This is a genomic window from Empedobacter tilapiae (assembly GCF_004785645.1).
Classification (GTDB): Bacteria; Bacteroidota; Bacteroidia; order Flavobacteriales; family Weeksellaceae; genus Empedobacter; species Empedobacter tilapiae.
Genome location: NZ_SRPE01000003.1, coordinates 1 through 57671, shown reverse-complemented (window position 1 = coordinate 57671; position 57671 = coordinate 1). Strand labels below are relative to the sequence as shown.

Annotated in this window: 48 protein-coding genes, 1 rRNA gene, 1 other RNA gene and 1 riboswitch (1 of these 51 running past the window's edge); of the genes, 19 read left to right on the top strand and 31 right to left on the bottom strand. The window is 31.3% G+C overall.

Translation table 11 applies throughout. From position 1 onward, the window contains the following. From E4J94_RS04350 to E4J94_RS04335, 4 genes are all read left to right on the top strand, one after another. A protein-coding gene (locus E4J94_RS04350) for an OmpA family protein (RefSeq protein ID WP_135834648.1) crosses the window boundary here: on the top strand, positions 1 to 465 show its final stretch. It extends 804 nt beyond the left edge of the window; 465 of the gene's 1269 nt are visible here — the last part of the coding sequence; its start codon lies off the left edge, out of view; its stop codon occupies positions 463 to 465. A 103-nt stretch (positions 466 to 568) separates the two neighbouring features. Continuing rightward, a complete protein-coding gene (locus E4J94_RS04345; RefSeq protein ID WP_246034254.1) occupies positions 569 to 2506 on the top strand; it encodes a polysaccharide biosynthesis protein in 1938 nt (645 codons plus the stop codon). Continuing rightward, positions 2496 to 3260, top strand: coding sequence for a polysaccharide biosynthesis/export family protein (locus tag E4J94_RS04340; protein ID WP_135834646.1), 765 nt, complete (start codon positions 2496 to 2498; stop codon positions 3258 to 3260). Before E4J94_RS04345 ends, E4J94_RS04340 begins: the two co-directional genes overlap by 11 nt. 1 nt (position 3261) lies before the next feature. Then, on the top strand, positions 3262 to 5649 hold the full coding sequence (locus E4J94_RS04335; RefSeq protein ID WP_135834645.1) for a GumC family protein: 2388 nt from the start codon (positions 3262 to 3264) through the stop codon (positions 5647 to 5649). 55 nt (positions 5650 to 5704) lie between these two features. Here the strand turns inward: E4J94_RS04335 and E4J94_RS04330 are convergent, their stop codons facing one another. Both E4J94_RS04330 and E4J94_RS04325 read right to left on the bottom strand, forming a co-directional pair. Then, positions 5705 to 6478: a TrmH family RNA methyltransferase gene (locus E4J94_RS04330; RefSeq protein WP_135834644.1), complete on the bottom strand. Its 774-nt coding sequence runs from the start codon at positions 6476 to 6478 to the stop codon at positions 5705 to 5707. Positions 6479 to 6518: 40 nt separating this feature from the next. Beyond that, on the bottom strand, positions 6519 to 6860 hold the full coding sequence (locus E4J94_RS04325; RefSeq protein WP_135834643.1) for a DUF4377 domain-containing protein: 342 nt from the start codon (positions 6858 to 6860) through the stop codon (positions 6519 to 6521). Positions 6861 to 7010: 150 nt separating this feature from the next. On the opposite strand from E4J94_RS04325, the gene E4J94_RS04320 reads away from it, so the two are divergent. Then, on the top strand, positions 7011 to 8303 hold the full coding sequence (locus E4J94_RS04320; RefSeq protein ID WP_135834642.1) for a peptidase U32 family protein: 1293 nt from the start codon (positions 7011 to 7013) through the stop codon (positions 8301 to 8303). A 13-nt stretch (positions 8304 to 8316) separates the two neighbouring features. Next, positions 8317 to 8547 carry a ferredoxin gene (locus tag E4J94_RS04315; RefSeq protein ID WP_135834641.1) on the top strand — a complete coding sequence of 77 codons (231 nt, stop codon included), beginning with the start codon at positions 8317 to 8319 and terminating at the stop codon, positions 8545 to 8547. Positions 8548 to 8619: 72 nt separating this feature from the next. On the opposite strand, the gene E4J94_RS04310 is transcribed toward E4J94_RS04315, so the two are convergent. The 11 genes from E4J94_RS04310 to ssrA all read right to left on the bottom strand — a co-directional run bounded on the left by E4J94_RS04310 (position 8620) and on the right by ssrA (position 22198). After that, positions 8620 to 9321 carry a hypothetical protein gene (locus E4J94_RS04310; RefSeq protein ID WP_135834640.1) on the bottom strand — a complete coding sequence of 234 codons (702 nt, stop codon included), beginning with the start codon at positions 9319 to 9321 and terminating at the stop codon, positions 8620 to 8622. 220 nt (positions 9322 to 9541) lie between these two features. After that, the gene (locus E4J94_RS04305; protein WP_135834639.1) at positions 9542 to 10330 is read right to left on the bottom strand and encodes a hypothetical protein; all 789 of its coding nucleotides are present in this window, start codon (positions 10328 to 10330) and stop codon (positions 9542 to 9544) included. Beyond that, positions 10327 to 11583: a GIY-YIG nuclease family protein gene (locus E4J94_RS04300; RefSeq protein ID WP_135834638.1), complete on the bottom strand. Its 1257-nt coding sequence runs from the start codon at positions 11581 to 11583 to the stop codon at positions 10327 to 10329. Before E4J94_RS04300 ends, E4J94_RS04305 begins: the two co-directional genes overlap by 4 nt. Beyond that, positions 11576 to 13507, bottom strand: coding sequence for a DEAD/DEAH box helicase (locus E4J94_RS04295; RefSeq protein ID WP_135834637.1), 1932 nt, complete (start codon positions 13505 to 13507; stop codon positions 11576 to 11578). Before E4J94_RS04295 ends, E4J94_RS04300 begins: the two co-directional genes overlap by 8 nt. 12 nt (positions 13508 to 13519) lie before the next feature. Further along, positions 13520 to 15016 (bottom strand): P-loop NTPase fold protein, encoded by a 1497-nt coding sequence (locus E4J94_RS04290; RefSeq protein WP_135834636.1) that lies wholly within the window; start codon positions 15014 to 15016, stop codon positions 13520 to 13522. 5 nt (positions 15017 to 15021) lie between these two features. Then, on the bottom strand, positions 15022 to 16182 hold the full coding sequence (locus E4J94_RS04285; RefSeq protein WP_135834635.1) for a hypothetical protein: 1161 nt from the start codon (positions 16180 to 16182) through the stop codon (positions 15022 to 15024). Further along, positions 16179 to 18869 (bottom strand): class I SAM-dependent DNA methyltransferase, encoded by a 2691-nt coding sequence (locus E4J94_RS04280; RefSeq protein WP_135834634.1) that lies wholly within the window; start codon positions 18867 to 18869, stop codon positions 16179 to 16181. The genes E4J94_RS04285 and E4J94_RS04280 overlap by 4 nt, the downstream gene beginning before the upstream one ends. A gap of 83 nt (positions 18870 to 18952) precedes the next feature. Then, on the bottom strand, positions 18953 to 19603 hold the full coding sequence (locus E4J94_RS04275) for a hypothetical protein (RefSeq protein WP_135834633.1): 651 nt from the start codon (positions 19601 to 19603) through the stop codon (positions 18953 to 18955). A 453-nt stretch (positions 19604 to 20056) separates the two neighbouring features. Further along, positions 20057 to 20329: a helix-turn-helix domain-containing protein gene (locus E4J94_RS04270; protein ID WP_135834632.1), complete on the bottom strand. Its 273-nt coding sequence runs from the start codon at positions 20327 to 20329 to the stop codon at positions 20057 to 20059. 98 nt (positions 20330 to 20427) lie between these two features. Next, on the bottom strand, positions 20428 to 21654 hold the full coding sequence (locus E4J94_RS04265; protein WP_135834631.1) for a site-specific integrase: 1227 nt from the start codon (positions 21652 to 21654) through the stop codon (positions 20428 to 20430). Between the two features lie 146 nt (positions 21655 to 21800). Next, positions 21801 to 22198, bottom strand: a transfer-messenger RNA (tmRNA) gene (gene ssrA / locus E4J94_RS04260). A gap of 140 nt (positions 22199 to 22338) precedes the next feature. On the opposite strand from ssrA, the gene E4J94_RS04255 reads away from it, so the two are divergent. From E4J94_RS04255 to E4J94_RS04245, 3 genes are all read left to right on the top strand, one after another. Further along, entirely contained in the window at positions 22339 to 23844 is a 1506-nt protein-coding gene (locus E4J94_RS04255; RefSeq protein WP_135834630.1) for an aldehyde dehydrogenase family protein, read from the top strand. 108 nt (positions 23845 to 23952) lie between these two features. Beyond that, positions 23953 to 24987 (top strand): alcohol dehydrogenase AdhP, encoded by a 1035-nt coding sequence (gene adhP, locus E4J94_RS04250; protein WP_135834629.1) that lies wholly within the window; start codon positions 23953 to 23955, stop codon positions 24985 to 24987. 16 nt (positions 24988 to 25003) lie between these two features. Next, positions 25004 to 25384, top strand: coding sequence for a DUF779 domain-containing protein (locus E4J94_RS04245; RefSeq protein WP_135834628.1), 381 nt, complete (start codon positions 25004 to 25006; stop codon positions 25382 to 25384). 53 nt (positions 25385 to 25437) lie between these two features. Here the strand turns inward: E4J94_RS04245 and gltX are convergent, their stop codons facing one another. Beyond that, the gene (gene gltX, locus E4J94_RS04240; RefSeq protein ID WP_135834627.1) at positions 25438 to 26946 is read right to left on the bottom strand and encodes a glutamate--tRNA ligase; all 1509 of its coding nucleotides are present in this window, start codon (positions 26944 to 26946) and stop codon (positions 25438 to 25440) included. A 118-nt stretch (positions 26947 to 27064) separates the two neighbouring features. Between gltX and E4J94_RS04235 the strand changes: the two genes are divergently transcribed. From E4J94_RS04235 to E4J94_RS04220, 4 genes are all read left to right on the top strand, one after another. Next, positions 27065 to 27934, top strand: a complete 870-nt coding sequence (locus tag E4J94_RS04235) for an MBL fold metallo-hydrolase (protein WP_135834626.1) — start codon at positions 27065 to 27067, stop codon at positions 27932 to 27934. An 86-nt stretch (positions 27935 to 28020) separates the two neighbouring features. Next, positions 28021 to 29685, top strand: coding sequence for a PSP1 domain-containing protein (locus E4J94_RS04230; protein WP_135834625.1), 1665 nt, complete (start codon positions 28021 to 28023; stop codon positions 29683 to 29685). After that, the gene (locus E4J94_RS04225; protein ID WP_084106949.1) at positions 29669 to 30130 is read left to right on the top strand and encodes a gliding motility lipoprotein GldH; all 462 of its coding nucleotides are present in this window, start codon (positions 29669 to 29671) and stop codon (positions 30128 to 30130) included. Before E4J94_RS04230 ends, E4J94_RS04225 begins: the two co-directional genes overlap by 17 nt. 6 nt (positions 30131 to 30136) lie before the next feature. Continuing rightward, a complete protein-coding gene (locus E4J94_RS04220) occupies positions 30137 to 32473 on the top strand; it encodes a penicillin-binding protein 1A (protein ID WP_135834624.1) in 2337 nt (778 codons plus the stop codon). A 55-nt stretch (positions 32474 to 32528) separates the two neighbouring features. Here E4J94_RS04220 and E4J94_RS04215 read toward each other — a convergent pair whose 3' ends face one another. Together E4J94_RS04215 and E4J94_RS04210 are read right to left on the bottom strand one after the other, a co-directional pair. Next, positions 32529 to 32750 carry a hypothetical protein gene (locus E4J94_RS04215; RefSeq protein ID WP_135834623.1) on the bottom strand — a complete coding sequence of 74 codons (222 nt, stop codon included), beginning with the start codon at positions 32748 to 32750 and terminating at the stop codon, positions 32529 to 32531. Between the two features lie 14 nt (positions 32751 to 32764). Further along, positions 32765 to 33289, bottom strand: coding sequence for a GNAT family N-acetyltransferase (locus tag E4J94_RS04210; RefSeq protein ID WP_135834622.1), 525 nt, complete (start codon positions 33287 to 33289; stop codon positions 32765 to 32767). Between the two features lie 94 nt (positions 33290 to 33383). Between E4J94_RS04210 and metG the strand changes: the two genes are divergently transcribed. Further along, complete coding sequence (gene metG / locus E4J94_RS04205) at positions 33384 to 35420, top strand: methionine--tRNA ligase (RefSeq protein WP_135834621.1); 2037 nt, start codon at positions 33384 to 33386, stop codon at positions 35418 to 35420. 111 nt (positions 35421 to 35531) lie between these two features. On the opposite strand, the gene E4J94_RS04200 is transcribed toward metG, so the two are convergent. From E4J94_RS04200 to E4J94_RS04175, 7 genes are all read right to left on the bottom strand, one after another. Beyond that, the gene (locus tag E4J94_RS04200) at positions 35532 to 36014 is read right to left on the bottom strand and encodes a hypothetical protein (protein WP_135834620.1); all 483 of its coding nucleotides are present in this window, start codon (positions 36012 to 36014) and stop codon (positions 35532 to 35534) included. A 14-nt stretch (positions 36015 to 36028) separates the two neighbouring features. Then, positions 36029 to 36226 (bottom strand): hypothetical protein, encoded by a 198-nt coding sequence (locus E4J94_RS17815; RefSeq protein WP_246034253.1) that lies wholly within the window; start codon positions 36224 to 36226, stop codon positions 36029 to 36031. Between the two features lie 4 nt (positions 36227 to 36230). Further along, on the bottom strand, positions 36231 to 36503 hold the full coding sequence (locus tag E4J94_RS17810; RefSeq protein ID WP_246034252.1) for a hypothetical protein: 273 nt from the start codon (positions 36501 to 36503) through the stop codon (positions 36231 to 36233). A 136-nt stretch (positions 36504 to 36639) separates the two neighbouring features. After that, positions 36640 to 37614 carry an SPFH domain-containing protein gene (locus E4J94_RS04190; protein WP_135834619.1) on the bottom strand — a complete coding sequence of 325 codons (975 nt, stop codon included), beginning with the start codon at positions 37612 to 37614 and terminating at the stop codon, positions 36640 to 36642. Between the two features lie 59 nt (positions 37615 to 37673). Beyond that, positions 37674 to 38000 carry an iron-sulfur cluster assembly protein gene (locus E4J94_RS04185; protein WP_135834618.1) on the bottom strand — a complete coding sequence of 109 codons (327 nt, stop codon included), beginning with the start codon at positions 37998 to 38000 and terminating at the stop codon, positions 37674 to 37676. Positions 38001 to 38193: 193 nt separating this feature from the next. Next, positions 38194 to 39354, bottom strand: a complete 1161-nt coding sequence (locus E4J94_RS04180; protein WP_135834617.1) for a hypothetical protein — start codon at positions 39352 to 39354, stop codon at positions 38194 to 38196. A 36-nt stretch (positions 39355 to 39390) separates the two neighbouring features. Then, positions 39391 to 42135: a TonB-dependent receptor domain-containing protein gene (locus E4J94_RS04175; RefSeq protein ID WP_168801823.1), complete on the bottom strand. Its 2745-nt coding sequence runs from the start codon at positions 42133 to 42135 to the stop codon at positions 39391 to 39393. Positions 42136 to 42343: 208 nt separating this feature from the next. Here E4J94_RS04175 and E4J94_RS04170 point away from each other — a divergent pair, with 208 nt between their 5' ends. Continuing rightward, positions 42344 to 43024 carry a response regulator transcription factor gene (locus E4J94_RS04170; protein ID WP_135834615.1) on the top strand — a complete coding sequence of 227 codons (681 nt, stop codon included), beginning with the start codon at positions 42344 to 42346 and terminating at the stop codon, positions 43022 to 43024. A 9-nt stretch (positions 43025 to 43033) separates the two neighbouring features. Beyond that, positions 43034 to 44062 (top strand): sensor histidine kinase, encoded by a 1029-nt coding sequence (locus E4J94_RS04165; protein WP_135834614.1) that lies wholly within the window; start codon positions 43034 to 43036, stop codon positions 44060 to 44062. On the opposite strand, the gene E4J94_RS04160 is transcribed toward E4J94_RS04165, so the two are convergent. After that, positions 44059 to 44463, bottom strand: a complete 405-nt coding sequence (locus E4J94_RS04160; protein ID WP_135834613.1) for a hypothetical protein — start codon at positions 44461 to 44463, stop codon at positions 44059 to 44061. The genes E4J94_RS04165 and E4J94_RS04160 overlap by 4 nt on opposite strands. 110 nt (positions 44464 to 44573) lie before the next feature. On the opposite strand from E4J94_RS04160, the gene leuS reads away from it, so the two are divergent. After that, the gene (leuS, locus tag E4J94_RS04155) at positions 44574 to 47429 is read left to right on the top strand and encodes a leucine--tRNA ligase (protein ID WP_135834612.1); all 2856 of its coding nucleotides are present in this window, start codon (positions 44574 to 44576) and stop codon (positions 47427 to 47429) included. Positions 47430 to 47480: 51 nt separating this feature from the next. Here the strand turns inward: leuS and E4J94_RS04150 are convergent, their stop codons facing one another. Continuing rightward, entirely contained in the window at positions 47481 to 47840 is a 360-nt protein-coding gene (locus E4J94_RS04150) for a hypothetical protein (protein WP_135834611.1), read from the bottom strand. A gap of 96 nt (positions 47841 to 47936) precedes the next feature. Here E4J94_RS04150 and E4J94_RS04145 point away from each other — a divergent pair, with 96 nt between their 5' ends. Together E4J94_RS04145 and E4J94_RS04140 are read left to right on the top strand one after the other, a co-directional pair. After that, complete coding sequence (locus E4J94_RS04145) at positions 47937 to 48473, top strand: GNAT family N-acetyltransferase (protein ID WP_135834610.1); 537 nt, start codon at positions 47937 to 47939, stop codon at positions 48471 to 48473. A 28-nt stretch (positions 48474 to 48501) separates the two neighbouring features. After that, on the top strand, positions 48502 to 49431 hold the full coding sequence (locus E4J94_RS04140) for a hypothetical protein (protein ID WP_135834609.1): 930 nt from the start codon (positions 48502 to 48504) through the stop codon (positions 49429 to 49431). A gap of 52 nt (positions 49432 to 49483) precedes the next feature. Here the strand turns inward: E4J94_RS04140 and E4J94_RS04135 are convergent, their stop codons facing one another. The 6 genes from E4J94_RS04135 to rrf form a co-directional block, all read right to left on the bottom strand. Continuing rightward, positions 49484 to 51748: a DUF5074 domain-containing protein gene (locus tag E4J94_RS04135; protein ID WP_135834608.1), complete on the bottom strand. Its 2265-nt coding sequence runs from the start codon at positions 51746 to 51748 to the stop codon at positions 49484 to 49486. 34 nt (positions 51749 to 51782) lie between these two features. Further along, the gene (locus E4J94_RS04130) at positions 51783 to 52982 is read right to left on the bottom strand and encodes a PKD-like domain-containing protein (RefSeq protein ID WP_135834607.1); all 1200 of its coding nucleotides are present in this window, start codon (positions 52980 to 52982) and stop codon (positions 51783 to 51785) included. Between the two features lie 14 nt (positions 52983 to 52996). Next, complete coding sequence (locus tag E4J94_RS04125; RefSeq protein WP_135834606.1) at positions 52997 to 54133, bottom strand: YncE family protein; 1137 nt, start codon at positions 54131 to 54133, stop codon at positions 52997 to 52999. Then, positions 54130 to 56124: a TonB-dependent receptor gene (locus E4J94_RS04120; RefSeq protein ID WP_246034251.1), complete on the bottom strand. Its 1995-nt coding sequence runs from the start codon at positions 56122 to 56124 to the stop codon at positions 54130 to 54132. The genes E4J94_RS04125 and E4J94_RS04120 overlap by 4 nt, the downstream gene beginning before the upstream one ends. Positions 56125 to 56224: 100 nt before the next feature. After that, a riboswitch (cobalamin riboswitch) is annotated at positions 56225 to 56410 on the bottom strand. Between the two features lie 74 nt (positions 56411 to 56484). Then, positions 56485 to 56922, bottom strand: a complete 438-nt coding sequence (locus E4J94_RS04115) for a cytochrome c oxidase assembly factor Coa1 family protein (RefSeq protein ID WP_135834605.1) — start codon at positions 56920 to 56922, stop codon at positions 56485 to 56487. Between the two features lie 663 nt (positions 56923 to 57585). Beyond that, a 5S ribosomal RNA gene (gene rrf / locus E4J94_RS04110) occupies positions 57586 to 57671 on the bottom strand; the annotation flags it as partial.

Below are 57671 nucleotides of genomic sequence, written 5' to 3'. Positions count from 1 at the left end.
GTAGTTGATACTAAAGGTGTTACTATTGATCATAATGGTAATGGTATTCCAGATAACATTGAAGAATACATCAAACAAAATGCTGGAGGAAATACAACAATCGTTAACGACGCTGATTTCTTAGAGCAAATGATTAACTCTGGAATTATTAATGTATACTTCGATTACAATTCTGATAAACCATATCAACAATCAGTTGGAGGTATCAAATTTGTATCTGAATACTTAAAAGCAAAACCAAATGCTCAGATTGAAATTTTAGGTTATGCTGATCCAGTAGGAGGAGATGCGTTCAATAAAAACTTATCTCGTAGAAGAGCAGAAAATGTTAAAGCAATTTTAGTTAACCAAGGAGCTAATGCTTCTCAATTAACTACTATTGGTGAAGGTGAAGATAAAGAGTTCAAAAACTCTCAAGTTTCTTCTCACCAATTAGCAAGAAGAGTTGTTTTCAGAGTAAAATAATTATTCTAAAATAGAATTACTAATCAGGGATAGATTTTTCCAATTTTTGGGTGTCTATTCCTGATTTTTTTTTAACTTTACAATTACTTAAATTACTATAATATTGAACCCTTTTAGTCAACACTTTAATACTCCAAGATGGGTGGTATTAGTGATAGATATACTTATTGTTTTCATAAGTTATATCCTAAGTAATTTTATTTTGAATAGTTTTCTAAACACATTTAGTGTAGAAAAACTTGTCTATAAATTACCTTTTATAACACTTATTTATACTTTATGTTTTTTATATTTTAAAACATATAAAGGAATCGTAAGGAAAACTGGGTTAAAAGATGCAGAAAATGTATTTGTTTCAAATACGACTGCTTTTCTAATACTTTTTTTTATTTCTTTTATTTACCGCCAATTTTTAGAAAATAAATTAAACTTACCTAATTTATCTTTGACATTTAGAATGTCATATTCTGTCATATTTGTACATTTATTTATTACCACAGTTGCAATGGTTATTGCAAGGTTATATTATAAATGGATATATGATTATTTTTTCTCTAAAAATAAAGTTGTTCAAAGGGTCTTTATCTATGGTGCAGGTGACTCTGGATTAATCACAAGAGATATACTACAAAACGACACTCAATATAACAATAAAGTTATAGGTTTCATTGATGATAATCAATCTAAAATAGGAACTTTTATAGATGGACTTAAAATTTATTCTATCAATGATATTGATGAGAAATTTATTGATAGAAATGATATTTCAGAAATTATTATTTCTATCCAAAATATCAAAACAAATCAATTATTAAATCTTTCTAAATCTTTAGAGGATTTAAATGTTAATATAAAAATAATTCCTCCTATATCAAATTGGATTGACGGAACATATAAACCTAATCAAATCAAACAATTAAAAATTGAAGATTTATTAGGAAGAGAATCTATAAAACTGAAAAATCCAATAATAAATGAGAATATTAAAGGAAAAAGAGTTTTAGTAACAGGAGCTGCAGGATCCATAGGAAGTGAAATTTCTAGACAAATTGCAATGATGGATTTTGATCAATTAATTTTGATTGATCAAGCTGAATCAGCTCTTTATGATATTCAACAGTCACTTAAAAATGAAATATCAGAAGAAAAGCAAAAAAGAATAGATTATATCGTTTCGAGCGTGAGAGATAATAAAAGAATGCGAAGTCTTTTTGATAAGTACCATCCACAAGTTATTTTTCATGCTGCAGCTTATAAGCATGTTCCATTAATGGAAAAATTTCCATACGAAGCTATCAATACAAATATTTATGGGACTAAAATAATTGCTGATTTAGCAAGCGAATTTAACTCAGAAAAGTTTGTAATGGTTTCAACAGATAAAGCTGTTAATCCAACAAATGTAATGGGAGCTACAAAACGTGTTGCTGAAATTTATGTTAATTGTATCAATGAATCATCAAAAACAAACTATATCGTTACACGTTTTGGAAATGTATTAGGTTCAAATGGATCTGTAATTCCTCTTTTCAAAAGACAATTAGAAAATGGTGGTCCTCTTACCGTAACACACCCAGATATCACTCGTTTCTTTATGACCATTCCTGAAGCTTGTCAACTTGTATTAGAAGCAGCTATAATGGGAAAAGGTGGAGAGATTTTTGTATTTGATATGGGAGAATCAATGAAAATTATTGATCTTGCAAAAAGAATGATTAGATTAAGTGGTTATAAATATCCTGAAGAAATTGATATTAAAATAGTAGGATTACGTCCTGGAGAAAAAATTTACGAAGAGCTTTTGGCTAATGATGAAAATACTGTAAAAACTCATCATGAAAAAATTATGATTGCTAAAGTAAATACGCAGAAATGTCATGATAATAAAAAGTTAATTGAAGAATTATGTTTAATGTCTTCTACTATCGAAAAACATGAACAGGTAATGGGTTTAGTAGCTAAAATAAAAGAGATTGTACCTGAATTTATTTCTCAAAATTCAGAATATGAAAAACTTGATAATATAACTTATGAAAAATAGAATTTTCCAATTTTTATGTATTATTTCTTTAATTACAATCACAGCATGTGGTTCTAGAAAAGAAATTGTTTATTTTCAAAACCAAGAACAATTAACTACAAGTTTTGAACAATATATACCAAAAATACAACCAACCGATCAATTAGCAATTGTTATTTCTGCTGCTGATGTTGCTGCTGCTGCACCATTCAACCAATTAAGTACAATTCAAACTACAGCTAACAATAATGCTCTTTCTCCATATAGTCCAACTTATACAGTTGATGAGAATGGTAATATTAGTTTACCAATGGTTGGTAGTGTAAAATTAGCTGGACTAACTAGAAGTCAAGCTATAGAAACAATAAAAGAAAAAGTAAGTAAATATGTTGTAAATCCTGGAGTTAATGTAAATTTTGTAAACTTCAGAATTAGTGTATTAGGAGAAGTTTCTCGGCCAGGTAGCTTTATTGTTCCTACCGAAAGAATAACTCTTTTAGATGCTTTAGGAATGGCAGGTGACTTAACTATAAAGGGAAAAAGAGAAAACATTACAGTTATTAGAGAAAGTAATGGTGTTAAAGAACGCTATAATGTTGATTTAACTTCAGAATCAGCTTTAAACTCTCCTGTATATTACTTAGCTCAAAACGATGTTGTTTATGTAGAACCTAATTCTGCACAAATTTCTGCATCTAAGTTTACACCCAACTACACATTATGGATTTCTATGGCTGGTGTGGTAATTTCTGTAATTTCTGTTTTAACAAGGTAAAATGAATCAAATAAATAATTCTAAGAACAACACTTCATTTGAAGATGAAGAAGAAAATATTAATCTAAGACAAGTTTTAGAACAATATCTATATTATTGGAAATGGTTTGTATTAGGTTTACTAGTTGCAATAATTGGTGCATTATTTTATTTAAAATACACTCAGAAACAATATCAAGTTTCTGCTAAAATTCTTTTAAATGAAAAAGAATCTGCAGCAGGAGAATTAGCTGGTTTAGCTGATGCAGCTACAATGTTTGGAACAAGTTCTAATGCTGAAGTTGGAGATCAAATTGAAATTTTAAAATCAAGAAGACTTATTTCTAAAGTTGTAGAACAAAATAATCTTAACATTCGTTACTTTAGTGTTGGACGAATCGCTGAAATAGAAACAACAGCTAGTAACTCTCCTATTAAGATTTTATTTCTTAATGAAGCTGATAAACTTAATGATGAACTATATGAAGAGCTAAATGTTAAAATAGAATCTACGACAAAGTTTAGCTTAACTAATAATAATACAAAAGAAACAAAATCTTATTCTTTTGGTCAAAAAATTAAATCTCCTTTTGGAGATATCGTTATTAGTCCAAATAAAAATATTTCAAAAAGTATTGATTCTGAATATTTAATTAAACTAAGTTCATTAAATAATACTGTTAATTATTATCAAGCTAAAATTCAAATTGAACCAAACAGTGATAAAAATTCTAAAATTGTTAACTTCAATTTAGTTGGTAGCGTTCCTGAGATTTCGAAACAGTTTATTGATGATTTAATTAAACAATATAATTTAGACCTTGTTACCGATAACAATAAATTGACAGAAGCAACTTCTAAATTTATTGATTCTAGGTTAGCTATTGTTACTGGAGATCTTCAAGGAGTAGATAAAGATTTAGAAAGATATAAACAAAGCAACGATATTACAGATGTTACTTCAGAAGCAAATATTTTCTTACAAAATGCATCTGATAATGAGAAGAAATTATTAGAATCTTCTACTCAACTTCAATTAGTCGATTATATGAACTCCGCTTTAAGTTCTAATAAATCAGATCTCTTACCAACAAATATTGGTTTACAAGATCAAACTATTGCTTCACAGATTGCTTCTTATAACGAATTAGTTTTAACGAAAGATGACATGTTAAAGTCTGTGACTAATGAACATCCAAATGTCGTAAAACTTCAGGAACAGATTAGTGATATTAAACGAAACTTAAAAAATAGTTTACGTTTATACAGAAATAATACTCAAACAACTTTAAGTTCTATTCAAACGAAACAAAATCAAATAAGAAGTCGTATTCAGAAAGTTCCAAGTCAAGAGCGTGGATTTAGAGATATCTCAAGACAACAACAAATTGTTGAAGCTTTATACTTATTCTTATTACAAAAACGAGAAGAAAATGAAATAAAAGCTGCTGCAACACCTGAAAATATAAAGGTTATTGATTTTGCTTACGATTCTAAAATTCCTGTTTCACCTAAAAAGAATATTGTTTTATTAGGTGCTATGATTTTAGGAATAATTGTTCCATTTGCTTTTATTTACATTTACAAATTATTAAATAACAATGTAAATTCTAAAGAAGATGTAGAAGATGCTGTAGGAGCTCCAATTGCTGGGCAAGTTCCTAAAAGTGATATTTCTATTATAGAACATAATGATAGCTCGAGCGTCGCAGAAGCATTCAGAATTTTGAGAACAAATATGAATTTCCTTCTTAGAAATTCTACTGATCCACAATCAATCTATATAACATCTACAACAAGTGGAGAAGGAAAAACTTTTATTTCTACAAATCTTGCCCAAATCTTAACAATGTCTGGTAAGTCGGTATTATTAATTGGTGCAGATATAAGAAGCCCTAAAGTATTAGATTATTTAGGTATAACAGATCAATATAGAAATAAATATGGCGTAACTGAATACTTGATTTCAAAAGACGTAAATATTAGCGATATTGTAATTAAAAATCCTGCGAATTATAAATTTGATGTTATTTATTCTGGTCAGGTCGCTCCAAATCCTTCAGAATTATTAATGAATGGTCGATTCGAAGATATAATTAAATACGGTAAAGAAAATTATGATTATGTATTAGTTGATACAGCTCCTGTTAGCTTAGTTACAGATACATTATTAATTTCTAATAGTGCAGATATTACAATGTATGTTGTTCGTGCCAATTATTTAGATAAACGTATGTTAGCAATTCCTAGAGACTTATATCATGATGATCGTCTTCAGAATATGGCAATGGTTGTAAACGATGTTGACTTTACAAAAGGATATGGTTATGGATACGGTTATGGCTATGGCTATGGAGAAAATCATAACAAAGGAAAATCTTTCTTAAGTAAACTATTCGGAAAAAAATAGATTAAGTAAAAAACCATTTCTTAAAAGAAATGGTTTTTTTATTATTTAAGTATTTCTATTGTCTTTGTCTTACAGCCTCATATACACAAATAGCAGCGGCATTACTAACATTCAAAGAATCTACAAAACCTAACATAGGAATTTTGATTAACGAATCAGAGTGATCTGCCCAAAAATCAGAAAGTCCTGTTGCTTCTGTTCCTAAAATAATTGCAGATGATTTAGTAAAATCAGTTTCATATAAATTCTTTGTTTCTTCTCTTAAAAATGTTGAAACAACTTGAATATTTTTCGACTTTAAGAAATCCAAAACAGTCTCTTTACTCGCAGACGCAATTTGATTTGTAAACAAAGTTCCAACAGAAGAACGAATCACATTTGGATTGAAAAAATCTACTGTTTCATCACAAACAATTACAGCATCCACTTTTGCTCCATCTCCAGTTCGTAAAACCGCTCCAAGATTCCCAGGTTTTTCTACAGCTTCCAAAACAACAACCAACGCATTTTCTGGTAATTGTAAATCCGTTAATGATGAAGATTTCGTTTTATAGACACCAATAATTCCGCCTGTCGATTTTCTATACGCAAGCTTCTCAAAAACTTGTTTGGTAATTGTAAAGACTTTTGCTTGTTCAAAATCAATTGATTTGTTATAAATATCTTCGCAAATATAAATTTCAACAGCTTCGTAACCACCTTTTATAGCCAATTCATTTTCTTGTGTTCCTTCCACAATAAACAAACCTTGATTTTTACGTTCTCTTGATTTTTCTTGCAATTTCAGCAAGTTTTTAATCCTTGGATTTTGAAGACTTTCTATTAACATTCTGCAAAATTACTCGAAATTCTTTGAAATAGAGCTCGAATTATTCCATTGTTGCTAATTTTTTACTTACAACCTTTATCAACTTATATTTTAATGAAGAAGCATCAGCTGGCGGATTTTCTATTTTAGATTTTGAAACTACTATTTCATACTCATATCCTGGTTCATGAGTAAATCCATCAATCTGATTATAAAAGTATTGCCACTCTGATGTATTATCTTTCTTTACCAGCATACATTGCATTTTAGCAACACCTGCAGAACATTCTCTTGTTTCTGGTGCAATTGTTAAAGTTTCTTCATCTTTATTTACTATTTTACTTGAAGTACAAGATGTTAAAAATCCTAATCCTAAGATAGTTGATAAAATTATTTTTTTCATATTATTTCCTTTTTCTACATCAAGTCAAATATTGTGCTAAAATGAAACTTTTTTTTAAAATTATTTTTTTAATAAAATTTAACTTGATTATAAATAACATAGCCAGTTATATTTTTTTGTAACTTTGCACCTTAAAATCAGAATTTTCGTATGACCAAAGATGGAAAAATGGAGTTGATGGCTCCTGCTGGGAATTTCGAATCGTTACAAGCAGCTTTAGATAATGGAGCTGATTCTGTATATTTCGGAGTTGAGCAGTTGAATATGCGTGCGAGAGCATCAATAAACTTTACAATGGATGATTTACCAGAAATCGTAAAACGTTGTGAAGAAAAAGGTGTGCGTTCTTACCTTACTTTAAATACAATTATATATGATCACGATTTATCTTTAATCAAAAACTTATTGGACAGAGCAAAAGAAGCTAAAATTACGGCTGTTATTGCGATGGATCAATCAGTTATTGCATATGCAAGACAAATTGGGATTGAAATTCATATTTCGACACAAATTAACGTTACGAATATCGAAACAGTAAAATTCTATGCAATGTTTGCTGATACAATGGTATTGTCGCGTGAATTAAGTTTGAAACAAGTAAAAAAGATTTGTGAACAAATTATCAAAGATGATGTTCGTGGACCAAGTGGACATTTAGTTGAAATAGAAATTTTCGGCCACGGAGCTTTATGTATGGCTGTTTCAGGTAAATGTTATTTGAGCTTACATTCTCATAATTCTTCTGCAAATCGTGGAGCTTGTAAACAAAACTGTCGTAAAAAATATACTGTAATAGACCAAGAATCTGGTTTCGAAATCGAATTAGATAACGAATACATGATGTCACCAAAAGACCTTTGTACAATGGAATTTTTGGACGAAGTGGTTGATGCTGGTGTAAAAGTATTGAAAATCGAAGGTCGCGGACGTGCTCCAGAGTACGTTGCAACTGTGATTCGTGCTTATAGAGAAGCAATTGATTCTATTGCAGATAAAACATATTCGAAAGAAAAAGTTGATTATTGGATGGGATTATTACAAACTGTTTATAATCGTGGTTTTTGGTCTGGATATTATTTAGGTCAAAAATTAGGAGAATGGTCTGCTGTTCCAGGTTCTATGGCAACTCAGAAAAAAGTTTATATTGGAAAAGGAGTTCATTTCTTCCCAAAACCAAGTATTGGTCAATTTGTAATTGATGCATATGATTTGAAAGTTGGAGATTTGATTTTAGTAACAGGACCAACAACTGGAGCCAAAGAAATGGTGGTTACAGAAATGATGGTGGAAGATGTAAAATCTGATACAGCTAAAAAAGGTGATTCGATTACAATTCCGATGGAATTTAGAATTCGTCCTTCTGATAAATTATACAAATTAGTAAAAGTAGAAGAGCCAGGAACGCAACAAAACAGTGTTGAAGAAGGCGCTTATTCTCATTAAAAAATAGTTGTCAATGGTCATTATTACGTTACAACGCGATAAATGCATCGGATGCAACTATTGTTATGAGTTAGCACCAGAACGATTCAGAATGTCAAAAAAAGATGGAAAATCTGTTTTATTAAAATCTCTTGATAAAAAAGGGTTCCATACACTGAAAGACCCTGATCATTCTATTGCAGATAATTGCGAACGTGCAGCCAAAGCTTGCCCTGTAAATATTATTACAGTAAAAGAAATATAGATTAAAACATTAGCTATATAAAAAGTCCATCAAAATTTTGATGGACTTTTGCTTTATATAAAAAAATAAATCTTAATTCATTTTTCCTTCTTTTTCTAGTCTTTCTAATGCTTTTTCGTGAGCTGATTTCACATCATTCTTAATCTTTTTATCCTGAGTAGATTTTCTAATTTTTTCTGCGTGATAAGCCAAATCATCCAAGGTCATTTTATAACTCACATAAAAACCTCTATTGTATCTTGAATAAGAAGCTAATCCCCAATCAGAAATTAATTTGTTTTTAATCTTCTTCGTTTGATATTCATTAAGGTATCGTTGTAGTTTTGGAGATAATTCTTCTTTTGAAATTGATTTAGCAGATCCATCCATTCTACTAAACCAGTATTTATTATCCAGTTTTATGTAAGATTTTGCTCCTAAAATACTCTTAAATGCTAAATCACCTAATAATAAAACTTTTTCAAACTCAGTTTTTTCATTTGTCATGTAATCCCAATACATTTCAGAACCCATTCCTACCATTGGACTTTTATCTATTGTTGCTTCATACAAATCTTTTCCATTCTGATAAGCAGTTGCTACATTCTTAAATTCAATCCCAAAATCATCACAAGCTTTTTGATACCCTGTAAATGATCCAGAATATTTTTCAAAATTGTCAATAAAAACTCTATAAATACAATAATGTGAAATATTAATCATCACTTTTTTAGAATCATCTAAAAAACCGTTAACCAACTGGATGGGAAAATTATAATAATCGTATAAACTCATGATGTACTAGTCTTATTCTAAGTAGGTGTTAATTATTCGACTAAGATAAGATAGTTTTTAAAAAAGATAAAATGATAAGTATCAAAGATGACAAACTTTCAATTAAAAATAAAAACTCCTTTAAATTTCACTTTAAAGGAGTTTAGTGGAGCTGGCGGGACTTACAATAACTCTTTATTTTAAAGGAATTTCATACAATTACATATAAAAACGGATGAAATTACGGATGAAACACTAATTTATATCTCTCTAGAATGTATTTTAATGCAAATCCCAGCACCTCTCGTTTCGCTTCCTCTAAATCCATCCCTCCACCTAAATTGTTATCATTATTTCTGCCATGCCTGATATCTAAAGTAAGTAGATCAAACACATGATGGTTGGTAAAATTAGCAGTATTTTTAAATTTACCAACTTTACTTTTCGAAATTTGTAATGATGGAATTCCTTTATCCAAATTAAGATTTAGTTCCTTTTTGAAGTAAAATTTAGTAGTTTCGTATAATTTGTAAAGGTTTACAAAATTATATTGTAATGATGCAAAAAGTAAAATTTCAAACACATCATTAAAATTTGATGATAATCGCATAATATCATTCAAGAAATGTTTCCTAGGTTTAAACTCTTGGGAGAAATCATATTCTACACCATCATTTTCAAATGGGTTAATCCGAAGTATCTTATCAATATCTGCTGGTTTATAAATTGCATTCCCATATACATCTACTATTTCTAAAGGTCTTAATTCAGTAAAATAATCTAAACGATTATAAGACAAATAATATAGCTTCAATGCTCCGTTTAACAATTCGACTAAAGTTTTTCCTTTATACCAAACCTCAACTAGGTCTTCATTCTCACTAAAATGGTGAGAATACAATCTAACAGATTCATCATATTCATTCCAAAATGGATAATCTTGTAATGAAAATTCAATTCCACCAAGATTTCTTATATAAGGAGGAATTAACTGTTCTTGGTTTAATAACAATAGTTTACTCGTACTCATCTTTTAACTAAATACATCTTTTTAGGATCATAAGAGAATCCCAAGATACTTTCATCAAGTATACGATCAATAACCTCATCTATCACTGAGTACGGTACAGAAAACCATTCCTTGGGTTTATGTTTTATTCCATACTTATCTGCAACTTCTAAATCAACACATACCTCACCAAAAACACGATGAATAATTGACTCAAACTTTTGTGGGTTCAAATTATACGTTTTGATCTCGGACAATAGATGTACCTCATCCATTAGATATGTCGGTTCATTCTTAGCATTGTTAATCCTAGTTCTGACTGGTGTTGTAGAAAAACCAATCTTATGTAAATTCGGAATTGCTTGAATAAATTGATTCGGTGATTTTGATTGTAGGATATAAATGTAACCTGTTGCTACGTCATCTTCCTGTACCAAATTAGCTTGATTAAACAAATAATCCTCCGTACCTGATATTGGATGTGTAATTGCTTTTCCTGCGTCATTATACATCATTTTCTCTACCGAACGATACAACATATTCGATTCCGTACCGTTCTCAAAAATACATCTTGTTCTTCCGTCTTTTCTTACACGAGTTCCATCTTCTTTAAAGCTATTTTCTCTGGACCAATCAATTGATTCGATAAAGAAGATCATTCCTTTATGAAGGTAAAATGTATTCTCCTTTAATGTTCCAATGGTAAAATCAATGTACTTACGCTCACCAGATTTTAACTCCTCATGAACTTTTTTAAACAATGGCTCATATTGATCGAAATCTTTACAGCGTTTTCTTTTCGCTACCTCATCAGTCTTCTCACGATCCTTATGTGCTGTAACATGATTTAATTCGAAAATACCCAATTGCTCAGCTGATCCTCCACCTAATAATCCAAATGGATCTAAATCCAGTATATCTTGGACTGATGTAATTTCAACTGTAGGTTTTTCCTCAATTGTATTCTCTACTGTAGTTTCATCCTCTAAATCAAGCGATGGCAAAAAACTATAAATATCAAACGAAGATAATTTCTTTATATGAGATTCATTCGTTCTTAACCCTTCTAATCTGGAATGTAACATACGTTCTTTAAAACCATTTTTCTTATGTGGCTCACGATTATTCACTTCGTAGAACTCAATAATTTCTTGAAACGAATTAATTAACCTTTCATCCTCAGAAATAACTTGTGCAGCTGGCTTTACGTTTAACAACCCAAGACTATCATCTGAGAAGATTTCTTCTAATGATGTGTATCTCTTCTTATCCATTTGCTGCCTTTCGTTTCTTATCTCTTAAATAAACTAACACTTCTGCCAACCTAAGTTCTAACAAATCCGAAGAATTTAAACTTGGTTCACGTTTATTCTCTTCAACAAATGCAACTATCTTTGGCCATGTGATCAATGCTTCCTCTTCACTAATCTTAATTTTAGATGCTAGTAATACTTCTTGTATCGCTTTCAATACTGGAACCGTAACTGATTTAGACAAAATCTCGAAAGCCTTTTGAAAAGGATTAATCGTATCAATTAAATCAATATCAATTTCATCTATATTAATAAATTTATCCGCAAGTGTAATAAATTTTTTACCACCTACTTCTTTAACTTCACCAGTTTTGAAAGCTGAATCTGTTACAACATGTCTGCGTACATCTTCTAACTCTTTATCATCTAATTCTGGGTATTTGGTTTTAATAACCTTTGGTATTAGAACTTTATTAATTACTTCTGGATCTATCGTTCCTACAATAGCTTTAGACACATCTTTATCTTGTAGTATAGATGCTTTTAAATCCACTAAATCATCTTCGATAATTTTTGCTACTCTCTTCGTGATTCTCTTCCCGTCAGCTGGAGGAATAATAATTTCTCCTGGTTTAGCTAAATCATCATCTTCCTTTTTTAATTTGAAATTAAAGTTCGGTGCCATTACCTGTTCCATTAGCAATGAAGCTGTAATTGCTTTTAACATATTATTCACCGCATTTACCACATCATCACTCTGTGCATCTGGTTGAGATAATAAGTTAGTAAACTGCGCATGACTTTTATTCGATGAATCTCTCGTACAACGTCCAATAATTTGAACGATTTCCGTTAATGACCCACGGTAACCAACTGTTAATGCATGTTCACAATATGGCCAGTCAAAACCTTCTTTCGCCATACCCAATGCAATAATTAAATCTACATCTTCCTCTTTTTCAATGGTTCTGATAAAGTTTTGTATACGTTGTCTTATTGCTGGATCATCATTAACCAAATCAGCAATTTTTATAATTTCACCATCTTTAAAACGTTTCACATGTATTAGACCTGTATCACTATCTATGTGATCTACTTCTCCAATCATATCAATAATACGATCAACCTCTTCATATTTATCTTTAGTAGATTCTCCCGAATTAACATTAGGAATGTGTAGAATAGTCTTCTTATCTGTATCAAGAACTTCATTAATCGCAGTATAATATTTTCCTTGATAAAAATGATACCCTATACCAAGTGATTTAAGATGTTTGTATCCATTTAATTGTTGGTAATAATTATAGGTTACTTTAGTAAATTTAGCTTCATCCTCAGGCATTAATACAGGTATAGAATCACCTCGGAAATAAGAACCAGTCATCGCTACAATATGTACTGATGAGTTATTAATCAGACTACGCAAAAGTGTCCCAAGAATATTATCTCCAGAAGCAGATACGTGATGAAATTCATCAATTGCAATTAAACAATCGTTGAAATCTTCATCATGTAAAGATTCGTAAGCAAATCGTAATGTTGCATGGGTACAGATTAAAATTCTCTCATTACCTTTCATAAAATTTACGAAAGCATCCACTTTGCTTTTTGAACCATCAGCACCAGCTGTACACAAATTGTATTGATCATTTGGTTCCCAATTTGCAAAAAAACCAGAAGATGTAAGATCCGTTTTACTGAAAGAACTACCAATTGATCTTTCTGGAACAGCTACAATCACTTTTTTAATCCCTTGATTAATTAGCTTATCTAATGCAATAAACATCAACGCACGCGATTTCCCTGACGCTGGTGGTGCTTTTATTAATAACAATTGACTAAGACGTGCTTGAAATGCTTTTGCTTGCATTTCTCTCATCCCCATGTTATTTTCTATTGTTGATTGGCCCGTTTGACCGTAGGATACCTGTATAATATTTTCCATAGTAGTTTAGTTCTAGTAAAAGTCAAATTTTTTTAAATTCTCAAGTGCTTTAAATATAAAATCATAAATATTTGGATTCTCATCTCTATTTAAATCCGCTTTAAATATTCTATATACATAAGAACTTAGACTATAATTAGACCTAATTAAAGAATACCTAAAAGTCAAATTATATTCTTTTATGTAAAGATTTTTATATTCGCTATCAAAATCACTTCTACTTATTTCTTTTTCTGGATTCAATATAATAAACACGAAAAGTGATCCTATCAAATAGTTAAGATCTAAATCCGTTAAAAGTAACCGATTTTCTCCGAGGTGATTTTTAGTATATAGTATATGATCATTATTCTCCTTGATTTCTTTAAAAATTTCAAAGAGATTATTCCATCCATTTACATAGTCCTTAACTACAGAAAGTAATACGAAAGCTTCAAATTGATTTGATATAAAATTATTCGGGTGAGGAAAAAAAGTATGTTTTTCAATAAAAAACCTATTCTTACAAGCAATCTCTCTTAGACTAATTTTTTTGTGTAGTAGCAATATTTTTAAAAGACTCTTGATTGAAATTCGGAACCAATCAGACTTAATATATTCTGGATCACAACCTGAAACTTCTATTTGTTCAATATAATTATAAATCTTATCTGAAATAGAATTAAAATTATTAAATGTAAACGGTGTTGATGAATAAAACTTATCAATATACCCTTCAAAATCAACTCCAGACCCATATTTGTGTTTATAGATTTTTCTAATATTCTCGATATCGCAAATAAAAACTACCTTATCAAAACCAAACTTATTTTCTCCTGTTATAGAATTAGTATGCGCACTAAAAATGTTAAATAATCTGAATATATGATCTGGATCCAAACGATCTAAATCATCTATAATAAGCACTACTTTTTTAGATCTAGCTTTTAATCTGTTATTGATAATATCGTAAATAAATTTTGATGTGCTATCCATCTCAAATGGACTTCCTTTTTGATCAATGATTTGATCCATAAAATCGGATATATCCTGTAACTCATCAATTTTAACTTCTTCTGAATAGGACTTAAAATCCGATACAGTTTCTTTCATTATTTTAAGAAACTCAGCTGCTGGTTTACCAATCTTATCGTGTAGTGACAATAAAGAATGAAATATAGGGAATAGATCCATTCTATTTGTAATATACATCCAAGAACGTAACCAAAATGTAAAATCTTCTTTTTCTAGCTTTATTTCAGCAGTGTATTTAGATAATAATTCGAACAATATATCAAACTTGATTAATTCAAAAATATCTTCATTACTGGATACACTATAGTTTACTGGATAAAGCTTAATAAAATAATATTCCTCATTATTGAACTCCTCAAACTCATTGATAAACGTACTCTTTCCTGATCCGAATGGACCGCTTAATAATATGCGTTCGTTTGTATGTTCCTCTAGATGATCTTTAAATTGTTTAAGGATATTATCGTTTGAAATTTTTAAATCTAATGAATCCATAGTTCTTAAATTCTACTGTTTGCAATTAACTCTAATGCTTCTTCCTCTAAACCATTTTTGAATATGGTTTTTGCTGAGCTTAAACGTGACTTTTTAGAACCTTCTGCATATGATGCATAACGTGGATATGCTGTTATTATATCTTGAACTGTAGTATCTAAATTTGATTTTAAAACAGGGTATAATCCATCCCTAAACGTTTTCATTCCAATACTACGAAGTGTTTTTAATAATTTAAATGAAGAATCATTCTCATAAACCTCATCTATTCCTTGATCTTGTAGTAACTGATCTATTTCAATTTCCTGTTCTTTTAAAACTCTCTCTAGTCCAAACCATTTAATATTCCCAAATGGAGCTGGCTCTGGAAAATCGTAATGCATTATTACACTTTCTAACTCGTCCATTTCAGCAGGGAATTGTTCTTTTAGATATTGGTGTACAAATTTGATTAAATCAGCTTCTTCTCCTAATCTTTTCCCCTCATATTGCACCAAATTATTTTTTGGTAATAAAAAAGAATTTAACGGATGAACCAATCGTAAGAAATGTGCTCTAGCAATAGATAATTCATTTTCAGATAATTTATCCTCTACAGTTCTAACTTTTGTTAACGGGTTCCATTCTTCACGATTTGGATTAGGAAAAGTTGTTTGAAGATAATCTCCATTAAAACCATACCCAACTGGTTTTATATGGGCCAAAGTCCATCCAGCTGGATTTATATTCTGACGCTTTGCACCTCTCGGATCATAATAACTTAACTCTCTTTCTTCTGTTGTAATACCAAACGAAAACACTAATTGTTTTTGATTCAAAAACTCATTAATGTCTTGTCGTGTATAAGGCAACCCAGCGGCTTTTGCAGCAGTAAAATTTAAAGCAAATGTGTTATCACAAAATACAATCCTGTTTCCATCCAGATATTCCGTTAGAAAACCCCTTCTTAGGTTATTATACTTATCTTTTGTAAAAGACCCATACAATCGAATAAAATAAGTAGCAACAGGTTGCTTCACATACTCCATTAACGATTTATGCTGTGCTATAATTTGTTCTTTATTCGAAAACTGTTCTTTAATTAAAGTATCGAATAACTCTGCTGTATTCTGTGCAGAACCTTCTGTTACTTGTGGTAATTTATAGTAGTGGTTGATTAACATCATTTTTCAGTTTTAGTCATTTTTTCGTAAAGTTTAAAAAGGTACTCTAAGCGTTCTTCATCAGATGTGAATGGTTTCTCTCGATAACACGATTCCACAACCAAATCATTTTTTCTATGGGCTTCTTTTAGGTCTTCTGGCATTTTTTCTGGATCATACAATTGCGCCAACGTTTTCTCTGGATAACGCTCACGAACCTCCAATATTTGGTAAGCACAATCTTCCAATTCCTGCTCTTTTGCTTTTGTTATTTTTGGAAATGGATATGAATTAAAACACAATTGATTAGAATAAACAATATCAGTTTTCATCCCTCCTGCTACTGCCTTAACCCATAACATATGAATACAACTACTTAAGATTGAGTATAATGATTCATTCAAATTATAAATAACTTGTAAAGTTTGTAAAGCTATACTATCCTTTTCTACTATTGAAATTGGTAAATATTTTCTATTTACCGATGTAACTTTAGGTAGTATAATAAAATCCGTTGTTGATTCGTGAACATATCTAAATCTAAATGGAATATTAATTAGTGATTTAGCTACTTGCCCTCCATTTTTTCTAAACTCAAGTACCTTCTGAACCCTATCATATATAAATGGTATTTTCAAAGCTTCTTCTGAATTTTCTTCATCAATCCATAAACAATACCTTTCTATTTTATTTATATAATCATTACCTCCATATAACCTTCTAATAAATTTAATTGCATTAGGACATTCTAATAATAACTGTCTTTTTCCTTCTACATCCAACTCTAAAAACCCATTATCGATAGCTTGATTACCATAAACTAACCTATCATCAATCAAAAATGGCTTACTCCTTTTTTCAATTATTAAATTTGAATTTTCAGTTAAATAAGGCCCTATATTATTTACAATTTTTATATTATTCTTTGAAAAAATTTTCTTCTTAGTCTCCAAAAGAACATTCTTAATTGAAACAATAATAACAGCAACAACTGCATTCTTTTTTGCATTATTACCCCAAGGAAATGCTGAATAAGCAAAGTTAATTTCAAGACGATTTTTGAAAATAAAAGGCCAAAAAAGACCAACTTGTTCACCTTGACAAATTGAGTTAGTTGACACAAATGAATAAACAGAATTATTCATACCTTTTATATAAATGGACGCTTTATAGAACCAAATTAAGATATAATCTAATGAGTTGAAATTTAATTCTGAATTTCTAAAAACATACTCCATATCTTGTTTTTGTTCTTCAGATTGTTTTCTTGCTCCCAAAAATGGAGGATTCCCAAATATATAAATCTCATCATTTGGTGATTTCGGACACACTTGCTCCCAATCTAAACGACACGCATTTCCTCCAACAATACTACCTGAATCTTGTAACGGTAAAGCTGGTTTAGTATATCCAAACTCTTTGTGGAACAATTGGTTCATTTGGTGCTCTGCTAACCATAATGATAACCTTGCGATCTCGTGTGCGAAATCATCAATCTCAATTCCAAAAAATTGATTCAAAGAAATGATTGATGAAAATTCGGAACCAAGATCTAAAGTTCCAGAACCTTTACTTCCTTTTAATACTGCAATTTGGTTAAGAATTTCATTCTCTAGTAAGCGTAATTCTTTGTAAGCGATAATTAAAAAATTACCCGAACCACATGCAGGATCAAATATTTTTATTTTAGATAACCGATCTAATAATTGTCGTAGCTGTTTCTCATTTCCAGTAGCATTTTTTAATTCCTCATGTAAATCATCTAAGAATAGTGGATTGATAACCTTCATGATATTTGGAACACTTGTATAATGCATCCCTAATCCACCTCGCTTATCTGTAGTAACCACAGCCTGAATCATCGAACCAAATATATCTGGATTTATCTCGGACCAGTCTAAGTTTCCACATTCAATAATCAGATTTCTAGATTTTACTGAAAGTTGAGGTATAATAAATTGCTCACGGAATAATCCTCCGTTTACATAAGGAAATTTATGTAGGTAAACTCTATCAGTAGGACGAACCTCATCTGGTAGATTAAGAATTTGGAATAGATCTCTTACAAATTCTTCAACGTCTGAAGCATCTGTTTTGGTATTGCTAATAATTGAATTTGTAAAAATTTTATCATCAAAGATTCCAGTATCTTCTGCGAAGAAACAGAACAATAGTCGTGATAAGAACACGTTCAATTGATGAATATCTTCTTCCGTTTCGAACTCATTATCCGTGTTAATTTGATCATAAAGCTTGGCCATCTTTTCAGCAGCTTTAACGTCAGCAGGATTCTCTGCTAAATATTGGGCTTTCTCAATCCCAGCAAAAGGTAAATAAAAGTCGAAATGTTTCTTCAGATCTTCAAAATCACAATCTAGTGTATCACCAGTAAGAGTATCTACAGATAACCAGTGTTTGAAATCAGTAACGATTAAAAACCGTGGACTATCTTTAGATCTTCCAGAAGTTTCTTTCATCTCGGAAATAGTACCATGCAGATCCACCTTTTGTTCAATTTTAAAGAACATCTTTTTCTTCCACAATATTTCACCATCAACTTTTGATAAGTTTGTTCTACCAGCCTTTAAACTAGCTATAGTAGCTTTTGGAGTTCCATAAGATAATAGAAAATCGTATATGAATGATTCTTGATTAAAATTACTAAATGCTTCCTGAATGTTTGATTCAATCTCTGCTATTGAAAGTGCCATCTACCTAATATTGCGTTTGATGTAAAGATAATAAAAAACCCACATCAATTAAGAAGTGGGTAATTGCTTTGAATAGTTTATATCTATTTTCCTCCTTCAAACAACTCTAAGTTTTGCTTCTTCAATAAGAATTTAATTTCCCCATCCTTCTTAATATAATCGAGGAAAGCATTGTTATTTCTGATTACAGCTACATTTGTTTGTTTTGAGAATAATTTTTCTTCTTCTCCATCATAATCGTGTAGAAGTAAGTTGTCGTAAGTGTGTTGGAGAATTAACTTCAGCTCATCCGCATCTCCTTTTAATCCGATATGTAAATGGTTATAACCAAACGAGTCTACTTCTATCACATAAAACATATCAAATGCTGTTCTAAGAAATAAATCTTTGACAATATATTCGTAATAATCACGGTCATAATCATCTTTAAAATTAATGCTCAATTCAATGTTATATTTACTGATGTTATCAGGCACAATTAAAGTAGACTTAACCTTTCTAACCTTCTTTTCCATTTTTTTATTAAAATCATCAATTCCTAATTTTAATTTTCTTTTTCTTTGAAAATATTCTTGAATGTAATCGTAATTAATTAATAATGTTCTTGAACCATTAATTACTTTACTTCTTAACACATTATTCATTCCACGTACCAAATCTATTCTTCTCATTAAAGAACGATAAGAAAGATTTATGATATTTGTTCTCTGATAGAACTCTATTGTTTTCCACATAACCTTACAATTAAGCATACTGAGCCCCAATGCTCATTTATTATAAATAGTCGCTTATGACAGTTTATTCAATAAAATTTTATTTTTTTTAAAACACTATAAATCAACAACTCTAACTTATTTGGATTAATTAAATCATCCATATGAACAAATATTTTTATGTCACATCAATTTCTATAAAATAATTATTAGCTGTTTCTTTGATTATTTACCAGCTTTAGGATATAATTCTTTACTGAAATCCAGCCATCAAAAATGACATAGGAATATCTGACTACGTTATATATAGGCAATACTAAATACCGCCTATATATATACATAAGCCCTGTTTATCAAAGTTTTAAAAATTTTTAGAATTTTTTTAGAACAACCTTCTCTCCAATAAGTATCATATGGAGCTACCTCTTTATAAGCGGATACGGAGGCACCCCTCCTCTAAGGAGGGTATATCATCTACTTTTTACCTTTCTTTATAAAGATTGGAGCATTTTTAAGATCAAACAACGTAAAACGAACAGCACGACCAATTTTAGTATAAGGTATCAGATTATTTCGTTTATAATTATCAATCGTAGAGGTTGAAACCCCAAACATTGCTGCTGCTTGCTCTTTTGTTAAATAGATATCCTTCTCCTTTAAATCATTTCTTTCTTTTGCAATTTCTATTAATACCTGCTCTTTAACGATTTGCTGAATGAAAGCCTCGTTCCATAATAATTTTGTCATTTTTTATCTTTTGGAACTAAATAACCTGACATATTTTATAAACAAAAATAATTTCAGATTTTTTTTTAGAATTTATAAAAAACTTATAGCTTTTTGTCTTAATCAATTTTAATTTCTACATCTTTAAGAACCATCTCCAGTAATTTTGCTTCTTGCGTTTTACTCATCTTTATGTAACCTTTAACTGTCTTTTCTTGTTTGTGACCAGTTGCTAACATTATAATATCTAACGGAACACCCTTTGAGTAATAAATTGTAACGAAAGTTCTACGTGCAGTATGTGATGAAATTCGATCCATCCTTTTAATCTCTTCATTATTAATCAGAGAACGTTCCAATAATTTACACTTCTTAGCTATAACTTGAAGTTTCTTATTAAACTTCTGGTTAGAATATCGAATTGGCCAACCTGATGGATATTTATCTAAAATTAATTTCAGATTTTTCATCAACGGAAACTGAACTGATATTTTGGTTTTCTCCTGAATAAATTTTAGTGCCCCATCATCTTCAACATAGTTCGAAGTTATCTTATCAAGATCCGAAAACCTTTGACCAGTTATTACAAGTGCTAAAAATTGATCTCGAACTAATTCAAGTGAATTATCATAATTCAAATCTAAGTTAATAAGTTCATTCAACTCTTCCTCCGTTAATGCAATTTGATAAGATTCCTCGTCTTTAGTTAAGAATGACTTAGCTTTATAGTACGGATGGACCGTATATTCCAAATCTTCCGCAAATCTTAATATTGTTCTTACATATTTTAATCGGCGATATATGGTTGTTCCAGCATATTCTAATTCAAATAAATAATCAACAAGTTCATTCCTCATATTAATATCAAAATTATCTAATGTTGCTATTTCTTTATTGCGCAATTGATAATCAATAATATTTTTCTTTGCTAGGTTAATTGTTTTAATTGAGGATTCTGTTAAATACTTCTGAGTTCTGATATACAAATCAAATGCTTCTACTACCGTTTTAATTTTTGCTTTAGAATCAATTTTACCACCATTAAAGAAATGATTTTTGAATTCCAACTTAAACTCTTGTTTCAATGGCGTTCTTCCTAATTCATTGTTCAAAAACAAATACACATCTGTTGCGGCAGATTTCATCTTCTCTAAATGTGAATTGATTTCCAAACCATTTTTATTATAATTTGAATCTTTTACCCTCATCTTTAAAGGATTCCAATTTTTAGGTAAAACCTTATTCTTAGTACTTATTCTTAATTGTTGAGAATCCCATCTCACAACCATCTCAATAGTAGTCTCTATAGACACCGATGGTTTTGCTAATACAAAAGTGACATTCATAAATTATAATTTTTATAAAATTACAAAAACGGATGAAAAAACGGATGAAAAATTTAATAGTAGTTAATAGAAGTAAAGTCTTAAAAAGAAAAAACCTCCTGAAACAGAAGATTTTTAATAAAAGTTTTATTATCAACTATTAAAAGTTGTGGAGCTGGCGGGATTCGAACCCGCGTCCAAACAAGCAACAAATAAGCTTTCTACATGCTTAGTTTATTATTAATTTTCGACGATATCCTGAGAATAAACACTCTGTCAACCGCTTATCATCTAAAATCTCGAAACCTATCCGATGCACTAAGGTTTCTATTCTTACTTTCCCGTGTCCCTGTATCAAACGCCGTAAGTCAAGGCTTTTGAGGGACATTCAGCTTCTATACCTTGTATAGACGTGGCGTATTCTTACTAAAATTCAGAATTATGCAGCTAAAGCGTACTCTTCGTTGCCAGTTAAAAAGTTGAAGTGCCTGATTAAAGTGAGTACACAACCTATCACTGCATGCTTACTTACCCATTGGCCCTGCTGTCAAAACCAGTCAGCCCCATTAATAAGTTGTCAATAAATAATTGACGGATGCCAAATGTACAAATTTTATACCAAATAGAATTAACTTTTTATAAACATAATTATTGAATGATTTTGAATATATTAGAGAAAATTCAAATTATAAAAAACATAATAAAATGGGAAACTTAGTTAATGTACCTACTTTCAAAGATCATTATGATAATTATATCAATGGTCAATTTACACCTCCTACAAACGGAAAATATTTTGATGTTGTAACACCACTTACGGGAAAAGTTTTTACTAAAGCTGCCCACTCTTCTGAAGAAGATTTAGCAAAAGCAGTAGATGCTGCTCACGAAGCTTTCAAAAGTTGGAGTCAAACTTCTCCAACACAACGAAGTATTATTTTGAATAAAATTGCGGATAGAATTGAAGAAAATTTACAGAATGTTGCAGCTGTCGAAACTTATGACAATGGAAAGCCTGTTCGTGAAACTTTAAATGCTGACATCCCTTTAGCAATTGATCATTTCAGATATTTTGCTTCGGTAATTCGTGCAGAAGAAGGTTCTATCAACGAATTAGATAAAGATACAGTTTCAATTATTATTCACGAACCAATTGGAGTCGTTGCTCAAATTATCCCTTGGAACTTTCCTATTTTAATGGCTGTTTGGAAATTGGCACCAGCTTTAGCTGCTGGAAACTGTGTAGTTCTAAAACCTGCAGAATCTACTCCTATCTCTATTTTATATTTATTCGAATTAATTGGAGATTTATTACCTCCAGGGGTTGTTAACATTGTTAATGGTTTCGGAGGAGAATTAGGTCGCGCATTGGTTACAAATCCTAAAGTATCTAAAGCTGCATTTACAGGATCAACAGCTACTGGGCGTTTTGTAATGCAATATGCAACAGAAAATATTATTCCAGTTACGTTAGAATTAGGTGGTAAATCGCCTAATGTATTCTTCGAATCTGTAATGGATCACGACGATGATTTTTTAGATAAGGCAATTGAAGGTGCAGTATTATTTGCTTTAAATCAAGGTGAAATTTGTACATGCCCTTCGCGTTTATTAATTCAAGAATCTATTTATGATAAATTTATTGAACGAGTTGTAGAGCGTGTAAATGCAATTAAAGCAGGAAATCCTCTTGATCCAGAAACAATGATTGGAGCTCAAGCTTCTCAAATTCAATATGACAAAATTTTAAGTTATATTAATTTAGGAAAAGAAGAAGGTGCAGAAGTTTTAACTGGTGGAGATGCAAATCATTTGCAAGGAGATATCGAAGATGGTTTTTACATCAAACCAACGTTATTTAAAGGAAATAACAAGATGCGTATTTTCCAAGAAGAAATTTTTGGACCTGTGTTAGCTGTAACAACTTTCAAAGATGAAGCAGAAGCTATCGAACTTGCTAATGACACAATTTATGGCTTAGGAGCTGGTGTTTGGACACGTGATGCACATCAATTGTATCAAATTCCTCGTGCAATTCAGGCTGGTCGTGTTTGGGTAAATCAATATCATAGTTATCCTGCAGGAGCGCCTTTCGGAGGTTATAAACAATCTGGTATCGGACGTGAAAACCACAAAATGATGCTAGACCATTATCGTCAAACTAAAAACATGTTAATTTCTTATAGCAAAAAGAAACTTGGATTCTTCTAGTCAAAACATTTAAAATATCTTATTCCAGAATATTCGGAATGAGATATTTTTTGTTTTTTAATGCTACCATTGATATCTATTTTAATAATAATTTAAAACCATAATATTATGATTCCAAAAACAATGAAAGCGGCGGTTGTACAAGGATATGGACAACCTTTAAAAATTCAAGAAGTTCCAGTAAAAACTCCTGGGCAATATGAAGTTCTCGTAAAAGTAATCGCATGTGGTGTTTGTCATACAGATTTACATGCAATTGATGGAGATTGGCCTGTAAAAGCTAAAATGCCTTTAATTCCTGGACACGAAGGGGTTGGTATTGTCGTAGCATGTGGACCAGAAGCTCAAGTGAAAGAAGGTGACGCTGTTGGTGTTCCTTGGTTATATAGCGCTTGTGGATGTTGTGATCATTGTATTACTGGATGGGAAACACTTTGCGAAGCTCAACAAAATGGTGGATATAGTGTAGATGGTGGATTTGCTGAATATGTAATTGCAGACTCTAGGTATGTAGGGCATTTAAAATCGAATACAAACTTTCTAGAAATAGCTCCAATTTTATGTGCTGGTGTAACAGTGTATAAAGGATTAAAAGAAACGGATACTAAACCTGGTGAATGGGTTGCTATTTCTGGAATTGGAGGCTTAGGACATGTCGCTGTACAATACGCAAAAGCAATGGGATTGAAAGTTGCTGCTATAGATATTGCTGATGACAAACTAGATCTAGCAACAAAACTGGGAGCTGATATAACTGTCAATGCTAAAAATACAGATCCTGGAAAATTTTTGCATAAAGAAGTTGGGGGAATGCATGGAGCTCTAATTACTGCAGTATCTCCAATTGCTTTTAAACAAGGAATTGATGTATTAAGACGTAAAGGAACAATTGCTTTAAACGGATTACCTCCAGGATCATTCGAACTACCTATTTTTGAAACTGTTCTAAAACGAATCACCGTAAGAGGTTCTATTGTTGGAACAAGAAAAGACTTACAAGAAGCATTAGATTTTGCTAACGAAGGTTTGGTAAAAGCTACTGTAACACCAGCTAAATTAGAAGACATTAATGATGTTTTTGACAAAATGAAAAAAGGTCAAATTGATGGTCGAATAGTATTAGATATAGCTGGTACAACTTAAAAAAAAATTCTTCTGTATGAAATCAATTAATCGTATATCTGCATCTGATAAAGCAAAAAAACTTCTTGTTGAATTAAAAGTCAAGCATGGTGATCTGATGCTATACCAAGCAGGAGGATGTTGTGAAGGAACACAACCACAATGTTTCAGAAAAGGAGAATTTTATCTTCGATACAAAGATGTTTGCATTGGAGAAATTGATGGAGTAGAATTTTGGGTTGACAAAGATTTGTTCGAATATTGGAAACATGCACATTTCGAATTAGATGTAATTGATGCAATTGGCGCTGGAGGTTTTTCGTTAGAAGTTCCGCTTGGCAAAACATTTAAAGTCAATTATAGAATATTCTCTCAAGAAGAACTTAATCAATTAGACGAAGTCAAAATCAATTTATAACAGAAAAGCCATTTGCAATGCAAATGGCTTTTTTATTTATGATAGAAATAATTTTATCCTAAAACTTCAATCGCTTTGTTGATACGCGCAATCGTTTCCTCTTTTCCTAAAGTTGCCATAATTACAGGAACATCTGGTCCTTGTAATGCACCAACTAAACTAAGACGTAAAGGCATTCCGATTTTTCCAAATCCAATTTCTTGAGCTGTAACAAATTCTGCCATTGCATCATGTAAAATTTCAGCAGTAAATTCTGATGAATTTAAAACTTCAACAAATTTTCCTAAAATCTCTTTCGAATCATCTTTCCAAGCTTTTTTAGCTGCTTTTTCGTCGTAAGAAGAAGGAGCTGTATAAAAGAATTGACCTTGCTCAAAAATATCTTTCACAAAGTTTGCTCTTTCTTTTAACAATTCAACCACTTTTGCATCTAAAGCTGGATTCGCTTCGATTCCGTTTTCTTTTAAAACTTCTTCGAAAGAAGGCAATAATTCTTCAACCGATTTTTGTTGTAAATATTGATGATTAAACCAAGTCGCTTTTTCTGGAGAAAAACGTGCACCCGATTTCGAAACTTTTTCTAATGAAAATAATTGAATCAATTCTTCCATTGTAAAAATCTCTTGATCAGTTCCAGAATTCCATCCTAACAAAGCTAACATATTCAACACTGCATCTGGGAAATACCCTTCTTGTTTGTATCCTTTTGCAATTCCTTCTTCTGTTTTCCATTCCATTGGGAAAACTGGAAATCCGTGCTTGTCTCCATCACGTTTACTTAATTTTCCTTTTCCTTCTGGTTTTAGGATTAATGGTAAATGAGCGAAACGAGGCGCTTCCCAACCAAATGCATCATACAATAATTCGTGTAAAGCCATTGATGGTAACCATTCTTCTCCACGAATTACGTGAGAAATTCCCATCAAATGATCGTCTACAATATTAGCTAAGTGATACGTCGGCATTCCATCAGATTTAAACAAAACTTTATCATCTAAAGTTGCTGCATCAATCGAAATTTTACCACGAATCATATCATCCAATAAAACTGTACGCGAATCATCAATTTTGAAACGAATCACATAAGGAGTTCCATTCTCAATTAAAGCTTTTGATTCAGTTTCTGTCAACGATAAAGAGTTTTTCAATTTTCCTCTTGTTGACCAATTATAGATAAATGTTTCTTTATTTTCTTCTGCTTTTGCACGCGCAGCATCTAATTCTTCTGCCGTATCAAACGCATAATATGCATTTCCAGAAGCTAATAATTCGTCTACATATTGTTTGTAGATTTCTTTACGCTCCGATTGACGATAAGAACCTAAATCTCCACCAAAACCAACACCTTCATCAGGAGTTAAGCCTAACCATTTCAACGAATCGATAATATATTGTTCAGCACCTTCCACATAACGTGTTTGGTCTGTATCCTCTATTCTTAATAAGAATTTTCCGTTATTATGTTTTGCGAAAAGATAATTGTATAACGCAGTACGGACTCCTCCGATGTGTAACGCACCTGTTGGACTTGGCGCAAATCTTACACGAACTTCTTTTGCCATTGTATCAAAATTTTTGCAAATTTAAGTCGTTCAATTCTATAATAGATATTTATTTTAAATAATATTCTATTTTTTATCTTCGTAAAACAAAAATTCAACAAAATAAAACCACATAAAAATGAAATTATATACAATAGAAACAGGAAATTTTAAATTAGATGGCGGTGCCATGTTCGGAATTGTACCAAAATCTATTTGGAATAAAACTAATCCTGCTGATGATAGAAATTTAATAAATCTTGCGATGAGATGTCTATTAATCGAAGATGGCGAAAGATTAATTTTGATTGATACAGGAATCGGAACTAAACAAGATGCAAAATTCTTTGGTTTTTATTATTTATGGGGCGATGCTACTTTGGATAATTCTTTAGCCAAACATGGTTTTCATCGCGATGATATTACAGATGTTTTCTTGACGCATTTACATTTTGACCATTGCGGAGGAGCAATTCGATACAACAAAGAGAAAGATTATTTAGAAGCTTCATTCAAAAACGCAAAATTTTGGTCAAATGCGAATCATTGGGATTGGGCTGTAAATCCAAATCCTCGCGAAAAAGCATCTTTCCTGAAAGAAAATATTTTACCTCTACAAGAAAGTGGACAACTTAATTTGATTGATTTACCTCAAAATGGATCAATTTTAGAAAACTCTCCACTTGGTTTTGATATTTTATTTGTGGATGGACATACCGAAAAGCAAATGTTACCAATCATTACATACAAAGGCAAAAAAATAGTTTATATCGCAGATTTAATCCCAACTGTAGGACATATTCCGCTAATTTATATCATTGGGTTTGATACACGACCTTTAATAACAGTTGAAGAAAAAGGAACGTTTTTACAAAAAGCTGTCGAAAATGAGTATATTTTGTTTTTTGAACACGATCATGTCAACGAATTGGCCACGTTAAAATTAACAGAAAAAGGTGTAAGATTAGATCAAACCTATTCATTTTCAGAAATTTTTGATTCAATTTAAAATCAATTTCATAACCGAAATGATTTCACAAATTCAGAAAAATATTTTCATACCTTTGTGTTGTCATTTAAAAAAATTATAGAAGCATGGGATGTGGATCTTGTGGAACTTCTAATGGCCTTCCGAAAGGATGTAACAATAATGGTGCTTGTGGCACTGATGGTTGTGGAAAATTATCAGTTTTTGATTGGTTATCGAATATGCAACTTCCAAATGGACAAGAAAAGTTCAATTTTGTGGAAGTTCGTTTCAAAAACGATCGAAAGTTTTATTATAAAAACGAAAACAACATATCTCTAAATATTGGCGATGTAATCGCTGTTGAAGGAACACCTGGTCATGATATTGGGGTTGTTACACTTACGGGTGAGCTTGTTAGAATCCAGATGAAAAAGAAGAATCTTTCGTGGACTGCGGAAGATGTCAAGAAGGTTTATCGCAAAGCGAACCAAAAAGATATAGAAACTTGGGTAGAGTTTCGTGATAGAGAAAAACAAACAATGGTTGATTCTCGAATTATGGCGAAAAACCTTAATTTGGAAATGAAAATTTGTGATGTTGAGTACCAAGGAGATGGAGCGAAAGTTACATTTTATTATACAGCAGAAGGACGTGTCGATTTCCGTCAATTAATCAAAGAGTACGCTGGGAAATTTGGCGTAAGAATTGAGATGAAACAAATCGGATATCGTCAAGAAGCAGCAAAAGTTGGGGGAATTGGATCTTGTGGACGCGAATTATGTTGTTCGACTTGGTTAACAGATTTCCGCTCTGTGAGCACTGCTGCGGCACGTTATCAACAATTGTCAATTAACTCGCAAAAGTTAGCTGGACAATGTGGTAAATTAAAATGTTGTTTAAATTTTGAATTGGATTCATATTTGGATGCATTAAATAGTTTTCCGTCAATGGAAAGCCGTTTCGAGACTGAAAAAGGTTGGGCACATTGTGTTAAAATAGACGTTTTCAAGAAAGAAATGTGGTTTGCTTATGACAAAGGAGGGATTGTTTGGTACAAATTTTCGGTAGACGATATTCAAGAATTTTTAGCAATTACTGCAAAAGGTCAAAAAACTGAACCTTTAGAAGATTTAGCTAAAAATGTAGAAGAGTCGAAACCAGATTTTACAGATGTAATTGGTGAAGATTCTTTAGAACGTTTTGAACGTAAAGAAAAGCAAAACAAAAAACGTAAAAGAATTAAGAATAATCAAAATTCTGGAAACGAAAAAGTTGCAGCGAATGCTAATAATCTGAAACCTCAGAAGGCAAAACAAAAACAGCCGAATGAAGCGAAAGATAAAGTAAATCGTCCTGAAAATAAACAAGGAAAGAATCCAAATCAGTCTAAAAAGAATAATCAAAATAGACCGAACAAAAATTCGAATCCTAATCAGAATCAACAACAACAAAATCAGCCAAAAGAGAAGCAACAGCCAACTCAGGTGAAAGAGCAACAAGCTCAACAAAATACTGATCAGCAAAAGCCGCAAGGAAATACTCGCAATCGTAATCAACAAAAGCGAAAACCGAACAATCCAAGCAATAATAGCCAACAAAATAATCAAGCTAATCAGTCAACTCAACAACCAAAAAAACAACCTCAGCAAAATAATCAAAATGCTGAGCAAAAACCGAAAACTAAGGACGAGAGTCAAGCAAATAATTCTCAACCGAATCCAAATAAATCGAAGAATCGAAATAAAAAAAGATTTAATCGTGGGCCAAAACCAGATGATACGCAACAGTAGTTTGCTTTTTATTTTAGTCTTTTTATTGTTTAGTTGCGAGGCTAAACACTATTATCAAGACACAAAAGATGTGAAAGATGAATGGAAGAGCAATCAGCCTCAAACCTTTACGTTTGATGTAAAAGATCCTAAACCTTCGGCTGTTAACATTGGATTTGTGTTAAGAAATAATACGTCGTATGAATATAGTAACTTATATTTGTTCACGAAATTCATCGATCCTAAAGGAAATGAAATGATTGATACCTTACAATATTACATTGCAAATCCTGATGGAAGTTGGATTGGTAAAGGAATGACAACAAAAGAAATGATGTTGGTTTATCGTGAAAATTTGCCAATAAAAGACTCTGGTCGCTATCAACTAAAAGTTTGGCAAGGTATGCGAACAAAGAATTTGAAAGGAATCGAAGACATTAGTTTGATTGTTGATAAAGCTGAATAATACAGAATGGAAAACAATAAAAATCCTAAAACAAGCAAAACTTCTAAAGCAAAAAAGAAGTTCAATAGCTTTTCATTAGCCAAAAAAATAATCGTTACTATTTGGGTACTGTTTTTTTGTGCCGTATTAGGAATTTTCGGAATCTTTTGGGCGACATCTAACGGATGGTTAGGTGAAATTCCCAATGTACGTGATTTAGAAAATCCTGATATTTATGTTTCATCAGAAATTATTTCTTCTGATGGTGTTTTGTTAGATCGTTTCGAAGCAGAACGCAGAACACCAGTAGATTACAAAGATTTGCCACCGCATTTAGTTGACGCATTGTTAGCAAAAGAGGACGTTCGTTTCTTTGATCACTCAGGTGTAGACATTAAAGCAGCAGCTCGTGCAATTACTTCTGGAGGAGAATCTGGAGGTGGTTCTACTATTACGCAGCAGTTGGCAAAACAATTGTACACAAAAGATCCTTCTTCTAATAAAGTAAAACGTGTTTTACAGAAATTAAAAGAATGGGTAACTTCTGTTCAGTTAGAAAAATTATATACAAAAGAAGAAATTATTGCAATGTATTTCAATAAGTTCGACTTTATCTATAATGCAAAAGGAATTGAATCTGCTTCTAAAGTTTATTTCAATAAAACAACGAAAGAATTAAATTTAGATGAAGCTGCAACATTGGTTTCGATGTTTCAAAATCCTGTAGCTTATAATCCTGTAAAATATCCTGAAGTTTCTAAAAAGCAAAGAAATCTTGTCTTAAAGCAAATGATGAAATACAACAAGATTTCTCAAGCTGAAGGAGAAGCTGCTCAAAATGCTCCTTTAGTTACGGATAAGCAAGATATTATGAAACATGATGAATCACATTCTGCTTATTTCAAATCTGCTTTACGTAAAGAAATCACAGAGTGGATGGCTGAATATGAAAAAGAAACAGGAAAATCATATAACCTGGAGAAGGATGGTCTTAAAATCTATGTTACATTAGATTCAAGAATGCAAAATTTAGCTGAAGAAGCGGTTAAAAAACAATTAAAAGTTTTACAAGATCAATTCTTTGGAGAACAACGAGGACGTAGTTTAGCACCATTTTATAATATCTCTGCTGCAAAAAGAACTCAAATCTTTAAGCAAGCTATGGCTCGTACAGATTTGTATAAAAAAATGAAAGCAGAAGGTAAATCTGATGCAGAAATCGAAACTGTTTTCAATACACCACGAGATTCTGTTCAATTCTTTACATGGAATGGAATTCAATACAAAAAGAATAAAACATTGATGGATTCTATCGAATATCACAAACATATCTTACAAGCTGGTTTGATGTCAATGGATCCTAAAGATGGTACAATTAAAGCTTGGGTTGGAGGAATCGATTGGAACTATTTCAAATTTGATCACGTAAAACAAGCACGTCGTCAGGTAGGTTCTACATTCAAACCGTTTGTTTATGCAACTGCGATTAACCAATTAGGATTAACTCCTTGTCATACAGTTTCAAACGAAAGAATTCCAGGTAAATGGTCTCCACGTAACGCTAATGGAAAATACGGAGGTTCGCAAGATTTAAGAACAGCTTTAGCATATTCTACAAATATTGTTGCCGCACGTTTAATCATGCAAACAGGTACTGAACCTGTTATACAAATGACACGAGATTTAGGAGTTGAATCTCCAATAGTAAAAGATCCTACTATTGCATTAGGTTCTGCTGACTTATCTTTATATGAAATGGTAGGAGCAATGAGTGCCTTTGCAAATGGAGGTATTTACATTAAACCTCAATTGATTTTAAGAATAGAAGATAAGCAAGGTAAAGTTATAAAAGATTATACACCAAAAACTCGTGAAGTTGTAAACGAAAATGTAGCATATACAATGATTGACTTGATGAAAGGTGTTGTAGATAGAGGTTCTGGTGCCAGATTAAGAAATCGTTATGGATTAACTGCCGAAATTGCAGGTAAAACAGGTACAACGAATGAAAACTCTGATGGTTGGTTCATGGGATTAACGCCAAATTTAGTTACTGGAGTTTGGGTTGGTGCAGAAGACCGATTTGCACACTTTGCGAGTACAGCTACAGGGCAAGGAGCAAATACAGCTTTACCTATTTGGGCTTACTATATGCAAGGAGTTTATAAAGAAGGAGGTAAATTTGGAGTAACTGCTGGAGATAAATTTGAAAAACCAAAAGACATCGAAAAACATTGGGATTGTTCTAATACATATGGATTTCATCAGTATGATCAAATCTACGATCCAGGTCCAATCATAGAAGGAAGTGGTAGTGAAAGCGTAGGCGAAAACTATGAAGTTCCGGATGAAGAAGGTCAATAATTAAATTGATATAATAAAAATAGCCACTCAAAATTGGGTGGCTATTTTTTATGATTTATAATTCTTCTTTTTCCTCTTCGTTATCAAACTGATTGTTGTACGCTTCACGTTCTTGTGCCAATTTCTTTTCGCGTTGTTTTTTCTTAAAGTCTCGAATCGTCATATACGTTAACAACACAACAAGCGCTGCAACCAAAAAATAATTAGCATACGTAAATAAGTTCGTAATTGTATCTGTTACCACCTCATTTGGCGTTACAGCAGCCTTTTCTTCCATAGGAAATATTTTTATTATTGATAGAATTCTTTCGGATATTCTACCATTCCATTTACATTTTTCAGCGCACCTTCAACCAACTCAATTGCCATACAATTTTCATCAAGAACATCAAAAGGTAACTGAATATCAAAGTCAGACGCTTTTCGGTAACCAAATTTAGGATAATAAGTTGGATGTCCTAATAAAATGATCGATTCAAAACCTAATTCTCTCGCTTTCTTATGCGCAAATTCTATTAAATGACCACCAATTCCATTTCCTTGATAATTAGGTAAAACCGCCACAGGAGCAAGCGCTAAAGAATCGTAAGAAAAATCTGAATGATTAATTTTAATCTTTGTCAATAAAACATAACCAACAATAAGTCCATTCATTTCAAAAACAATAGACAAGTCAGGAACGAAATCATCAGACTTTCGTAATCGTTCAACTAAAAATTGTTCACGACGATCACTATATTCTTCATTTTCAAATGCCTTTTCAATCAATTCAAAAACTTGTTCATAATCGCTTTTCTCTTCTTTCCTAATATTCATTCCTTCATAAATTGATTAACCTTATAAAATTAGAAAAAGGTTTTAACAAAACAAACAACAAATCGTATCTTTGTCGCTTATAGATTTTAAGCAAATGAGTCAACCAAAAAGATATACAATTACAGCGGCTTTACCTTATGCTAACGGACCATTGCACATTGGTCACATGGCAGGTGTTTACGTTCCTTCTGATATTTATGCACGTTTTTTACGAAGAAAAGGAAAAGATGTAGCATTTATTGGAGGTTCTGACGAACATGGTATTCCAATTACAATTCGTGCCAAAAAGGAAGGTGTTACGCCACAAGATATTGTTGATCGTTACCACGAAAATATCAAAAATACATTGGCTAATTTTGGTGTAACGTTCGATATTTATTCTCGTACAACATCAGATAAACACAGAGAAGTTGCTCAAGATTTCTTCAAAACGTTGTATGATAACAACAAGTTTACAGAAGATGTTACAGAACAATTTTACGATGAAGATGCGCATGAATTTTTAGCAGATCGATACATTCGTGGTGAATGTCCTAAATGTGGAAATCCTGATGCTTATGGAGATCAATGTGAGAAATGTGGCTCAACATTAAGCCCAGAAGAATTGATTAATCCTCGTTCTGCTTTATCTGGAAATACTCCAATCAGAAAAGAAACTAAAAACTGGTATTTGCCATTAAATCAATACCAAAATTTCTTATCAAAATGGATTTTAGAAGGTCACAAAAATGATTGGAAATCGAGTGTTTATGGTCAAGTAAAATCATGGTTAGACGATGGTTTAAAACCTCGTGCTATGACACGCGATTTGAACTGGGGAATTCCTGTTCCTGTTGATGGAGCTGAAGGAAAAGTAATGTATGTTTGGTTCGATGCTCCAATTGGTTATATTTCTTTCACGCAAGAATGGGCGGAGCAAAATGGTAAAAACTGGAAAGATTATTGGCAAAACGAAGAAACGAAATTGGTTCATTTTATCGGGAAAGACAATATCGTTTTCCACTGTATCATTTTCCCAACAATGATGAAAGCGCATGGCGATTATATTATGCCAGACAATGTTCCTGCAAACGAATTCTTGAATTTAGAAGATGATAAAATCTCAACTTCTCGTAATTGGGCTGTTTGGGCGCACGAATATTTAGAAGATTTTCCAAATCAACAAGATACATTACGTTATGTATTGACGGCAAATATGCCTGAAAATAAAGACAATAACTTTACGTGGAAAGATTTCCAGACAAAGAATAATTCTGAATTAGTTGGAATTTTAGGAAACTTTATCAACCGCGTAATGGTACTTTCTCACAAATATTACGAAGGAATTGTTCCTACAAAAACAATAGAATTTGAAGAATTAACTGAAATCAAATATTTTGCAAAACGTATCGGTGATCATTTAGAGAAATATGAATTCCGTGCTGCGTTGACAGAATATATGAATTTAGCTCGTCTTGGAAATCAATTTTTACAAGCGCAAGAACCTTGGAAAAAAGGTGATGATCCAGAAGCTGTAAAAGGAATTATGTACACAGCAACGCAAATTGCTGCTGCATTAGGACAATTGGGAGAACCATTTATTCCGTTTGCTTCTGAGAAAATATTAGCAATGATGAATGTAGAAAAAATGAGTTGGGATGATTTAGAATCAACAGACGAATTTGTAAAAGCTGGACATCAATTAGGACAATCTGAATTAATTTTTGCGAAAATTGAAGACGAAGCCATCGAAGCACAAATCAATAAATTAAACGAAAGTAAAGTCAAAAATAATATGACAAATCCAAACGCAGAGCCTCAAAAAGAATTGATTTCTTTTGATGATTTCCAAAAAATGGATATCCGTATCGGAACTATTTTAGAAGCGAAAAAAGTTGAAAAAGCAGACAAATTATTCGAACTAAAAGTAGATACAGGAATGGACGTTCGTACAATTGTTTCTGGTATTGCAGAACATTTTACGTTAGAAGAAATCGTTGGTAAACAAGCAATGGTATTAGCAAATTTAGCGCCTCGTAAAATTCGTGGAATCGAATCGAACGGAATGTTATTATTCGCTGATAAAGCAGACGGAAAATTAACGTTTGTAAATCCAGAAGAAGAAACGCCAAACGGTGTTCAAGTTGGATAGACTTAGATTTTAGATATAAGTATTGAGATATTAGAAAGCCACTTCATCGAAGTGGCTTTTAGTTTTATTTTAGTTTAAATTCAGTTGCAATAACATATTGATTATCTAAAATTAATAACTGGTTTTTAAAATTTTTCGGCTCTCCAAAAGTTTTAAAAACCAGTTATTATTTTCGATAAAAAATTTCTCTATCTCATTAATTATTGAAAATGGAGCGTTCAGAAATTTTCCATTTCCTTCATTTATATTCTTTAAAAAAGTTTCAAAATCTAAATTTGATTTGTTTAAATAATCTTTTAATTCTCGAAAGCCTAGAACTCTATTATGAATAATCCTTTCTATATTTTCTAGAAAAAAATCTATGTTTTGTGGTTTTGAATTTAAGAAAATTTCTAAAAAACTTTCATTGTAATCAATTAATAATGGATGATCAGAAAACAACAATAACTTACATTCATTTTTTTCTTTTAAGAAAGCTTCCTTTTTACCAAGAAAATCAAAACGATAATTAATATTCTCAAAAATTAAAGTGATACAATTTGTATTAAAATCGTTAATTCTTACGACTTGATCATTTAAATCGTTAATTATCATTACAATATTTAGTTTTACTTAATTATTTTATTTGATTGTAAAAATAACTTTATATCATTTAAAACTTCTTTCGGTCTTTCATCTTTTACTCCATGCCATGTTTTTTCATAAACTTTATGCGTTATATAAGCTTTATGTTCATTGGTTAATTTTTCATTTTCAGCTTTAAAATCAAACCAATCTTGATTGTTTATTGGATCAAAAATCAACATAGGTTTATCTAAATTTCTGTAAATAATTTTTGGATTTAATTGATGTGTCGAAGCGCCAAAAGCTGTTTTTGAAGTAAAAGGTGTATAAATAATTGATAGGATTTTTAGGGTTTCCCCACTCTAAATAATGCATTTTCACATTATTTGTCTGAATATAATGACCATATTGCTTTTCATATTTATCAAAATCAATTCTAAACTCATTATATAATTTCGATTGATTGATAGAATCCTGATTAATCATTTTATTAGATTGTCCATATAACGGAATAACCATTAAAACGGTTATCAAAAACAAAAAATAACACTTATTTAAGTTTCTTTTTTTAGTGGATTTGTCTTTCATATAATAAGTGGATTTGTCTTTCATATAATATTAAGAATATACTTAAAATACTTCATATAATGATTTTCTAAGGATGTTCTGGAAAAGTAAACGAATCTCCTTGATTTGGTTTATTTTTTCGTTGAGCTGGATTATCTTCTTTTGTTATTTGAGGCTCATTCAGTTCATGTGCTGCGGTAAACGAAGTAACCATTGTATTCAGCATTTCAGAAGCTGCAGTTGGTGAATTTGGCAACAAAACTAATTTGCTTCCAGATTTTTCTCCAATCGCTTGCAATGTATCATAATGTTGTGTTACCACAATTAGCGCAGAAGCCTCTTGCGAGGTGATTCCCGCTCCATTCAACACGTCAACAGATTCTAATAAACCTTTTGCAATTTCACGACGCTGATCTGCAATACCTTGTCCTTGTAAACGCTTCGATTCTGCCTCGGCTCTTGCTTTTTCTACAATCAAAATACGTGCAGCATCACCTTCATATTGCGCCGCTAATTTTTCACGTTCCGCAGCATTAATACGGTTCATCGCATGCTTTACTTGCTCATCTGGATCAATATCGGTTACCAATGTTTTGACTATTTCGTAACCATATGAATTCATTGCTTCTTGCAATTCACTTTTTACTGCTACTGCAATATCATCTTTCTTCTCGAAAACATCATCTAAACGAAGTTTTGGAACCTCAGCTCGGACAACATCAAAAACGAAAGAAGTTATTTGCGTATAAGGATTATCTAATTTATAGAATGCATCATAAACTTGATTTTTAATGACTTGATATTGAACAGAAACTTTCAATCGAACAAATACATCATCTTTTGTTTTAGTTTCGACAACAACATCTAATTGTTGAATTTTAAGTGACATTTTTCCTGCTATTCTATCTACAATCGGAATTTTGAATTGCAATCCTGGATTTCGTATACTATGAAATTTTCCAAAACGTTCAATTACGATTGCTGTTTGTTGTTTAACAGTAAAAATGAATAAGAATAATATAATTATTCCTATAAATAATAGTATTCCTATAGTAGATCCCATATATTTTAGTGTTTTTTAGTTTGTTGGTTTTAAGGTACAAAAAAATTAGGAATGTTAAGTTATAACATTCCTAATTCGAATTTTGCTTCTTCGCTCATCATATCTCTATCCCAAGGTGGATCGAACGTAATTTCTACGTAACATTTAGTTACATATTCTATCTCTTCTACGCGCTGTTCTACCTCAACAGGTAAACTTTCTGCAACAGGACAGTTTGGCGATGTAAGGGTCATCGTAACTTTTACTTCACCATCTGCATTTACCTGAGCATCGTATACTAATCCCAATTCGTATATATCAACAGGAATCTCAGGATCATAAACTGTTTTGAATTTTTCAACCAATTTTTCTCCTATCGAATCCAATTGTTCTTCTGTTAATGCCATTATTTCAATTCTTAAGAGTACAAATGTACAAATACTTTGCCTTACGTGGAATTTTTCTAAATAACTATTTTTAATGATTTAAAATAAAATAGTTATAATAAACGAAAATCGCTTCTTTGGAGAACCCAAAAAAGCGATTTACAAACACGAAGAACTTTTTTATAAGAAAAGTTTAATCATTATATAGTTTTAATTATAGACCAACTGTCCATCCTTTTGCCCAAGTTGGAGTATCTACACCATTTCCAGCTCCAGTATTATTGGCTTTAGAATAAGCATTAGAAACATCAATTGAGGCTCCTGCTTTATTTTTACCTGTAGCTTCAACTCCAACATTAATAAATTGAACATTTTTGATGAATAAATCTTTCGGAATCCAGCTTAATGTAACATCATGCTCAATATCAATTCCTTTTGCCCAATTAGCTAATACTAAATTCTCAAATTTACCTTTAGTTCCTTCACGCAATTTCATTGCTTGATTTTCTGATCCTTCATATGTTCCTCCTAAACCAATAAAAGTTGCATTTTTAATAATAGGATTTGAGAAAGGTGATAATTCGTTATTACTTGAATTGTTATCAGCTTCTAAACCTCTATTTCCTTTGTTACGACCTTCTTTAGCGTACCAAAATTCATTTGTTCCTATCCAACCTTCAGTCCAGTCAAATTGATCATCTTCGTTTTCATTTGATACGATATATTTTGTATTTACAGTACCTCCAAAGAATTCGATTCCGTCATCAGAACCTGCATACATTTGTACATATTCAATTTTAGTTCCGTTACCTACTCCAAACAAAGAAAGTCCATTAAACTCTTTATCTTTATTAAAGATTGCTCCTGCATATTCAATACGAGTATATGTAATTGAACCTGAATTATCGTTTGTTACATCTCCCCCATACGTTAACTCAGAAACCTCTGCGGTAGCAGATTTAGCTTTGTTAATTGGTGCTTTCCCGCATAAAACAACTCCTCCCCAAGATCCTGGTGTCTTACTATCTGAAGTAAATACTACTGGATTAGAAGAAGTTCCATTAGCAAAAATTTGTCCTCCTTGAGCTACTGCAATAAATGATTTTGTTCCTCCTTGAGCTACAATTTTTGTTCCAGCAGGAATATTTAAAACTGCACCATCATTAACCTGAATCTTTCCTGTTAAATAATATGTTTTAGATGCATCTAATGTTACTTTATCACCACTTTTTAATTCACCTTGAAAATCAGCAGGGTTTGCAACAAAGCCAGAAGGTGTAGTTTCTCCCCCATTATCATCATCATTAGAACAACTTGTTAAAGCTAATGTTGAAAATGCTCCTACTAAAAATAGTTTTAAAATTGATTTTTTCATAATTAAATGTTTTATTGTGTTTGTTTTATTGTGTTTTTAAAATTGATAGTTTACTGATAATCCGAAGTTCATCCCTTTTTTATAACTCAAAGTTTTTACATCTCCATTCAAGTTTTCTTGTACACGATCTATTGTTGGATTTAGAAGATTTTTAGCAGAGAAGTTGATTCCAATGTTTTTATTCAATTTCGAACGTAAAATAAAATCTAATGTGCTAAATCCTTTATCTACTTGATTACCTCTTGTTTCAGTTCCAAGTGCATAGATACGATCAGAGAAGTAATTGTAAGCCACAGTCGCCATGATGCTTCCTCCTCTCTCCCATTTCTTAGAATAAGATAAATCTGCATTTGAAATGAAGTCTGAAGCTCCTGTAAAAGCATCTTCTGCATTTGTAAAGTTGGTGTTAATACGTTGTCCATTAAACAATGTTTCGTTATACACTTTTTCATTGTTCAACTCTTGATTCGAATACATGTAAGCCGCATTAAGACCTACAGTTAATTGTTCTGGATTAGATGATTTATTATCTAAAATAGTCTTTCTAACTTCTAATTCTGCTCCAACTGCATATCCCCAATCACCTGTATTTGCGTAAGAAATATCATTAGATGATGAAGCAATTGTAGTAGTATTAATTGGATCTTGAATATATTTTCCGAAACCTCCGAGAGAGATTACTTCTCCACTTTTAGGAAACCATTCCCATTTAATATCGGCATTATAATTTGTAGACGGATATAACATTGGATTTCCTCGGAAAGTTTCTGTTACATCTTCGTAAACAAACATGGCTGTTTCTTTGAATTGAGGAAGTGTATAGGTTTTAGATGTTGCAAAACGGAAGTTTTGATTCTCAGTTAATTTATAACGTAACATCAAACTTGGTAATAATTCGAATTGATCGAATGAACGATCCCCTTTAGATAAAGCTGTATACCAATCAATGCTTTGTTTTAGATACTCCGCACGTACTCCCAGTACTGCCGTTAACCTATCATTAAAGTTATATTCTACCTCTGCAAAACCTACTTGAATATCTTTTTGTCCACTATATTCTTGTGGTTTGTATCTTCCGTTTGGTTCCATATCAAAAGTTACAATACCGAACTTAGATCCATAATTTGATTGATTAAAAAATGCATCCAAATTATTTGGATCAACTAAATTTCCTCCATTGTATAATCTAAAGTTAAACTGATTAGCTTCAAAATCTCTTTCTTTATGTCTTCCTTGATATCCAACAGAAATTCTTGCTTTATACTCTTTTAAGTCTCCTCCAAAAACATGGTTATATTCTAAATTAGCAGATATTTCGTTCTCATTAAGACTTTGATAATAACGGTTATTTAATGACGCATCTTGATCTGCTAGAAGATAAACACCAGTCTGTTTTTTTAATCGCATAATATTTTGAATACGATCTGGCATATCTTGTTTAACAGTATTATAAGATACTCCCCAATGAAATTCAGATTTATCATTTAATTTGTGATCTCCTAATAATTGGTTTACAAAAACTTGGTTTTTTTCATATGTTCCCCGACGAATAAAACCTAATTCATCGTCTCCAGTAACATCGCGTACATAACCTTTGTATTCTTGTAAACTTTGAGAAGTATTGTTGATAAAAATACTATTTACTCTTAATCTATTATTTGCATTAAAATCATAATACAAATTAACCATTCCTGTTGTGTTTGTATTGTAACTATTCTTCGTATAATCAGTCAAATTGTTTAAATATGCCCCTTCTGCATTTACAGAGGCTGCTAAACCATTCTCGATACTTTGAGCAGAATTATCAAAAGAAGCTGTTGCAAAGAATCCGAATTTTGCTCCGTTTTCAAACTTGTAACTTTTTCCTCCTTTTATATTAAAACCGCCGGCTACAGCAGATTTAGATTGAGGATTGAAACTATTTGTAAAATTATATCCGGTTGTTGCATTTGCTGGAATTTTTGTTTTTTGGAAACCAAACCAATTTGGTCCATCTTGTAAGTTGAAGTTTTTATTGGTAATCGCGTTAGAATTCAAGTTTAATCCTGTTCCGATTTCTAAGAAACCTTTTCCTTCATATAATTTTGATGCAATATCAATATTTGCTCCGCCAAAATCAGCCATCATTCTCACATTGAATGTTTTACTCAACGAAATATAATCAATAACGTCAGTTGGAAATAAATCTAATTTAATATTCTTATTACTAGGATTTTCTGACGGAACTGGCAAACCATTCAATGAAGTATAATTATAACGATCTCCTAATCCACGTACAAAAACATCTCCTGTACCTTCTTGTTTCGTTACTCCAGCCATTTTTGCAACTGCCGAAGCCGCATCACTTACACCTTTACGATCCAATTCTGCTGCACCAATATTCTCTACCATTTTCACAGATTTCTTCTGTATATTAAGTAAAGAAGCTTCTCCAGATTTATCTTTTCTACCTGTTACAACAGCTGTAGTCAAATCAATATTACTAATATCAACAGGTTTCAAATACATGTTTAATGTATTCGAATCTGATAAATTTTGAGAAACAGATTGATATCCATCTACTTTAATATCTAATTGATATGTATCATCTGGAACAGAAATTTCGTAGTGACCTTTCTCGTCTGTTTTTGCTTGAATATTTAATCCTTCAACCACAAAAGTTTTTTCAGAAAGTGGTTGGTTTGTTTTTTGATCAAATAAAGTTCCTTCTAACTTAATATTAGTTTGTGCAAAAAGTGCTGCCGAACCTAATAATAAAAGTAAAGTTAAATTGCGTTTCATTGAAATTGTATAATTCGTGTTTGTTTGATGGCAAAGTTGCTGCAATCCAATGAAAAACATTTTTAGAAATTGTAAAGATTTTGTTAGGTAATTGTTATGAAATTATCGTAACTTTAAATGAATGTTAAGAAATGTTTTTACCTAATTTCTCCTAAAATTTAAGCTTAATTTTACATCGACTAATTTTATTTAGTTATTACAAACAATTATGAAGAACATTAAAATTTTATTAGTTGACGACGAACCAGATATCTTAGAATTTATTGGTTACAACTTAAAAAAAGAAGGTTTTGAAGTAGAAACAGCTCAAAACGGAATTGAAGGACTTAAACAAGCTAAAATTTTTCGTCCAGATTTAATTCTACTAGATGTTATGATGCCGCAAATGGATGGAATGGAAATGTGTGCGGAATTAAGAAAGTTAGATTCTTTCAAGGATACTTTAGTTGTTTTTCTTTCTGCTCGAGCTGAAGACTTTTCACAATTAGCAGGATATGAGGCAGGAGCGAATGACTATATTTTGAAACCAATAAAACCAAAAGTTTTAATTAGTAAACTAAATGCTTTATTGAAATTAAAACAACCTAACGAAACGCCAAAAGATGAATTCATTAAACTAAATAATTTCGAGATTAACCGTGAAACTTATAAAGTAAATTTCCAAGGAGAAGATTTCTTATTACCAAGAAAGGAATTTGAACTAATTGCTTTACTAGCTTCAAATCCTGAAAGAGTTTTTAAACGTGAAGAAATTTTAGAAAAAGTTTGGGGAAATGAGGTTGTTGTAGGCGGGCGTACAATTGACGTACATATGCGAAAATTACGAGAAAAATTTGGAAACGATCGATTCTCTACAATAAAAGGAATAGGATACAAAATAAATGACTAAAAGCTCATAATGGCTTCAACTTTCAAAGTTCAAAACATTTTTCTATTTGCCTTTCTCAGTACTTTAATCTTGGCATTAGGATTTGTTTTGTTCTCTTTTCTATGGTTTGGAAATATTCAATTTATTCTTCAAGAAAAATTGTTTTTCTTTAGCTTAATGATTTTGTTATTGATTGGATTATCAATATTTTATTGGTTTTCTCTAAAAAATCAACGCAAAAAAGATTTTACTGAAATTTCTAAAAACATTCCTCAATTTCAATCTAATCATATTGATTTTGAAGAACTTTCTCAAAAAATATCAACAATAACAGAAGATCAATCCAAAGAAATTGATTTCCTCCATGAACGAGAAAATTATCGTAGAGATTTTTTAGGAAATATTTCTCACGAACTAAAAACTCCTCTGTTTTCAGTACAAGGCTATTTATTAACTCTGATAGAAGGAGGTGTTGAAGATGAATCTATACGCGATAAGTATTTAAACCGAATTAATAAATCTGTTGATCGTTTGATTTATTTAGTGAAAGATTTGGATATGATTTCAGAATTGGAACGCGGACGAATTAATATAGAATTTTCTGTATTCAACTTAACTGCTCTTGTTCAAGATGTAATCGATTTATTGGAAATAAAAGCCGAAAAAAATAACATCAAAATTTCTCTTAATTATCCTATTCATCAACCAATAAAAGTTGTTGGAGATATACAAAAAATACAACAAGTTTTAATTAATCTAATAGTAAATGCGATTAATTATTCAAATCCAAATACTGAGATTTCTATTGACTTTGAAGAATATGATGATAAAATTCAAGTATCAATAAAAGATCAAGGTGTTGGGATAAAACAAGAAGATATTGACCGTATCTTCGAACGGTTTTATCGTGTTGACAAATCTAGAAACAGGAATAATGGAGGTTCTGGTTTAGGATTAGCAATCGTAAAACATATTTTAGAAGCACACAAACAAAAAATATATGTGACTAGTAAAGTAGGAAATGGATCTACTTTTTCTTTTTATTTACAAAAGGCTTAATATTTTTGTTTCGTAAACTTTAAAGTGATATTATGTTTAAAAATTTTAAGCGTATCATTCTTAGCATCTTTCCACAGAAAATATGGAGGTTCTACATTCAATGCATTACCCTTAGATACTAAAGAATCTCCAAATAACTCAGCATATAAAACTGTATCATTCTTTAATATAGATTTATCATCATAATCAATTAGATAATAATCATTTCTCAAATACATTGGATCTTTAACACGTAAAGTAGAATCTTTATGATCTATGTTCCATTGGATATGAATAGGATTAAATCCATCTTCATAGCCTACGAAAATACGAGTTGTATTCACAATATGTCTAACAGAAAAAATTAAGACAATAAAAAAAACAAGTATACCGATATAATAAAATATCAATTCTTTTTTCATAGTGTTGGTTTAGGGATTGATTGTTAATATACAAATATCGCCATTCTAGCTCAAATGACATATAAAAAACGTAAATTTGCATTAATTTAATTTTAATATAACTTCCGAAAATGCAATATAATCCGAATGAAATCGAACCAAAATGGCAAAAATTTTGGATTGAGAAAAAGACGTTTAAATCTGATAATCAATCAGAAAAACCAAAATTTTATGTATTAGACATGTTTCCTTATCCTTCTGGAGCTGGATTACACGTAGGTCATCCACTTGGATACATTGCATCAGATATTTATTCTCGATACAAAAAATTAAAAGGTTTCAACGTTTTACATCCTATGGGTTACGATTCTTTTGGATTACCTGCAGAACAATATGCAATTCAAACTGGTCAACATCCTGCAATTACAACTACTACTAATATTGAAGGTGGAGTTGATAAACAAGGAAATATTATTGCTGGTTACGAAAACCAAATGAAAAAAATTGGTTTAGGATACGATTGGGATCGCGAAATCAGAACTTCTGAACCTGAATATTATAAATGGACGCAATGGATTTTTAATCAATTATTTGATTCATATTATGATAATTCTACAGATAAAGCTGAATCAATTTCTAAATTAGTTGAAACTTTCAAAACTGAAGGTAATGCAAATGTAAATGTTGTTTCTGATGACGATATCGAGATTTTTTCAGCAGAACAATGGAAGGCTTATTCCGAAAAAGAACAACAAACTATTTTATTAAAATATCGTTTAACTTTCTTAGCTGAAGCAGAAGTAAACTGGTGTCCAGATTTAGGAACTGTTTTAGCAAACGACGAAGTAATTAACGGATTATCAGAACGTGGAGGATTCCCTGTTGTGCGAAAAAAAATGACACAATGGATGATGCGTATCACAGCTTATGCAGATCGTTTGTTAACAGGCTTAGAAAAATTAGATTGGCCTGATCCAATCAAAGAATCACAAAAAAACTGGATTGGTAAATCGCAAGGAGCTTCAATCTTTTTTGATGTTCATGGACATGCTGATAAAATCGAGGTATTTACAACTCGTCCTGATACTGTTTTTGGTGTTTCTTATGTGACTTTAGCCCCAGAGCATCCTTTGGTTTCTAAAATTACAACAGCAGAGAATAAAGCAAAAGTTGACGCTTATGTCGATTATACTTCAAAGCGTTCTGAAAGAGATCGTTTAGCAGATGCTAAAAATATTACAGGAGAATTTACAGGCGCTTATGCTATTCATCCTTTCACAGGAAAACAACTTCCGATTTGGATTGGTGATTATGTATTGGCTTCTTATGGAACAGGTGCTGTAATGGCTGTTCCAGCTGGTGATGAGCGTGATTTTGCTTTTGCAAATCATTTCAATTTACCAATTATTAATATTTTCAAAGGTCAAGATATTTCTGAAACTGCTTTTACAGAAAAAGGAGGATTCGAATTGAAAGATTCTGATTTCTTAAACGGATTAGATTACAAACAAGCGGTTGTAAAAGCAATTGAAGCTTTAGAAGAAAAAGGGTTTGGGAAAGGAAAAACAAACTTCCGTTTACGCGAAGCTGTTTTTTCTCGTCAACGTTATTGGGGAGAACCGGTTCCAGTTTACTTTAAGGACGAAATACCTTACACTATTCCAACAACTGCGTTGCCAATTATTTTACCTGAAGTTGATGAATATTTACCAACGAAAGATGGTGAGCCACCGTTAGGACGTGCGACAAAATGGGCTTTTGATACAACAACTAACGAAGTTGTAGACAATAGTTTAATCAATAATGAAACAATTTTCCCTATCGAATTAAACACTATGCCAGGTTGGGCAGGTTCTTCTTGGTATTGGTTACGTTACATGGATGCAAAAAATGACAACGAGTTTGTATCAAAAGAAGCAGTTGATTATTGGCAAAATGTAGATTTGTACATGGGTGGATCTGAGCATGCGACTGGTCACTTATTATATTCTCGTTTTTGGCAAAAATTCTTGTTCGATAAAGGATTCGTTCCTACAGATGAATATGCAAAAAAACTGATTAACCAAGGAATGATTTTGGGAATGACCGCTTATGCATATAGAATTAATGGAACAAATACTTTTGTTTCCAAATCTTTGAAAGATCAACATGAAACAACTCCAATCCGTATTGATGTTAAGTTGTTAAAAGATGGAGGCGACGAATTAGATACAGAAAAATTCAAAACTTGGAGAGAAGATTTTGCTAATGCTGAATTTATCTTAGAGGATGGTAAATACATCACAGGGCGTGAGGTTGAAAAGATGTCAAAATCTTACTACAATGTTTTAAATCCTGATGATATTTGTAATCAATATGGAGCAGATTCATTACGTTTATACGAGATGTTTTTAGGTCCAGTTGAACAATCAAAGCCTTGGAATACTCAAGGTTTATCTGGAGTTTACTCATTCTTGAAAAAATTCTGGAAATTGTATCATTCAGGAGCAGAAGAAGCTTTCTTTGTTTCGGAAGATGAACCTACAAAAGAAGAAATGAAAGTATTGCATCAAACCATCAAAAAGGTTGATGAAGATGTAAACAATTTCTCTTTTAATACGTCTGTTTCTACTTTTATGATTGCGGCAAACGAATTAGGAAAATTAAAAACAACCAAACGTGCAATTTTAGAGCCTTTGGCAATTATTATTTCGCCTTATGCACCGCATATTGCAGAAGAATTATGGTCAAAATTAGGACATGAAACCTCAATTGCGCATGCAGATTTCCCAGTTTTTGAAGAAAAATGGTTAGTTGCTGATGCAAAAGAATATCCAGTTTCATTCAATGGTAAAATGAAATTCTTATTAGAATTACCTTTATCGTTATCAAAAGATGAAATTCAAGAAATTGTAATGAATGACGAACGTACAATCAAACAATTGGGCGATCGTACACCAAAAAACATCATTATTGTTCCTGGAAAAATCATCAATATTGTAGGATAAAATTAATAGATAATACTAAATAAAAAGCCTCTGAAATATTTCAGAGGCTTTTTAATTTTCATGTTGAAAACAAAATCCATTTATATTTTTCGTCATTCGTTTACAACGTAATCCTGCTTTCGTTTTTCCTCTACATTGAGAAGATTTATGTGATACTCCTTTAGCTTCATTAGCTCTTATTCCTAATCCTGTCGAATATTTTGATTCATTTTTCAATGTAGGTTTACATTGTGTACAAGCTGATAAACCCATTCTTTTTGCTTCATTTATCGATAACGAATTCGAAACATTTTTCACATAACGACAAGTAGACGTATGATACTTTTTTCCTGAAGGTGTTTTATAAACAGTTTGTCCAAATAATATAAACGTGTTAAATAAAAAAATAACAACTAAAAAACTTCTACTCATAACATTGCAGACATTCTATATTTATCAAATATAGGCAAGTAAATGAACTTGATTAATAATTAAGCATTTAAAATCATTATTTTATACCTTTACTAGATGAAATATTTACCAACATTAGAAACTGAACGATTAATTATTAGACCAATTACAATCGATGATTTACAAGATTTCTTCGAAATGGATTCTCAACCAGAAGTTCATACATTTCTAAGAGGACAACCTATAAATACAATAGAGGAGATAAAAGAGATTATAGAAGCGCTGCAAATTCAGTATAAAGAACTTGGACACGGACGATTAGCTGTTGTCGAAAAAGAATCTGGAAAAATGATTGGTTGGACAGGTTTTAAATACATAACCGAAAAAGAAGCAATGAATAATCAGTATAATTTTCTAGATTTTGGTTATCGTTACCGAAAAGAAACTTGGGGAAAAGGTTACGCAACCGAAGCAGCAAATGCTTGTATGGATTTTTATCGTAAAAATATGATTGATATTAAACTAAATGCAATTACTCATATTAACAACAAAGCATCCAGAAATGTTTTAGAAAAAGTAGGTTTTGAAGTCACAGAAACATTTCATCTTGAAATGTGGGATTTAGATTGTTTTTGGTACGAATTGAAGAACTAATTGATTATTTATTATTATGAATAAAAGGTTGATTATATTAATCATTGTACTTATTTCGAGTAACGGATTTTCTCAAAAAATATCGATTAATGATTATGAAATTAAAACAACTTTAAATGATTTTAATCTAAAAGGAAAAGTTGAAAAAGTAATTTCAACAGCAACGGATACTAAGGGAAATACGGCAACTTTACCTTTTTTAGAAAATGAATTTTACAATCAAATTTCATTAGAATTTAATCAAAAAGGTTTGTTAACTAAACGAATAAATTATTTGGATTATCAAGGAAAATTAGCTGTTTATAACTATGTTAATTACGATTACAACAACTCGAATTCCATTGATAAACAAACGAATATAGTTATTAACAATGGTGAAGATCCAAAACGAATTGCTTCGGATAAGACCTTTGTTTATGACAACAAAAATCGGTTAATAAACCTGACCGAAAAGATCGAAGGAAAATCGTCAAAATCGAGCTATGAAACCGTTTTCAATTATTCAAATAGATTAGACAAAATCATTACAAAAGTTGAAGGTTCTACTATTTCTGAAAATAATTTGACATACAATAAAAATGGATTATTAGTTTTAGATGAAATGACTTCTTTTGATGGCAAAAAAGGTCGAAAATCATATTATATTTATGATAAAGAAACACCTATTTTTCAGGAAGAAATTGCTGGAAATTCGAGCAAAATAATGTTTTTTGAGAATGGAAGTATTTCTAAATTAAAATCTTTTGACGCAAATAAAACATTGATTTATCAAGCCGATTTTGATTCGAAAAATGAAATTATTAATTTCAAAAAACAATCATTCCGAAATGGACAAACTATTTTAACTTCTTATCAAGTTTTATACGAATATGACTCGAAAAATAACTGGATAAAAGCCTCTATTTCGTCAAATGGAGATTTGAAATATGTTGTAAAACGTGCAATAAATTATTATTAAAAATAAAAGGTTGAGCTAAGCTCAACCTTTCTTCACAAATAAATAACACACACTACTTTTTAATTACTTTGAAAGTAGAATTGTTAACTTTTATGATGTAAACACCTTTTTGTAAAGAGGAAACATCTATTTGATTTTTTCCTTTTTGAAGTGTTTTCTCTATAATTTTAGCACCTGTAATATTGTAAATTTCTGCTTTATCAGCATTTTTCACTTCTATATATAAAATATTTTCAACAGGATTTGGATAAATATTTACAGCAGATTTAGTTAAATCATTTGTACCTAAAACAGCTGTTGAAATTGTAATATTTTGTGAAACAACTTTTCCATTCGAATTGAAAGAAATTTTAATTTTTGCTGTTCCATTTTTTAATGGATTAATTACTAATTCTTCATTATCATTAATCGAAATTTCAGCTACTTCATTATTCTCGATGATTTCTAAATCTTTTACAATCGCAGCTGACAAATTATCTAAATCAGATACTTTGTCTTTCAAATCAATTGTTGTTGCAGTATTAATATGATAAGTCGTCTCTAAACCTTCTATTTCAGGATTATTTGCATCTGGAAAAACAGGTAAAGCTGAGAACCAATAATAATCTTGTAACTGAATTGTTTTCACTAAATTACCTTTATTATCAATCTCGTGAACCCAGTTTTTTTGATAATGAGAAGAATATCCACTTTCTGTTGTTGTAACAATTAAATTATCTGTTATTGGATCAATACGTAATCCAGCACCATAAGGAATTTGTTTGTACTGATTGTCTTGTCCTGGAATTGTTGCAAAACTTTCATTAAATTGACCTTTATCTATATCATATTTTACAATTGTTGGACTTGATGACCAACCAGATCCTGGAAAGAAATAAATAGCATTCTCTTTAGTAGAAGCGCAGAAACTTCCTGCATTCCATGCTCCCCAAGTATTCGGAATTGTTTTCGTTGGAATAGCAATTTCTGTTATTTCTAAAGTAAATGGATCTATTTTAATTATTTTATTTCCCAAAGCTCCCCAAATGTTTCCATCTTTCGTTTGAATTACAGAAGTATAAGCTCCTTCAAAAGTTGTTTTCACTGTATGTGTTTTAGGATCAATAACTAAAATCCCTTTGCTTTGTTTTACAGCAAAAACATATTTAGAAGTTCGGATCATATTTCCTATTTGTCCAGCATAAGTACTTCCTCCACCAGTTCCTTCAACCATTTCTCCAACTTTTAAGTTTTCGATATCGAATAAGAAGATTCCATTTGCAGCTCCGATATAGCCTGTTTTAGGATCAACACCTACAAATGAACGTCCATCTCCTCCTCCAATATTATCGAAGCCAGCGATTTTTTTCATTGTTTTTGCATCTGCTACAACTAATCTTCCTCCAGGAGTATAATTCACATCTCCTCCATCTTTCTCTTGTTTAGATACAAAATAAAATTTATCACCGTAAATTGTTCCGTATTGAGTTGTTGCTCCAAAAGCTTCATTATTGTTTACTTCACTGTAAACACGATAAGAAACTGTACCATCTGGAGCTATATAATTAACAGAACCATTTGTATGCCCAAACCATTCTTCATTTACAATGAAATATCCTTTTGTAAAATCTAAAGTAGGTTTTTCATAAGGTTCGACAGCTACAAACTCATCTGCTAAAGGATAATCTCCAAAATCTTTAGCAAATGACCATGCATCCCAAGATCCATCTTCTAAAACACGACTACTTGCTCCTAAACCAGAATATCCATAATCTCCCTCTTTCTCTTTTACCCAATATGACCAATAACCTTTAGAAGTCCATCCTGATGCCCAATGATCGTTTGTATCTACACTAGTCCATAAATCAAAATCATAATCAGATGTTGTTACTTTTCCATCCTTTGGATAGTAAGGGTAAGTTGTATTCCCATCTTTTACTAAACCAATAGTTCCTTTTCCATCTAAATCGAACCCAAATCCACCAATAGCTGTACCATATTGAGTTCCTTCTAAAGCAAGAACATAAAAACGTGGATCAACCTTAGCGATTTCTAAAATCATATCAACTCCATGTTTTTCTCCATTAAAACGGTATCCCCAAACCATTGCATCTGGAGTTTTATCATCGTTCCATTGTACAACAAGAGCAGCTTTGTTAGTCCCTTCTCCAACCCAATATTTTACATCATCAAATGTAAAGGTTGCATCTCCTGCTTTTGCTTGCTTTTGTGCAGAAATCTTAATATCATTTCGAGGTACGCCTTGTACCTTAACTTGTGCGTTAAGTCCTAGACAAAAAGTTAGGAACAAAACGGTTAGAAAGTAAAATTTTCTCATTTGTTAATATTTAGTTTTATAATTCTCTTAGATTTTAGAAATGTAAATCGTACGCTCCCATAATTTCCGTTGATACTTCGCCTAACCAACCTGCCTCTTGGTTAATACCTGTATAAACTTTGATAAAATCAATTCCTGGAAGTTTCACTTTATTTCCATTTTTATCTACTGCCCAATCAATGTCAATATTGGAAGCTTCATCATTATTAGGAGCATTATCTGCATATCCATAAGCATATGATTTACCAACCCAATAAGTTCCTGTACCACTTTGGTCATAAAAATTATTTGGAAGTAATGTTCCTGTAAATTTTAATTGATTGTCTCCAAACCATAAAGGATAGTAGGATTGAGCATGGAACGAATTTTTGGTTTTATACCCTGTATTTCCCTGATTATCTGTCCATTTTACATATTCAATATCAATATCCCAACCATGAGTTCCTATTACAGGTATTTTATTTTCATCTGGTTTATTGTAGGTAATAGAATAATTTTTAATGGTTTTTAAATTTGTATATTCACTTCCTGCAATTTCGTACCATTCATCATCATCTGGAACTCCGTTATTATTTTTGTCATAAGCAACCATAATAACTCCTGGCTCGCATGAACCTGCTCGTTCTTCTTGTGCCTCATTACCCCAAAAAGCATTTCCTAGAATTTTAAAATCTCTTTTATTGACTTTATTAATGATAGTATGATCAAATCCAAAAACGACATAACCACCATATCCTCCTAAAGAAATTAATTGCCCTTCAGAACCAACAATACTACTCGCTGCTTTTGCAATCATTTGTTCTCGCGTATTACCAGATACATACTCTGGTAAATCGTTTGTAAATTGTCCTACTGCAGGCATAAAATCATAAACTTGAGCAATATATTTGCTATAAGCTTTTGACTCTTTATTTACTGTAATTTGAGTTTCTAATTTTTTTGTTGTTGATAAACCTTTTACTTCTAATGTTAATTGATAAGTTCCTATTTCATCTGAAACAAAAGAAAATGTTTTGTCACTACCAACTATTTCATTTCCGTTTTTCCAAGTATATGTTGCATTTTCAAATCCTGAAACAGTAGGTTCTATTGTAATTATTTTTAGTCGATTTGTTGAATATGAAGAGTTTAATTTCACGTCATCAATTGATAAATTACTATCTGAATCATCGCTACTACAACTTTGTATAAAAGCGAGACTTAATGCTGTAATAAATAGTTTAGAATATTTCATTTTAAGTGTATATTTTATTTATAAACAAAAGCAAAATGTGCAGGAATATTACCTCCATTTGTTTTCCATTTAAACACACCATTTCGGTCAAAACAATAAATAAATCCCATAGACACATAATTTCTTGCATCTGTTAAATACAAATCTTTTGTAATAGGATTTACAGCAATTCCGTATGGTGTTTTTATTTCATTAATTTTTGGATCATTTACTAAGTTAGTATTAATGACTTCCTCTGTTTTGGTATCTATTATTCCAAAAGATTTTTTCCACTGAAAAGTATTATAGTTAAACTCATTTGCATAATAATACAACAGATCGTCCACAATTGTGAAGTTGGAAACAGGAAGATTAAATGTTTTTTTGATTTTGTGTGTTTTAGAATCTAAGACAAAAAGATTAGATGGAATATCATAATAATCTCCTCGAGAAGTGATATATAAATCTCCTTCACTATCTTTTTTGATATGATGTAGATTAATGGCTACATCTATTTTTTTTGTCTCTTTAAATGTTGTTAAATCAATTACTGAAACTGTTTTATCATAATTAGGAACTCTATAACCTCCAGAATTGGCAACATATAAATTATTATCAACGATTTCCAATTCATCTGGTTGATAACCTACAACTTCTTCTCGTGTTATTTTTAAACTTATTGTATCTATTTCAACTACTTTTCCTAGCGGAGCTTTTGGATCTATAGAAACTGGCCCAGCATATGAAGTTGCATAAGCTTTTCCATTTTTGAATGTAATATATCGGCAATTTTCTAACGGAATTGTTGTGATATGTTTTGCCGTTTTAAGATCCATTACTTCAATAAAATTTGAGACATTAATCACAGCATACAATTTATTTCCATAAATTTTGACATCATTCCCAACATCTCCCAATTCTTTTACCATTGTAGGATTCGCCATTGCATACATGTTTCGATGATAAACTCCTGTGGTATAATCCATGTAATCTATCGTTGCTTTGTTGGTTCCCATATTTCCTTCGTTCAACAAATAGAAACCCTGTATGGCTGTATTTTCTGGCTCTGTAACACCATCTAATTCTTCTGCTACTTGATATATGTCTTGATGACAGCTAGAAACAATTATTAAAAAGAATAAGCTAGTTAATATGTGAAAAATATATCTCATAAATTGGCACTTAGTATTAATTTGAATTGTCTTCCTGGCATTGGATAATTAAGTACAATATCATATTGTTGGTTCATGATATTATTCAATTCAAAAGACGTTTTGAACGAAATATTATTTAATTTAAAAGATTTATGAATTCCCACATCATTTGTAAACCACGGATTAAGACGATTATATTTAATATTATCTTGATTGATATCCCAACGCTCGCCAACATAAATAAAACTGTAATTAAAATTCCATGTGTTATATTTTGCACTTAAAACAAAAGAACCACTATGTTCAGGTGCATAAGGAATAAGATCTTTATAGTAAGTGTCTCCTGGATTGGTAAAATCTTGCGCCTTCATAAATGAATAAGTCAACATTGGCGAAAATTTTACTTGTCCGATATCAAAAGAAGAACGTAATTTTATATCTAATCCTTTAATTTTTACAAAACCTAAATTCATCATTGTTGCGCGAAATCTACCATTGAAACCTGCAATAATTTTATCTTTTACTTCATTGTAAAAACCATCAGCTTGTATTGTAAAATTCTTAATAAATGAACTTGTATTCTTAGAATAAGTAAAACCTAAATTATATTGTTCTGTGTATTCTGGTTTTAAATTAGAATAACCTATATCAGTATAATACAAATCATTTAGCGTTGGCATTCTAAAAATACGTTTGTAATATGCTCTAACATTAAAATCTTGATTAGAAAACGGTTTATAATTCGCAATAATAGTTGGTGTCCATACATTTTTATCTGGAGCACTTGTATTCATTTCTACCGACTCTTTCACAAAAGTTCCCAACAAACTCCCTTGCAAAGTCAATTTCCCTAATTGATACGTAGAAGCAATTGCGACAAGATTTGTATGACGAGTTGGATAAGAGAAATTAACCAGATCGGCATCTAAATTATTAAACTGATAATCTGTAGAGACATTCACATCCCATTTATCTGTAATTGAATATAAATTTGCCCAAGAAAAATATACTTCTCTTTGTATATATTCATTATTAATCTTTATCGTAGAAACAGTATCAATATAATGTGTATAATCGTAAGCAAATTTTGCTAACAATTTGGTTTGAAAATTTTTAATCCTCTTCTCATATTTTCCTTGAACAAAATAATTTCGGTCAATCCAAGTTTGTCCACGAGCACCGAAACGTCCACGAACAATAGCAGCTGGTAAACCACGATCCGAATTATACAAATACCCCTTTACATTCCAGTTTGATTGATTCCCTTTTCCCAAAAGTCCCAATTCAAGACGTTTTGCTTCTATTTGTCCATCGTGTCGCGTTGCAATAGTATCATAAGCCTTAGTTCCATCTAATTTATTTCGTCGATATCGAAATTTATATTCTCCATTAGACTTAATATATTCTGCACTCAAAACAGCAGATAATCTATCCGTAATTTTTTGTTCTATTCTTGTTGAAGGATTAATTAATTGTATCGAACCTAACTTATAGCGAAGCGTGGCATTAGTTTTTTTATCTCCAATGAAAACAGGTTTTTTGGTTTGAAGATAAATTGCAGAAGCAGAAGCATAATCTTTTGCTGATTGAAAAATATTACTTTTTTGACCATTATATAAAGAAATCACTTCCATATCATCCAAAGAAAATTTCCCTAAATCGACAATTCCATTCTGAGCATTTCCTAGTTGAATTCCATCATAAAAAACTCCAACATGCTGAGTTCCCATTCCTCGAACATCAATTGTTTTAAATCCACCGACTCCACCATAATCTTTTATTTGAACGCCAGCAAAAAAACGAACAGCATCGGCTACAGAATGACTATTTAAAGCCTCTAATTGCTCTCCTTTCAATTCTTGAACAGGAACAACGGCTTTTGCATTATTTTTTAAAATACTAACTTGCTGAAGCTCTAAAATACTATCATGAATAATTTGCGCAGAGGCAATACGACATGAAAGCAAAATCAAGCTGCAACAAATAATTATAGTCTTTAGATTTCTCATTTAGCAATAATCAATTGTTGCTAACGAGAGTGTATGAAGAAGAATTGAAAGGACGAACCTATCCAAAATTTGAACTTCACGCTTTAGTCCCCGAAAGCATTCAACATGTACAATTTTGGTAGGTCTTCTGACTTACTCCTTTTTTAGAAATCCTTCCCATTATAAACAGTGGATATATATATATTCTAAAAAAATATGGAGCTTACAGCAGCGGGTCTGTTCAGGATTTTCACCTGATTCCCTGTTACCGAACGGTTAAGTTCGCACCAAATGTTAACCAAAAGTAAAATTATTATTTTGAATAAACAATTAAATCTTTATCAATAATGTAAAACAAAAAAAGCTAACTCATTCGTTAGCTTACTCTTTTACTTTATTTATTTGGATTAGTTCTCCAGTTTCATCAATCTGAACAATAATCTTTTCATAATTCCATTTATCAAATTCTTTTTCTCCAACAATAATTGCAGTTCCCGAACCTTTTGTACCTCTTATAGGAACAGTAGCCTCACCAGTATCGTTTGTGATTGAAATATTCCCTCTAAACATTCCATCCTTTATAATGTTTGTACCTAATTTCTGTTGAACTTCAGGGTTTTGATTGATAATATTGATTGCATGTTTTGTAACATCATTATCAGAAGTTATCTTACTAAAACCCCAACAAAGTCCACCAATTATCAATCCAGTAAATAAAATCACAAACGATAAACAACCAACAGGTACTACCCATTTCCAATTACGCTTAAACCAACTTTTCTTTGGTAACAATTGATTATCAAACAGATTTTCTTCCATAATATCTAGGTTTTAAATAAAGATAACAAATTTGCATCTACAAATATTCATTACACGATTCAGAGTAGCTCAAAATGATACTATAACTCTAACGCACCTTGCATAAAACTCACACTAAATTAACAGTGGAATTAAACTCTAAACCTTTCCCAAATAACACAGATAATTATCTAAAGATCGTTTATTAGATTCTACGTTAAATAGCCCCCTTAAATACCCAACACACTCAATTGCTTTCGAGCAGAAATACAAAAAAACCATTCTTTTACTCCTAAGCGCATCGGACAATCATCGCATGCCCATCCGTGAACTCACCGATGCCCATCCGTTAACTCGCCGATGCCCTTTGAACAACTCACCGATGCCCTTCCGTGAACTAATCTATACCCGTAACCTTCTAAACAAGTAAGTTCTGAGAATTATAAAGGAAGCTTCCTTTTTATTAAGAAGAAGCTTCTCGTTGACTAATTAGAAGCCTCTTATCGACTCATAGGAAGCTTCTTGTTTTGAGTTCTGAGAGTTATAAGATGTTCAATACTTAATACTTAATACTTAATACTTAATACTTAATACTTAATACTTAATACTTAATACTTAATACATTGTACAAAAAAGTATAAACACAAAAAAGCCTCAAGTTGTTCACTTGAGGCTTTTAATAAAAACTGGCGACGACCTACTCTCCCGTAAGTAACAGTACCATCGGCGCAGGCAGGCTTAACTTCTCTGTTCGGAATGGGAAGAGGTGA

Bases quoted from the DNA above. Each gene is read 5' to 3' on its own strand.
- E4J94_RS04280 (WP_135834634.1), bottom strand. From the start codon at position 18,869: ATGGCACTTTCAATAGCAGAGATTGAATCAAACATTCAGGAAGCATTT.
- leuS (WP_135834612.1), top strand. From the start codon at position 44,574: ATGCAATATAATCCGAATGAAATCGAACCAAAATGGCAAAAATTTTGG.
- E4J94_RS04170 (WP_135834615.1), top strand. From the start codon at position 42,344: ATGAAGAACATTAAAATTTTATTAGTTGACGACGAACCAGATATCTTA.
- E4J94_RS04225 (WP_084106949.1), top strand. From the start codon at position 29,669: ATGATACGCAACAGTAGTTTGCTTTTTATTTTAGTCTTTTTATTGTTT.
- E4J94_RS04200 (WP_135834620.1), bottom strand. From the start codon at position 36,014: ATGATAATTAACGATTTAAATGATCAAGTCGTAAGAATTAACGATTTT.
- adhP (WP_135834629.1), top strand. From the start codon at position 23,953: ATGATTCCAAAAACAATGAAAGCGGCGGTTGTACAAGGATATGGACAA.
- E4J94_RS04235 (WP_135834626.1), top strand. From the start codon at position 27,065: ATGAAATTATATACAATAGAAACAGGAAATTTTAAATTAGATGGCGGT.
- E4J94_RS04130 (WP_135834607.1), bottom strand. From the start codon at position 52,982: ATGAAATATTCTAAACTATTTATTACAGCATTAAGTCTCGCTTTTATA.
- E4J94_RS04315 (WP_135834641.1), top strand. From the start codon at position 8,317: ATGGTCATTATTACGTTACAACGCGATAAATGCATCGGATGCAACTAT.
- E4J94_RS17815 (WP_246034253.1), bottom strand. From the start codon at position 36,226: ATGTTGATTTTTGATCCAATAAACAATCAAGATTGGTTTGATTTTAAA.
- E4J94_RS04295 (WP_135834637.1), bottom strand. From the start codon at position 13,507: ATGGAAAATATTATACAGGTATCCTACGGTCAAACGGGCCAATCAACA.
- E4J94_RS04245 (WP_135834628.1), top strand. From the start codon at position 25,004: ATGAAATCAATTAATCGTATATCTGCATCTGATAAAGCAAAAAAACTT.
- E4J94_RS04120 (WP_246034251.1), bottom strand. From the start codon at position 56,124: ATGAGAAATCTAAAGACTATAATTATTTGTTGCAGCTTGATTTTGCTT.
- E4J94_RS04270 (WP_135834632.1), bottom strand. From the start codon at position 20,329: ATGACAAAATTATTATGGAACGAGGCTTTCATTCAGCAAATCGTTAAA.
- E4J94_RS04175 (WP_168801823.1), bottom strand. From the start codon at position 42,135: ATGAAACGCAATTTAACTTTACTTTTATTATTAGGTTCGGCAGCACTT.
- E4J94_RS04165 (WP_135834614.1), top strand. From the start codon at position 43,034: ATGGCTTCAACTTTCAAAGTTCAAAACATTTTTCTATTTGCCTTTCTC.
- E4J94_RS04300 (WP_135834638.1), bottom strand. From the start codon at position 11,583: ATGGATAAGAAGAGATACACATCATTAGAAGAAATCTTCTCAGATGAT.
- E4J94_RS04220 (WP_135834624.1), top strand. From the start codon at position 30,137: ATGGAAAACAATAAAAATCCTAAAACAAGCAAAACTTCTAAAGCAAAA.
- metG (WP_135834621.1), top strand. From the start codon at position 33,384: ATGAGTCAACCAAAAAGATATACAATTACAGCGGCTTTACCTTATGCT.
- E4J94_RS04255 (WP_135834630.1), top strand. From the start codon at position 22,339: ATGGGAAACTTAGTTAATGTACCTACTTTCAAAGATCATTATGATAAT.
- E4J94_RS04320 (WP_135834642.1), top strand. From the start codon at position 7,011: ATGACCAAAGATGGAAAAATGGAGTTGATGGCTCCTGCTGGGAATTTC.
- gltX (WP_135834627.1), bottom strand. From the start codon at position 26,946: ATGGCAAAAGAAGTTCGTGTAAGATTTGCGCCAAGTCCAACAGGTGCG.
- E4J94_RS04185 (WP_135834618.1), bottom strand. From the start codon at position 38,000: ATGGCATTAACAGAAGAACAATTGGATTCGATAGGAGAAAAATTGGTT.
- E4J94_RS04335 (WP_135834645.1), top strand. From the start codon at position 3,262: ATGAATCAAATAAATAATTCTAAGAACAACACTTCATTTGAAGATGAA.
- E4J94_RS04180 (WP_135834617.1), bottom strand. From the start codon at position 39,354: ATGAAAAAATCAATTTTAAAACTATTTTTAGTAGGAGCATTTTCAACA.
- E4J94_RS04150 (WP_135834611.1), bottom strand. From the start codon at position 47,840: ATGAGTAGAAGTTTTTTAGTTGTTATTTTTTTATTTAACACGTTTATA.
- E4J94_RS04340 (WP_135834646.1), top strand. From the start codon at position 2,496: ATGAAAAATAGAATTTTCCAATTTTTATGTATTATTTCTTTAATTACA.
- E4J94_RS04115 (WP_135834605.1), bottom strand. From the start codon at position 56,922: ATGGAAGAAAATCTGTTTGATAATCAATTGTTACCAAAGAAAAGTTGG.
- E4J94_RS04210 (WP_135834622.1), bottom strand. From the start codon at position 33,289: ATGAATATTAGGAAAGAAGAGAAAAGCGATTATGAACAAGTTTTTGAA.
- E4J94_RS04305 (WP_135834639.1), bottom strand. From the start codon at position 10,330: ATGAGTACGAGTAAACTATTGTTATTAAACCAAGAACAGTTAATTCCT.
- E4J94_RS04265 (WP_135834631.1), bottom strand. From the start codon at position 21,654: ATGAATGTCACTTTTGTATTAGCAAAACCATCGGTGTCTATAGAGACT.
- E4J94_RS04310 (WP_135834640.1), bottom strand. From the start codon at position 9,321: ATGAGTTTATACGATTATTATAATTTTCCCATCCAGTTGGTTAACGGT.
- E4J94_RS04125 (WP_135834606.1), bottom strand. From the start codon at position 54,133: ATGAGATATATTTTTCACATATTAACTAGCTTATTCTTTTTAATAATT.
- E4J94_RS04285 (WP_135834635.1), bottom strand. From the start codon at position 16,182: ATGATGTTAATCAACCACTACTATAAATTACCACAAGTAACAGAAGGT.
- E4J94_RS04290 (WP_135834636.1), bottom strand. From the start codon at position 15,016: ATGGATTCATTAGATTTAAAAATTTCAAACGATAATATCCTTAAACAA.
- E4J94_RS04330 (WP_135834644.1), bottom strand. From the start codon at position 6,478: ATGTTAATAGAAAGTCTTCAAAATCCAAGGATTAAAAACTTGCTGAAA.
- E4J94_RS04135 (WP_135834608.1), bottom strand. From the start codon at position 51,748: ATGAGAAAATTTTACTTTCTAACCGTTTTGTTCCTAACTTTTTGTCTA.
- E4J94_RS04215 (WP_135834623.1), bottom strand. From the start codon at position 32,750: ATGGAAGAAAAGGCTGCTGTAACGCCAAATGAGGTGGTAACAGATACA.
- E4J94_RS04325 (WP_135834643.1), bottom strand. From the start codon at position 6,860: ATGAAAAAAATAATTTTATCAACTATCTTAGGATTAGGATTTTTAACA.
- E4J94_RS04160 (WP_135834613.1), bottom strand. From the start codon at position 44,463: ATGAAAAAAGAATTGATATTTTATTATATCGGTATACTTGTTTTTTTT.
- E4J94_RS04275 (WP_135834633.1), bottom strand. From the start codon at position 19,603: ATGTGGAAAACAATAGAGTTCTATCAGAGAACAAATATCATAAATCTT.
- E4J94_RS04190 (WP_135834619.1), bottom strand. From the start codon at position 37,614: ATGGGATCTACTATAGGAATACTATTATTTATAGGAATAATTATATTA.
- E4J94_RS17810 (WP_246034252.1), bottom strand. From the start codon at position 36,503: ATGGTTATTCCGTTATATGGACAATCTAATAAAATGATTAATCAGGAT.
- E4J94_RS04145 (WP_135834610.1), top strand. From the start codon at position 47,937: ATGAAATATTTACCAACATTAGAAACTGAACGATTAATTATTAGACCA.
- E4J94_RS04230 (WP_135834625.1), top strand. From the start codon at position 28,021: ATGGGATGTGGATCTTGTGGAACTTCTAATGGCCTTCCGAAAGGATGT.